Source organism: Rhodococcus sp. 05-2254-2, from assembly GCF_002259095.1.
In the GTDB taxonomy this organism is placed as follows: domain Bacteria; phylum Actinomycetota; class Actinomycetes; order Mycobacteriales; family Mycobacteriaceae; genus Rhodococcoides.
The window spans coordinates 1-57671 of record NZ_NOZJ01000016.1 but is presented as its reverse complement, the minus strand read 5'-3'; the positions used below and the strand labels follow the sequence as shown (position 1 = coordinate 57671).

Here is a 57671-nt window from a genome sequence, read left to right as displayed (position 1 = left end):
GAAGCCATCGCCCGGTCGTCGTCTTCCAACCACAACCAGTATGCGGACCGCAACGTCGACGACACCAGAGCCAGGGGAGTCGATGCTGCTGGTATCAGAGGACCGTTGCGTGTCCACAGAGCAGCAAGAGCCGCCAACTCGGCAACCACGATGTAGTTCGTCCCGCGCGAGGCCACCGAGTCAATGTTGAAATCGTCGCCTAGTTCGTCTCGCTCGGCGGCGAGGGCTCGTAGCGCAAACGATGCACTCGCCTGGCGATGAGCGCCGAAGGCTAACGTCGCAAGCTCGTCGTCCCGATACAAGCGACCTGCGGGCCGATGATTCCAGGCCAGCGACTCGTACGTGGATCGTTGATCGTCTAGGTAGCGAACAAACACCGGCAAGAGGCCTTCATCGGGCGACAATGGCATGACGGTAGGCAATCTCGGCAGTACGAACGATGACGAATACGGGAGGGCATCGTCTGGTGGTTCTTCACCCGCGACGTCAGCCGAAGGCCGTACGGCAAGGTTGATACTTGCTATCAACGTCACGGCGTCCTCGGGATCGCCCTGCCGATACAGGCCAGCAGCCGTCATGTATTGAATCTGGGTAAGGCTCAAGCTCAACGCATCCGCTATGCAGTCCACCGCGCCGTATACGACACTTGGTACATCGAATCTGCTCAGGAGCGCGGCCGACTCCCACCACATGGCTTCCTCGAAGAGTCGCGCATGCATTATTTCGCTGAGAACGCCGTAGACGACGGCTGGGCATACTTCACGTCCGTTCGCCAGGACGACGTGCTTATGAGGCGCGGTTGGCTCCTCTGTGCTTGCGGAGCTGTCGTCGCCCTCGATATCTTGCGCAGTAGTCGGGTCTGCGTCGCCCTCGATGTTGGATGATTCCGGCGGTGCGCCAGGATTTGGCATGCGCTCGGCGTATGCGGTCCACGCACGCGCAATGAAGTCCTCCACTTTTTCAGACGGATGTTGCTCGACTCCGACGACAGGTGCCATGACCGCAGTCCATCGTTCGAGTTGTTGTCGGGCGATCGTGGCAGCGGCCACCACTTGTCCTGCGAGAAGCAGTCGGGTGGCCGCGACGCAGCTGTCCACTCCCCAGCCGAGGTCGTGAGGCCATTTGCCATAATAGGCTGACGGTGCGCGATCCAAAGTAAGGTTCAGCTTGCGATGCGCGATATCCAGTATTGCTATCGGTGCCAGAAAAAGGATTGCTTCGAATCGGAATCCATCCGGCAGCTTCTCCGTGTTCTTCATCCTGACGTTGTGGCGCGCAATCAGAGTCTCGGCCAATCGATCGGGTCCAGATCCGCACATGCGCTCGTAATCGCGCACGTTGGTGCCGACTCGCCGTCCACGGTCATCTTTGCGCTTCGCTTTGCGTTCTGCGCTGCTCAGATGGTCCATATCGCCAGGCGACGGAATGCTTGCTCTGTCCATTCGTGCAGCCTACGAGGTCGAGCAATGCTAGGTCGCCGAATGCAGTCAGCCAGCTGTAGAGTGGTCCCAGCATGCACGACGCCTCCGGGGTGATTGAGGCGAGGTCTTGAATCGTTTTGGCCGGTGATCCGGGAAGTGCTATCGCAGGTATCGAAGCGGTCAATTCCGTAAGGTCTGCCGGGCAGCGGCGCGGCAGAATTGATGCGACAATAGGACTACTTAAAGTATCTGCCTTCTACTCTTCGCAGAGTTCGTTATCATCGTTTGGAGGAATGGGTTGCTCAAGCGAAAAGGTGAATTACCTGCTATAATTGGTGGATGCCGGAAAAGCATCGGTAAATCTATTGAATGGAGGACCTATTTGAATCGTGATAGATAAATTATACACCTTAGCGGCGATCATTGTTGCCGTGACAGAAGTAATTAAGGCAACAACGGGATTGGTTGTAGCAGCGTCTACATTGATCCCTTCGATATTAATGTTGATTTGCATTATTTCGGCGCTTTAATCGATGGAAAGACCCGTCACTCGACCTAGGGTGGCGGGTTTTCTGTATCTGTAATGTCAGTTGTCATGGTCGTGTTTTCGTTTCGGTCGGTCAGTGGTTAAGAATGCTGGTCGTGGCGACTTCGGCCAAGACGTCAATCAGGTGCTGACAGACAGAATAGGCCTATAAAATTCTAAATCCCACGCACGTTACAGCGTTCCGAGCAGTTCCATCCAGGGACAAAGCCGAGAGGTCAACCGGCCGGTGAACTAGCGAGTTCCTGAACGGGTAGTCGAACTGGAGTAGTTTGCGATCCGTTGGGTCAGCTGTTCTGCGACCGCCTCGGTGGAGGCGGGGTTCTGTCCGGTGATGAGGGTGTCGGTGATTTCGATGTGCTGCTGCCACGGGTGTCCTGCGGTGTACGTGCCGCCCCGGCGCCGGATTTCCTGCTCGACGGTGAAGGGGAGCGTGCCGAGCAGTCCTACATCGGCTTCCTCTTGGTCCGAGAAACTCGTCATCGTCAGGGCTGCATACGGCCACGTTGCTCCGGATGCGGTGTCGGCAAGCAACGCCGCAGTTCCATGGCAGACCGTCGCGATCGGGGTCCCCTCCCGTCGGAGCGCGCGGAGAAACTCTCCAACGTGAGAGTTCTTGTGCAGGTCCACCACTGGCCCGTAGCCGCCGGGCACAAAGATCCCGTCGACGGTAGAGGGGTCAACCGTTTCGAGCGCGGCCGGCGCGCGCAAATTCTCGCTCAGACCGGATAGGTACGTTCTGTACCCGTCAGGGTCTGGGCTGTGAGGGGCGTGCATGCTGTCGGGTTCGACGTGCGCAGCGCCGCCGCCGGGTGTCGCGATGATCGTCCGTATGTTTGCGGCCGTGAAGATTCGATGGGCTGTGATGAACTCTTCGGCCCAGAAGCCGCATGGTCGAGTGGAGCCGTCATTGAGCGTCAGGATGTGGGCTTCGGACAGCAGGATCGTGATGGTCGACGTTGGTGTCACCGTTGTGCGTCTTTCTCTTCGCGGTAGAGACCGAGGGCGGTCATCGCGGGCGCGTCGTTGAACTCGAACAGCACGGCTGGAATGTCGGTGTCGTTGACGTAGCTGACAGTCGACCACGATGGAACGGCGATGCTGTCTCCTTCGCTGCACCGGAACGGCTTTCCGTCGACGTGGATGGTGGACAACCCTTGTGCCCCGATCAAGACGGCGGAAGCGGTGCGCCGCATCGGTTGTGTTCGGATCCCTGCAGGTAGGAGTGTGAATGCAGCATCGATGACCGGTGTGACAGGGTCGTGGGTTCCTTCTGCGTGCAGGGTGTGTCGGTATGCGTGGTGCGGGTCGGCCTCGTGGGTCCGCTGTTGCTCACCGAGGGCGCGAAGTACGTTGTCCCACTTGTAGAGCAGCGGCTCGCTCAGGTTTCGGTGGTGTCTGTCCTGCGCGAAAATGTGGGGCTCGAGGTGGGTGTTGTCGGTGTGGAGCTCGAACTGTGTCGCGGCGAGGGCGGCGACGAGGGGGTCGTTGGTGCAGTCCTGCCAGATGGCGGGGGAGTCGGTGGGGCTGTCGTTGCCGTGCTCATGCCATTCGCCGGCGGGGGTGATCACCACGTCGCGAGGCTCGAGATACATCTTGGTTCCACCGACGGCCGTCCATGCCCCGTCACCCTCGTGCATGTAGCGCAGGGCCGTCGGCGCGTGCCGATGCGGGGTCATACCTTCACCGCGGTTGATGATCTGCAGCCCCGAATAGAGATATCCGACGGCGGCCTCGCGGGCATGGCCCGGATTGGCGAGGGTCAGTACCCGTAGAGCTGCTCGGTCGCCCTTGACCATGTCGGCTGCCGCGATCGCGAGCGGTCGAAGCTCGGCATAACTCCAGTGCACGGCATGGGAGTCGGGGGCCGGGGCCCACGGCAAGTTCTCGTTGGCCGCGGACCACCGCCCGATGGCGGATATTGCTGCCGCCTTCTCGTGCAGCATGGCCTCGGTGGAAATGGTGGTGGTCACGACGCGGATACCTCCTGTTGGGTGACGGTCACTGAAGCGAGTGGACGGGGTGTGCCGACGACGGCGTCGGCTGCCTCGGTGAGCTCGGCAACCAGTTGGTCGATGTGGTCGGCAGTGGTGTGGATGTTGCCGATGGACACTCGGATGACGTAGTGGCCGTTGAGCTCGGAGTGGGAGAGCAGCGTCCGGTGGGTGCTGTTGACGGTCTCGAGGATCTTCCGCGTCGCCTGTCCGTCGGCAGAGGAGATCCGGAGGCAGAGCAAGGGGAGCGGCGAATCGTTCGCGAGATGCCACCGCGGGTCTGCGGCAAGGGCGTCTCGCAGCCTCGTCGCCAGGGTGAGACTGTGTTCGAGTCGAGTTCGGATGCCTCGTATTCCGAAGGCGCGCAGGGTCCACCACAGTTTCAGAGCTCGGAATTGTCGCCCAAGGTTGAGGGTGTAATTCATGTAGTCGATACCGCCGGTGGTGTCGGTACGCAGGTATTCGGGAACCAGTGTGAAGGCGGCTTCGAGTGCTCCGGGGTGACGGCAGAACAGTGCCCCGCACTCCATAGGGGTGAAGAGCACTTTGTGTGGGTTGGCGACGAGAGAATCGGCGGCCGCGAGTGACGGAAGGACCTGCGCGATGGCCGGGGCTATGCGCCAGAAGCCTCCGTACGCGGCGTCGACGTGCAGCCACACTCGGTGGTCGCGGCACACGGCCGCAATCGCCTCGACCGGGTCGAGAGCACCTGAAGTGGTCGTACCGACGGTGGCGACAACAGCGATCGGTGTGTAACCGTCCGCGACGTCCGATCCAATGCGAGTCGACAGAGCAGCAGGATCGAGTTGGCCGCTAGCGTCGGTGGGTAGGCGTACGACATTGTCGAGCCCGATGCCGAGAGCGATCGCAGCTTTGTCGACCGACGAGTGGGCCTGGTCGGAGGTGTAGATCCGGCCGGGTTTCTGGCCGGATGTTCCGTGATGTCGAACCTCGGGCTGTGCCCGGTGGCGGGCGGCGGCCAACGCGTAGAACGTGCCCAGTGATGCACCGTCGACGAGCAGTGCGTCTGCGGCGGGGTAGTCGAGCAGTTCGGCGAGCCATCTGGTGACGGTGTCTTCGACGGCGGCAGCCGAGGGCGCGCTCTTCCACAACATGACGTTGACGTTCAATGCCGCAGCGGTCATCTCGGCGAGGATGGCCGGTCCGGAGGAACTGTTGCTGAAGTAGGCGTGGAATCGTGGATGGTTCCAGTGCGTCAAATGCGGAACGACGTTGTTCCAGGTGTCGTCGAGTATGTCGGCGAAATCTGTTGCCTCGGATGGCAGCTCGCTGTCGATCGCGTCGGCGACATCGGCCGCATCGGCCGGCGTCGTGACGGGCACGTCGTCGAGCGCGGCGAAGTGTCGACATATTCGATCGAGGGTGTCGGTGCCGAAGGCTTTGAGCTGCTCGGGAGTCCAGTCGCCAGTCGGCTTTGTTGGGTCGGGGGTCATTCGACGTCGACCGGCAGCTCGTGGGCGAAGACGACCTCGCGGGGGCGTTCGCAGTACCGGCGGTAGAAATCTTCGAGTAGTGGCGTCTCCGATTCGATGAGGTGCGTGGCGTGCTCGGCGCTTTCCCAGGGGTAGGTCATCGTTACGCGTTGGGGGTCCGATGCGTGCTGGAAGAAGCGCGCGTGGCCCGCCCACCCCGGGTGGTGGTGTGCGTTGTCGTCGAGGAGTTCGTCCATTTCTTGCAGGACCGAGAGGGCGTTCTCGGCCGCTTCGGCGGTCAGGTGCCAGGTTTCGATGACGGTGATCATGAGAGGGCGAAGCCTTTCTGTTTCAGTTGCTCTGACCGGTGCTGTCGAAGTGCTCTTGCAGCAGTGAATCGCCGCCGGGGACGAATCGTTGGCAGATGAGTTGGTGGGCGCGCCGGTTCTCGGCCTGGCTCTTCCAGAGCCGTCGTGCGGAATCTGCTGCGACGCCGGGAAGTTCAGCCGTCTTGAGTGTTGTACGGACGATCTTGGCGCGGGTGAGCATCACGTCGTGATCCCGGTTGAACACGGCGGAGAACCCGGGTTCGAGCCAGGGCGGTTCCATGGATGGCCGGACGAAGTCACGGTAGATCTCCGGTGAGAAATCGGACGCGTACCGCATGCTCTCGGTCGCCCCGGCGTAGAGAGTCCCTAGTTCGGTGAGTTGGTGGGCGAGAGCGGGCCACTGCTTGTTTGCAAGGCACTCCAGCACTGCCGCGAGCCGGCTGTTCATGGATATGACGAACAGGTGGAACAGGTGGTGGCCCTTCTTCCAGCGTGTGATCGCTTGTCGTGCAGCGTCGTTGGGAGCCTGCGGGGTGCGATCGTCCGTGCTGTGGTCTGCCGGCGCTGCCAGCGGGGAAGGATCTCGTCCCTGTGCGGCCACAGCTGCTGCGGCGGAGGCGTCGCCGACGACTACGGCCAGGGCGTCGAGTAGGCGGAGTCGTGAGTCGTTGTCCAGAGTGGACTGCGGCAGATCTGTGGTGATGGCGGTGACGACGGTCAGTGCGCTGACCGCCCACGCGTGCGGGTCGGCGCTGCGGGAGATCCTGAAGTAGGTGTCGTATTCGGCGCTGCGGGCGACGGGGATGGTGCTATCGGTGGGTAGGACGACTCGATCGATGCTCGTCGGAGATGGGGTCATGAAGGCCTCTTCCGTGGCTTGAAGTGGAGTCAGGGTGGTGGGGGTGTCGGGTTGCGGTCCAGACGGCTCCGACGACGACGGCGGCTCCGGCCAGTTGAATCCAGGTGGGTCGCTCGCTGAGGACAACGAATCCGAACGCGATAGCCAGCACAGGCTGCAGCAGGAGTAAGGCCGCGACGGTATTAGCCGCCAGCGATCGGGATCCCGAACTGATGAACAGCCAGGCGGCAACCTGTCCGAGCAAAGCGAGCGCGATCATCCATCCCCACGCGGCCGCGGAGATGTCGAGATCGAGGTCTCCGAGGCCTGCCGAGACAATGCCGGCAGTGACCGTTGCCGATGCGGTGGCCACACAGATCGGGGTGACCAGATGGCTGGGGCTTCGCTGGGTGGAGCGGCGGTTCAGGAACAGGTAGGCCGCGTACGCGGCACCGGCGGAGATTCCCAGGATGGACCCGCGGAGCGCGTTGTCGGCTCCTGTTCCGCCGATGAGTCCGCCGGCGAGTGCAACGCCGAGCAGCATGCAAGGCACCGCCATGAGGAATCGTCGGGGGATTGCGGTTCGATCGACGACGAGCGCGATCAGCGGCAGCACGACGACCTGGACATTGATAAGGACGGTGGCGATCGAGGCACCGACGTCGAGGATGCTCGCGGTCCACATCACGTAGTCCGCTCCGAGGAAGACTCCGGCACCAATGGCCATGGGATACAACCTCGTCGGCATTGCGCCGCGTCGGTGAAGTTCCCACAGCGCCATCGGAACGAGAGCCGCCAGCGCGATAAGACATCGTAGAAATGCCGCCGTCCCCGAGGTGACATCGGCGAGTTTGACGAAGGTGGCGGACAGCGACAGCGACGCGGCACCGGCGATGACCAGCGCCGCATTCCCGCCCACCCCCCGATCGGCGGCGTCAGCTCTCGGTATCGCGGTTCTGGTCACCTGGTCAAGGCAACCAGTTACAAACCGATAAGTCTACTAGCCAGTTCTACCGCTAAAACAGTAGTATCACTTATATGTTGTCGTGGGATCGGATGAAAGTTTTCGCCGCAGTAGCCGAACAAGGTTCTGTCACTCGAGCTGCAGAATCTTTACACCTCACCGGACCTGGAGTGTCGCAACACATCCGCAAGTTGGAGAAGGAAGCCGGCACCACCCTGGTCGAGAGAGAGGGAAGGTCGATACGGCTGACCCCCGCCGGTCGCGCACTGGCGACACGTGCGGCCGCCATGTCCGCTCTCGCCGAAGCCGCAGAAGACGACCTTGCCTCGATCGATACCGACGTTGCCGGAGCGCTGAGAGTAGGCGCGGTCGCAAGTGCATTACGTCGGCTGGTGGTCCCAGCTCTGGCAGACCTCGCTCGCACGTATCCACTGCTGCGCCCCGAGGTCGTCGACGGAGAAGGAATCGATTTGCTCGACCGCCTCCAGCACCGCACCCTCGATCTCGTCGTCTTCGAGTCCTGGGACCATCGGCCGGCGACGGTCCCCGCAGGTATCGACGTCCACACCCTCCACACCGAGGATGTACACCTCGCGGTACCGATCGAGGATAGCCGTGAGATGGCAACCCTCTCCGGCGAAACGGAATCGATCTGGACGGTATGCCCATCAGGGTCGGATGCGCACTCCGCGCTCGTGCACGCATTGCGCGAAGCTGGAGTCGAACCGACGATCCGCTACGAGGTGTCCGACTATTCGACCCAACTGGCCCTCGTCGAAGCAGGTCTGGCCGTCGCGCTGGTTCCGGACACCGCGCGAGTCCGAACGGCCGGGGTGCGGTATCTGCCGACCGAGCCGGCCGTGACGCGTTCGTTGCGTGCGGCGAGCTCGACCCGAATCCCGGCTGTCGGCGCGCTCCTGAATGCGATGAACGTGATTCTCGCAGGCTGATTCCGCGGCCGACCTGCACCCGTAACGCTCGGTTCTCAGGACTGCTCAAAAGGTAACGGGCAGGCATATGACATCTGCGAAACAGGTTGTATGGCAGTGATTGTCAGGGCGCAGGTATGCGCTAGATCCGGGTTCACGGCCACCGGAAGCGCGGGAGATCGCGAATGCTGAACGTCGGCAGGGCGACGGTGGTGGCCGAACACTGTCCGACACGCCCGTGGGATCAAGCTTCGTAGAATTCCCCTATTCGGGGAATTCTACGTTCCGTTCAAGACCTCCGCCATCGGTGCCACAATCGTTACGGTGCGGCGATGAACAGCATCACGCCCCATGAAATGACCCCACTCAGCCCGATTGCATCGGCAGGTTTGCTCGGACGAGCGGCGACGACGTGCTGAACTTCTGCTCCCTGGTAGTGGCAGTCACTGCCGTTATAGCGATCCGTTCCTTCACGGAGTTCCGATCCAGGCGGGTCACGATAGCCGTCTTCCTCGCGGTGTTTCTGCTCTTCAGGTTCGGTGTTCCTCGTCTTACGCCGTTCATCGGATGGCTGCTCGGTTTGTCCACCGAGTAACGGTGCGGGCCAAACGTGCAGAGCTGGCCCGCTGGCCGGGAGAGAAAGGAGAGTGATGTCGAGCGGTATCGTGCATCGAACGATCGATTAAAGGGTGGGTGCGAGTTGTGAGCTGCAGCGAACAGGGTTCGTTCGAGGACATCGTGCCGGGGCTTTTCAAGACCTCGAACGGCATCGCCGACGACGCCGTGAACGGGTGTCCGGGGTACAAATCGCCCCAGGTCCAGCAAGTGACTGGGGTAACGTACCGCCAGCTCGACTACTGGGCCCGTACAGGGCTTGTGTCACCGTCGATCCGCGCTGCATCCGGTTCGGGATCGCAAAGGATGTATGCCTTCTCCGATATCGTGGTGGTCAAAGTGATTCGTCGCCTGCTCGAGGCCGGAGTGTCTTTGCAAAATGTACGCATTGCGATCGAGTGCCTGCGTGCGCGTGACGCCCAGGGTCTGGCATCTGTGACCCTGCTCTGCGACGGTATTTCGGTGTACGAGTGCACATCTGACGACGAGATTGTGGACTTGTTACGCGGTGGGCAGGGCGTGTTCGGCATCGCGCTCGGGCATACAGTCGCGGACGTGGCTGCCGATATCCGTGCGCTCCCTGCAGTCGCTGCGGGAAGCGGCAAGGTCGCCGGGATCGACGAACTGCGATCGCGACGCGACCGCAGGACCGCTTGAAATCGACTACGGAATGAGTAGACACCCTCGGACCAACCATATGGTCCATGCAATGAATTTCGCTGCTTCCGACACGTGGGACCTGATGGAGACGGGAATTGCAGGCGGCATCGGACCTGGAGAAGAGACGCTCACCGATCTCAATTTGATTCGGTTGCAGACTCACATTCCGTCGTTGCGAGTGACGAAGTTCGACAAGGCTGTCGAAGCGGGAAACGGCGCAGATTGGGAGTGGTGGATCGGTTCTTCGGCCGAGGAGCGGTGGATCAAGCTCCGAATTCAAGCGAAACGCGCAAGTCACGATGCCGACATGTACGAGCAGCTCGGACACACAGTGAAGGGAGTCAAGCAATACGACAACCTGATCTTCAAGAGCCTGACCGAAGATGCAATTCCGCTGTACGTCTTTTTCAACGGGTGGCCCGAGGACAGGTTTCTCGTGGGAGGCCACTATCACGATGCGATCGCACAAAACCTCAGAGCGGTGCACGGTGGGCACGTTCCGTACCCGTTGTGGGGCTCGTTGGACTGGGGGTGTGCAATAGCCGCGGCGCAGAAAGTCAAAGCGATCCACGGCGATCCATCGGTATCGGACTTCCCGGCGGCTCTCATCCCCAGGAGACGCCGCAAAAACAAGCGCTACATCCCCCGCTATCTCGTGCACTCGACCCCCTGGGCATACCTCCTGCACTCCGGATCTGGAGGCGCGACACCCACAATTCGACAGGTGGCCGAAAATCTTCACCATATGGAGGGAAACAGATCGCCGCTCACCGACGACGCCTTCGAGGAAATGACCCATCCTCTGCCGTCAAGAGCAGCCGAGCAGGCCGCCTACAACGGCGGGTTCTCGATCCGGAAATCTCTCACCACAGTCGATGAAGCGCGCCATGCTGAACGTCTCGTCACCGCGAGGGAATTCGCTCGCGAGATCGGCAGAGACGATCTCGTGGGTCGGATGCTGAACCTGACAGATGAGACCGAGCGGACAGGACCGGGATATCGACTGTTGTTGGAGCTCAACCCTGAAAGCTCATTTTTCATGAGCCAGGGATAGCGGCGGTCGCCGGATGTGAGATCTCCTGGTTCGACACGAAAAAGTAGTCGGAGGCCACCGTGTGGTGTGCCTCCGACTCACCCTGTGCAATCTCAGTACCAGGAATGCTACACGCGCACAGTCGATATGGCGATCTACACGAACTCGCGTATTCGAGGGAGCACTGCGGCGATCTCCTCGAACAGGCTCGGCCAACCTCGACGCAGACGAGTGACCCTGCCCGATTCGAGAAAATTTCCGTCGAGAATGTGTGAAACCCGCAGATTCGCTGCAGGTGCGCCCAGCGCGGCCAGTTTGGCGTAGACAGGGTTGCTCGGAAGCTCGTGCTGATGGGAATAGGCCAGCACATCGTCCGCGGACCAGTCCCACACCGGACCATAGGCCACAGTTCCATCGTTGCGGCGAACCGTCCCCCCGTGGTGTCGACGCTGCTCCGCTTTGTTGCTGCAGCAGCTCGCGCCTTGGCAGCGCTCGTTGATCTCACGTGCGAGAGCGGAGTAGTACATCGACCACCTGCCGGTTCCTTTCCTGGATTCGTCTGCCCGCACGCCCCAGACCTCCCCGTCACCGAATTTGGTGTGCGCAGCCCGGGCAGGCTGCGCAATCAAGGTCTCGAAGCCTCGCGCGGGTACATGAGCCGACGGGCTACCGCCGTGGTCCCATTCCCCGGTCCGGGCCATCACAGTCAACAGCGTTGGTTCAGCGCGAATGATGTGCAGGTCCAGTCCCAGCTTCGTCGCAATCTGCTCGACGTAGGCGTAGGTCTCGGGGTATTCGAGACCGGAATCGAAAAAAGCTACCGGGACATCTGGGTCCGCCTGACGGGCGAGATCAACAGCAACGACGGAATCCTTTCCACCGCTGAATGCGACGTACCCATCGAATTCGTCGAGGTGTTCGGCCACGCGATCGACGATCGTCGAAATGTCATGTCGCGAGGATCGAAGGGACCGCAGGCGAGTGAGATCGAGGCCGTCGAAATCGTTGCTACGCACCGCCACAACGATAGTCGGGACACGGACACTTCAGACTGGACGAAGCAGAAGCTGCTACCCCGAACAGGCGGAATTACCGGTTACACAATGGGCGTCCGTGTGGTCGCTCGGCAGCAGTTTTCGGGTTGTTCGAGGTGTCCGGTGCCGGTGTTATGTTCGCCCGGATATCGTCCGTTGAATGAGCAAGAGGAAGAGGTGGCGACCGATGAGTCCCACAGAGTCCGACCCAGGCAGCGCGTTGCCCCGGTGGGTAGTTGATCCGTCGGCGGCGAACAATGCGACCGATCAGTCGAACGATTCCGAGCCAGAAGGGGGGTCGGAAGATCGCCACGATGGGCAGGACAGTGACCTCCTCCAGGACTCAGGTGCAGGTCAGCCAGAACCCGCCCGTGAACAGCCTGTAGCCAGCGAATTCGTGCCAATCGACGCACCCAGAATCGCAGCCGACAACGCTGATGAAAACGTGTCAAAAAACGTACCCCAAGCCCGGTCCAAAGTCGCATCCGAAATCGTGCCGAGAGACCGGCCCAGCGCCGCACCCAGCAGCTCCCCCTCGGCGAGCCAGCCCAATTCTGGTGCTCATCGACCCACCTCGGAGCCGGCCCCACGGCCGCCGCGCGTCAACGATGGTCAGGTACCAATACCGGACCGGCCCTCGGCCTGGCCAGGGCAGGGCGGCTCCGCACCCGCTGTTGAGCAATGGCACACCAACAAGTCGGCCGGCAGTTCAGCACCGACATCTCACCCGGAGCCAACAAGCGCCCCCGACTCTCCGGCAGTGACAGCTCATCGCCCCTTCACCTCGCAGCCCGTTCAGTTGGTAGAACCAGTGCCCACAGCAATTCCGACAGCAAGGCCGACAGCAGCTGTTGCCCCTCCGCGGTCGATCGACGAACTGGAGCTGATCCGCCGTGCGCAACTGCCACCTAGCAAAGGTTGGCGACGATGGCTCTACCGACTCTCCTTCGGTTCAGCCAATCCCGGCCAGTCGCCGGCTGAACTCGAGTACGAGCAGCTCCTGCGCCGCGTACGGCAACCGGTTCGAGGGAACTACAAGATCGCAGTCCTCTCCATGAAGGGCGGGGTCGGAAAAACAACCACGACAACAGGGCTTGGATCGACCTTCGCAGCACTGCGGGGCGACCGCGTCATTGCCTATGACGCCAACCCAGATTTCGGGACGCTCGCGTACCGCATTCACCGAGACAGTGACCGCACAGTGCGAGACTTGCTCGCGGACAAAGAAGTACACAGCTACTCCGACGTACGGAGCTACACCTCGCAAGCGCGAAGCAGGCTCGAAGTTCTTGCAAGCGAGCGTGATCCGTCCGTTTCCGAAGCATTCAACGAGCACGACTACACCGCCGCACTGCGCATCCTCGAACAGTTCTACAACATCATCTTGACCGATTGCGGCACCGGTCTCATGAACTCGGCCATGGCAGGCGTCCTCAAAGAAGCCGACGCACTGGTCCTGGTCTCCTCCGCAGCCAAGGACGGAGCACGCAGCGCTGGGGCGACCCTCGAATGGCTGTCGCGACACGGCTTCGACGACCTGGTCAAACGCACCGTCGTCGTCATCAACGAATCACGGAAGGGCTCGACCGCCCTCGATGTCGAGCAACTCAAGTCCTACTTCGCAGAACGCACTCGCGCCGTCCAGGTCGTCCCGTACGACGACCACCTTGCCGAAGGCGACACCATCGATCTCGAGTTACTGGGCAAGCCTGCACAACGCGCGTTCGTTGAGCTGGCTGCTCTGCTCGCCGACGACTTTCCTGCCAACGTCGGCCGGCACGCACCAGCGCCCGGCCCGAGTCCTTGGTGAGTTGGACTGTGCCGGTGAAAGTTGGCCTGTCCGTAGTGTCCGGGCGCGCCGTTAGAGTACAGATATGGCCGAACTATCAAGGGGCAGAGCAGCGCTCGACGTTGTGACGACCGCCTACGAGGCCGCGACAGGATTTGCGGTTTCGTGGCCACCAACCGGAGTTTCAGGTGACTCCGCGTGCGCGCGGTGCGGTGGCGCGACAGAAGGTTCCGGACGGCGAGTGCGTGAGACTGTGTCGAGAACGTTCACCGGGTTCGACGGGTGGGTAGACGTTGCGGCTCCTACGATGTGTCGCGTCTGCGTTTGGGTGTACACGACAACGGCACTTCGCTCGGACCTCCTGCTGGTCACCAGCGATCCACGGCGTGCCACGAAATTGTCGAAGACCCGCTTACGTCGCGTTCTGGGACAAGCGATCTCTCCGACGTCCGCCGTCGTCGTTCCGTTACGTCCTGGGCGCAAGCACATTCTTCCTCATGCCCGGTGGGGTCGGGTCGCCGTCGACGACATCGCGCTTCCATGGACAGAGCACGACGCGGAACGCCTGAGCGCAGTCGTGCGATTGCGACGGCGAGGGTTCTCCCTGGCCGCCCTTGCGCGCGCAGCGCCGGCATTCAGCACGCTCAAGAACATTCCGCATCGAACGTGGACGTCTGTGTTCGCGGATTGGGACAGCCTCGATCCGTGGCGAGAGCGGCCTGTGTACCTCGACCTCGCAGCGACGGCTTCAACGTCAACCAGAGGCACGGCATGACCCCGATCAGAGCTACGACACCGACCCAAACCTGGCTGGACGCAGCCAGCTTCCTGCCGCCCGTCACCGGTGCAGCAGCAATAGCCGAACGACTGTTGCTGCTGCTGCACTACGGAATCAACTGGGACACCGGGTGGGTGGGACGCCGGAGAGAGCTGTACTGGGACCACCACCTGCCAGACCGAGTCCGGGTCGCGACATACACCGGCGGAGCCGACCTCGATCGATGGTGGAGCACCGTGGCAACCGATCTCGAGTCAGCGCCGTCGACGAAAGAACAACGCCTCGAACTATCGGTCCTTCTACGCGAGGAATCGATACCGGTCCTGACCCTCTTACGGGAAAACACCACCGCCCTCGTACTCCGAACACGGATCGTGGCCGAAGCTGTTCAAGCGCGCCGGGCCACCACAGCGACTGCTACATCGCCCAGGAGGCAGAAGTGACCTCGACCCTGCGCTGGCAGCTCGACATCACAGCGGTCTCGGCGATCTCGCACCGCGGTGAACACAGCGCCACCACAACGACCTTGTTCCGGCGCGAAAAAATACTGCAGCCCAACGGTTCCGCAGCCTTGGTTCCGATTGTGTCCGGCAACTCCTTCCGAGGGGCGCTCCGGCGGATCGGAGAGGAGCTATTACGGGACGCCCTTGCATACGAAGGGCTTCTCAGCTTGTCTGCAGCTCACACACTTCGGAACGGGGGCAGCCTGACCAAGGTCACCGGAGAGCCACTGTCCGGCGAACGGCTCCACCGGCTCCGTACATTGAACCCACAGGTCAGCGTCTTTGGCGGCAGCGGCGGCGGTCGAATGATCGACGGCTGTCTCCGCGTGGGCAAAGTGATTCCGCACGTCCTCGAAACCGACCACCTCATGAGCCGTCCCGCACCTGACCGTGCTGTCTTGAGCCAATTCGACACCATGGCGCTCGAACGATACAGCCGGTTCGACGATTCCACCGATCATGACTTCCCCACAGTCGCCCGAACCGACGCAGCCACCGTCGACGGTAGCTCTCTGATGCGTTACGAGATCGAAACACTGCCTGCCGGTACACGATTCGAGTCCTTCTTGCGTCTCGATCGCGCAACCGATCTGGACGTGGCCTTCTTCTCCGACGTCGTCGGCAGGTTCGTCGAGTCCGGAACCATCGGCGGGCGTACAGCTATCGGACACGGTCTCGTCCGCACCAGCTTCGAGCGGACCCTTCTCGCCGGCGACGACCCGAAGGAGCTCGACTGGCGAACCCATCTTCGAGAGCGCCGTGAGGAGGCGCTGGAAGTCATGGAGGCGCTGACGTGATGAGGCCGTTTGAGGTGAAAGCACACCTGGCGGTCGGACTTGCGCATGCAGCTCCATGGGCGACGAGCCTCGATGGCTTGCTCGCATCCGAGATGTGGGAAGACGAGAAAGCCGCTGCTCGGGGCCGCGGACAGTACCTCGAAGCCGCCGGCCCCGACGAAGTGCCCGCCGATCTGGATCTGCCACTCGCTCGGTGCACTCTGGGGGGAGGCGACGACTGGCATTGGTGCGCTACATACGCCTATCCCGAAGACCCGGTCGACGCCCCGGAAATCCATCACTGGAGCGGACGCCCCGACCACCGTGCGCTCGAGCAACTCTCGAGGTACCGACCATCGGTCATCTCCGACCGGCAGGGCCGATATCGCGCACGCCAGATGCCGCTCCTACTGACCTCCACGCGGACTGTGCTCTGGCGAGGTGTCGGCGACATCGACCGGGTGAGCGCAACCCTGGCATCGATCGATGCAATCGGGAAGAAGCGCAGCCAGGGTGAGGGGCAGGTGCTGAGATGGGAAGTGCATCCCGTCGACATCGATGCCTGGTCGGCCGGCCACCTCCATCCGAACGGCCACCTCGGTCGCCTGAGCCCACGGATCTGTCTGCAGGGCAAACCAACAGTCGAAACAGGCGGTTTGGGCCGAGGCGCGATACGGCCACCGCACATGCACTGGTCGAGAATGCGCGAGGTATGCATGCCATGGACACCCCAGTGACCCGTGAATCGGCACCGGAAACGTTGCGGGACAGCAACTTGTCGGAGTCGAACGCCATACTGACAACTATGCGAATCCGAACCCTCGATGGTCCACCGCTACCTGCCGAAATCTTGGCCCATGCGGCGCGCGCGGTCGTTCTTGCGGACCTTCTCGCCGGCCAAGACATCTCCTGCGGCGAGAAGCTTTCAGCGAGGAGCGACGCAAGTCGAGACGCTTCAACAATCAACCGCGGTTGACCGCGCCGACTATAACGGGGTCGGCATCACCGGGCAGGTTTGACCGGCGACTCGCGCGTTGATTCACGCTGTGCGGGAGCGTATTCGGTACACCTGCCGGGTGGTGATTCCGAGCTGGCTTGCGATGGACTCGACTGGGACGTTCTGGGCCGAAAGCGTGGCTATCGTGAGCGCCTGTTGTTGATGCCGGGTAGGCCGGCTCTCTGTGGCTGTGGTGTGCTGAAGCTCTTGGCGCTCTCGTGGTGTCTTTCCGCCCCAAATGCCGTGCTGTTCGTTGTACGTCAGTGCATGGGCGAGGCAAGCAGCTCTGGCGGGGCATTCTGCGCAGACCCGCTTTGCTCTGCTGGTTGCTCCACCCGGGGGCGGGAAGAACTCCTCGGGGTCTGTCTGTGCGCACAATGCGTCCGAGCGCCATGACGAAATGTCCGCCGCCGCGGGCGGGGGCAGTGGCACGGCGATGGCTGTTTCGAGCGGTGTCACGTGTTGGGTCCTTTCTTTCGGGCGACCCGGCCTTTTTCGAGTGGGTTCGACGATATCGAGGGACCCGGACACTTCACCCAGCACACGTGGCGGTCCGGTGCTTTTTGAGCCCGGACCGCCACTGTCCCCGGCACTGAGTGCGCCGGGGACAGTGGCGGTTGGTGTGACTGGGTGAAAAGCGTTCTGGCGCGGTATGATTGAGGCGTTCTGTTGTTGGCGAGACTGACCATCTTGCCCATCTTTCGAGGAGTTTCAAATGCCGGATTTGGCGACTGCGGTAACTGTTGTGGATGCGTGCGGAAGGGCTGGTGTCCCGTCGTTGTTGATTTCGGGGCCGGGTATGGGGAAGTCGAGCCTGGTTCGAGCACTTGCTGCATCCGAAGGGGTGTTGTGCGAAACGGTCTTGGGGTCCTTGCGGGAGCCTGCCGACTTCGCAGGCCTGCCGGTAGTCCGTGAGAGTGGAGTGAGATTGGAGGCCCCGGATTGGGCGCGACGGCTACATGCAGAGGGCGGGGGCTACCTCTTTCTGGACGAGCTGACCACGAGTCCACCGGCCGTTCAGGCTGCGATGCTGGCAGTCGCACTGGATTTGAAGGTGGGTGATCTGCAACTGCCGAAGGAGACTCGGGTCATCGCAGGTGCAAATCCGCCCGATTGCGCAGCAGGGGGGTACGAGTTGGAGGCCCCCTTGGCAAACCGCTTCTGCCACATCGAGTTCACGCCGTCTGTCGATGAATGGCTCGACGGCATGGCCACGGGTTGGGCAAGCACAGCCTATTCGCGTGCGGTGACCAGCGACGAGCAGCGGGAGGCGTTGGTGCGCAGTTCCATCATCGGGTACATCCAGCGTGCACCCGAGGCGCTCGATGCGTTCCCGAAGGTCGGAGTGCAGACAGGTGGCGCATGGCCGTCTCGGCGCACCTGGTCGATGCTCGCGAAGGTGTTGCCACATCTTCGCGACGATGACAACGCCGCGACCAACGCGGTGGTGTTCGGCCTGATCGGGGAAGGCACCGGTGTCGAGTTCCTCGAATGGCGTCGCAACGCCGACCTCCCCGACCCCGTAGCCGTTGTCGAAAACCCCGAGACAGCGTTCGATTGGCGCTCGCGTCCTGATCTGGTGTGGGCCGTGCTGTCCGGTGTGACGGCGTGGGCGGCCTCGCGCGGCACTGTCGAAGCGTGGCGCAACGCCTGGGGTCCGCTGATTGCCGCCGCCGAGGCAGGAGCGCCCGACGTAGCCGGGGCTGCGGCACGAACCCTGGCGAAAGCGCGACCGGCGAAGGCCTCCGTTCCGGCCAGCGCGCGCCGATTTGCACCGATGCTGGTGGCAGCGGGCTTGGTCGAGGCAGCGGCATGAGCGGTGTGCGCGCGCTCGAACCGGCTGAAATGCGAGCGTTCCGACTCGCACGGCTGGTGTCGGCCGAACACATGCCCTACTTCATGCGCGCCCTGTTCGCAGCCCAACCCGTGGCGGCACCGGGCCTGGGTACCTTCGCGGTGGATGCTCGGTGGCGGCTGTACTTGGACCCGGATCTGTTGATCGGGCCTTGCGCATGGCCGGTGCCGATGGTCGGTGCAGTGCTACTGCACGAGGTCGGGCATCTGTTGCGGGCACATGCTGACCGCGCCGCCGCTCTGGGGAAGCCCATCGATCACCTGGTGTGGAACTTCGCGGCCGACGCCGAAATCAACGACGACCTGTTGGCTGCGGGAGTCGGCCTGCCCGAAGGGGTGATCACCCCTCAATCGTTCGGCTGCCTTCCCGGAGACACAGCCGAGCAGTACTACGACTACCTACGTGACCCGGTTGTGCAACCGATTGCCGTCGAACTCGCTGGCGCTGAAGGCGATCCGGGATGCGGATCAGGATCGGGGTGCCCTGCGGTCCCCGGCGAACTCATCGGCTCGGGAGAAGTGATCACGGAGGGACTGGACAATGCGGAAGCGGACCTGGTGCGCCGATCTGTCGCGCAGGCAGTTCGCGAAGCAGCTGGTACCGGTCGAGGTAGTGCCCCGGCGGGACTGGTCCGGTGGGCAGCTGATGTTCTCGCCCCGCCGACTGTGGCGTGGGATCGTCTGCTACGGGCCGTAATTCGGCGTGCGTTGGCAGAGCAGGCGGGTAGGACGAACTATTCGTACTCCCGTCCCTCCCGTCGTCGCATTCCTGGAATCGTCGCCCCGGCTATGCGGGGGCCGTCGATCACGGTTTCGCTCGTCATCGACACGTCCGGGTCGATGACGAGCGCAGACCTCGATGCCGCGATGGGCGAAGTGGCGGGAGTTCTCAAAGCTGGTGGCATCGCACGCGACCGGGTTCGGATTCTGGCGTGTGACGCCAAATCCACTACGGCACAACACGTACGATCGGTCGCTGATGTGACGTTGGTTGGTGGTGGCGGAACCGATATGAGGGTGGGAATCGCCGCAGCCAACGCTGCGCGCCCTGCACCCCACGTCGTCGTGGTGCTGACCGATGGCGATACACCCTGGCCCGACCGGCCCACGAGGTCGCACCTGGTGTGCGCAATCATCGGCGGCGTCCAGGGTAGGGGCGTCACACCGGCATGGGCATCGACGGTGCACGTGCCAGTCGGATCGGGGGCCACGCGATGAACGAAAGCGGACCCGTGGAACTGCTCAAGTACGCAGACAGGGTGCTCACCGGCACTGGAATCGCCGCCGCCGATATCCGCATCGTCGTCGCCAGCGCAGCGGCCGACGCCGCCACAATGGCGTTGCGCGCAGGGTGGGAGTGCGCGAGCAACGCCCTGATCCTCGTCGACGGTGACGAGCGATGAGCGTGGAGTGGTTCGACCTCGCGCAACGCCTCTACGCCGCCGAGAAGATGCAACCGGTCCCTCGGCTGGCACATGCAACCTTCAAGCCGTCCACGACCGCAGTGGCCGTGCGTGCGGTCACGCGAGGAACAACGCTGGCCGTGTCCGTCGCTCGAGATGGATGCACCGAAGAGTCCGCGCACGACACCGAGGCTCTGGCCCTGCTCGCTCGCAACGGGGCAACGACGGTGGGTACGGCTGAACCGGCCATGCTGCTCACTGATGACGCCGCGACGATACCGAGCCTGCTGGCCCTGGCGCGTGCGCACGCCCACCACCCTGATCCGGACATAGCGGGGGCTGCCGCCATGATCGGATGGTGGGCCGATCGGGCCGACCATCCCGGAACGTCGGCGGTGATCGATCTGGTTGCTGCGTCGTCCTCGCGTCTGGTCCTCGGCACTGCGCCCGACGCCGAGCGAGCGGCCCGAACATGGCGTTCCTGGCTCGGCATTACCGACGAGAGCGTCGCAGGCCTGCATGAGTGGGCAGCGTGCATCGCAACGGGACCGCTGTTGCCGCTTCTCGATCCGATACACGACGATGACCGATACTCCTGGGATCGGACATTGTCGGCCACGACTGCGGGCCACGACTGGTCACGGCCGGACAACTCAGCTAGTGCAGCCATGGGACTACGGACCCGATGCGATGCCGCCGACCTCAAAGCCGCTGCGTTGCTGAGTGATCCACTGTGGCGAGTACGAGCGCTGCACACGGGACACGTGGCCCAGGGCATCGCATCGGTGGCGGCACCGCCGACAGGTTCACGCCGCCGCAACGTTTCGGTGTCGGTGACCTGCGACCGGCTGGACTCGAGGATGCGGGTTGATTCGGCAGTTACGGGATGGGTCGGATCAGCACTCGATCAATTCTTCGAGCGCTTCTCTGCCGACGTCACGTCCGCACAGGTGGTCAACGGCAAACTGACGCTCGGTCTCGGCTCGGTCGGAGCGCACGCACCGAACGACGGAGACCAGGTGACCTTGATGCCCCAACCGCCTTCACCGGCGACGATGCGAGCAGGACGGGCGAGGTACTGGAATCTGTACCGCGCTCGCCGTTCCTGGCTTTCGACCGGACAAGCCCCGAGCGCCGTGCGCCGCGAAGTCCCGCTCGATGTCCTGATAGCGGGTGCAGAGGATGTCCAGGATCACTAGGGGATCAAAAATGTTCACTGACAACACATTAGAAGAAGAACGGCACAACAATGCGTATCGTCGCACCCCGAACGGACACCCCGAAAACCGCCGCAACACCTTTCACGGGAACCGAACCGTCATCGCCCGCCCACTGGCCCGGATCACAGATCATGGCCGACCCGATCACTGCACGCGTGCTGTTCTCTGTGTGGTCCGGAGACCCCGCCGTCGTCGTCCCGTCACCACCGGGCGCAGGAAAAACTCGACTGGTCGCGTTGCTCGCCGCCGCCTTGGCCCATCGCGCAGACCTACGGGTGGGTATCGCGGCGCAAACCCGAGAACAAGCCGTGGAAATCGCACGTCGGCTCGGCGCGCTGACAGATCGAGCAGCGTTGATCTGGAAAGCGAAAGCGCCCCTCCCCGACAGTGGAAACACTCCCGTAGTGGCAGGACGAAAAGTGCGGTGGTCGAATGAGACTGGCGCAATTCTCATCGGTACCACGGCGCGGTGGCTCTTCTCGGACCCGGACCGAATCGGTGCCGATGTGTTGATCGTGGACGAAGCATGGCAATGCACCTACGCCGATCTGGGGGCGCTCGGCGCGATGGCTCGACAGGTCGTCTGCGTCGGAGACCCCGGACAGATCGATCCGGTGGTCACAGGAGACGTATCGCGGTGGGAGGGCAGCGAGACCGCACCGAACCTGCCTGCCCCCCTCGCTCTGCAAGCAGCTCACGGCGATTCGGTCGGCGTGGTCCGTCTGCAACACACCTGGCGTCTCGGCGCGAGGACAACGGCCCTCATTCAACCGCTGTTCTACCCCGGCCTGCCTTTTACTTCCCGTCGCCCACCGGAGCATCTGACCGATTCCAGCGGCCCCGACCTGCCTGAACTCGCGCATCGGCCAGTGCGGGTCATCGGAGGCCCAACCGACCCCGTCCTGGCCACACAGTGCGCCCTGCGCGCGCGAGAACTGCTGGACGCCGATGTGACCACACCGGACGGGCAGCGGGCCATGACAGCGGCGGACCTGGCTGTCGTCGTCCCTCATGTCACGCAGGCTGCCGCTGTCCGGGCCTTGCTCTCGGATCACCCCGACGTACTTGTCGGCACCGCAAACTCTCTGCAAGGCCTCGAACGCGCCGCCGTTGTCGTGTTGCACCCGCTTGCCGGGTACCGGACAGCCGAGCCGTTCAATCTCGACTCCGGCAGAGCGTGCGTGATGCTCACCCGCCACCGAGCCCACATGACCGTGGTCATCGATGACGCCACCGCCCACGTCCTCCAACACGCCGAACCATCCCCGGCTCACGCCATCCATACCGGCCTGATGGCCGCACTGCACTGCACGCCCATCGTGTAGCGATTCCCACAAAAAGAAAGGCACACAACATGTCCGACGCATCTATCGAGTACAAGGCCGAGCGACTACCTGGCATCGAGACGTCGAAAGAACTCCGCGCATCGGTCGAGGGACGCGAGCGTCCGCGCATCGGCTACACCCTCGATACCCGAAGCCGGGACAACGGTGTTCGAGCGGCCAACGCTGCCGAAGGGCTGATCGCATACGCCAGGCCGATCGGCCTCGAAACCGAGGAGCTGACAACGGTGTTCGGAGACTTTCTGGGCGACCTGCGGCACCTTGCCGACGCCGTCGGCGTCGATTGGGACGCCGTGGACGAACGCGGTCAAGACCACTACCGCTGCGAGCTGTACGGGACCGAGTAGGGGACGCCTTGGGGAGAGGAGTGAGCGGCGGTTCGGTGCGCCGGGTCGCTGCTCGCCCCAGGCCCGTCCCCGGCACTGGGTGCGCCGGGGACGTTTTCGCTGCTGAGCCCTAGCGAACTCCGGGTCCGGTGGGTAGTGTCCTGGCGTATCGGCTTGGTGGGTGGTTCCACGAAGCCGCGGCGTCGACCATTTCGTTGTTGTCGCCGTTTTCACCAGATGAGCGGACTGACCATCCGACTTCCGAGAAGAGCAGAGGTGTGTCGAATATGAGAGTCCTCGTCCGGATCGACGGTAGGAATCATGGACCTGCGAGCAGTTCGGGTTCGCCGCGAGACTGCGCGCTGGCCGTAGCGCGTGGTGTGGCGGCAGTGTTGGCGGTTTTTGCTGCATTTGCCGGATTGGCCTGGGCTGCACTGCTACGCCGGACCGACCATGCCGCCATCGACGGAGATCCGCGCCGTGTAGCGATGGTGTTCGCCGCTTCTTGCTCGGCGTGTGCTGTAGCAACTGGGATCGAGTGGCTGCTTCGACGCCGCAGTGGCGCAATGGATACCGATCCCGTCCAGGGTGTGCGACCACCGAGAGAGGCTTCGTCGCAGCGCCACCGGACTGTGAACTCGAACAGTCGGGCGGCAGGGGAGTTCGACAGACCGGAGCGTCTGGCCGGTGCGACATCGTGACGAGAAAATTCGCCCCCGCACTTCGGATCGAGGTGATCGTCGTCCGCGATCCAGATGGTCCTACCCACATCCAAGTCTTCGTCGACGGTGTTCCGGCTGCAGCAACACAATTTCACATCGACGCAGGAAGGGGATGGACGTGGGGCGACTGGGCCGACACACGAGACTGCGATCTCGCGGTCATCTCATCCGGAGCGCGGGGAGCGCTCGAAGACGCCTACGACGATCCCCCCGGTGGTGACGCCGTCCGCGGCAGGATCGGTGACTGGCTGGACGGCGCTGAAAGATCGGAAAATTAAGCAGCAGAGTGATATCGCGCCGCGTTGTTGGTCGCATAGCGGCACAGAGACCAGTCAGAAATTGATCGACAGACCGACCATCTGTCCCACAGAAACGGGAGTACCCATGCAATCCTCGATCTCGACAACGCGGCCGCCCTCGGTCGACCTCTCACCGCACGCACGAGCTGCCGGCAGTACCGGCTGCAGCTCGAACAGTAAGGCGCACAGCGCCATCGCCAGCGAAGTCCATCGCCGGATGCAACACGGCCTGTCTGAGAGGTACTTTGCTGCTACTCCGAACGCCGCCGACCGCTTCCGACCAACCGTTCCTGACCATGAGCTGACGGACCACGTTTTCGAGGTGGTTTTCGGATTGCGGTGGCGGCAGGTGTTCGACTTGGCGCGCACCCTCGACGTCGAGTCCGATCTGCTGGAAACCGCACCGGAGACGGTCAGCGCCGCGTGGTGGTGCGCACCCGGCTGGCGGAAAGCGACACACGCTGCCCACACGGCGGCCTGCGGCGACAATCGGCGTCACGAACTCACAGCGACCATGAACCTGCTCGGCGTCCTCGGATGCGGGGCTGCCAGAGTCGCTGCCCGCGATGTCGGCCGAGGCTTGGTCGTACGAGATCTGATCGGTTCCGATTTCACTCAAGAGCACTACGACTACCTGACCGGGCCGTGGCGTCGCAACGTCGGCCCGGTCCATCCCGGCGACCGGCCACTAGACCAGTACCCGACGGCCCCGAACTCGCAACGCTTGTGACACCCGGGCGCATATTGCCCGCCCGGTGCGGCCACAGGAGAACGCTCCTGGGGTGCGATTCAGTGGCCGGCTGTCACAGACCTCACCGCGACGCTATCTACCCCGTGCAGGACTGCGTTTGCTATCGCGCTCACTACGAAAGGACTCCCTGATGGACCCACAATCCGGCCGAGACGGCCTCATCCACGACGTAGAGCGCCACCTCGCGGCCGAAGATGGCCGCCGCGAGGCTCGCACTGTTGCGCTTGCATGTGTCGGCTACGTCGTCGGCATGCTCGCGATCTTCAACGGGGCTCTGCCGATCGTGAAGGATCTGGTCACCGTCAGTTTGGTCATCTCCTTGGCCGGCACGTTGCTCGCTGCCTTCTCGGCTCTGACTCTGGCACTACTGCATCGTTGGTCAGACCGTTCGGACCGTAGGCGGCGCGGAAGCTGCGGGCATGCCGACTTGCCGGCGGAGGCGGTTCGATGAGCGCGCGCGGACGACTCCGCATCGCGGTGCCCATCGTGATGGCCGTACTCGCGGTCGGGACGTACACGTTCGGAACGCACGCCGATCCGCTCTCACGACCAGCGGTGGTCGACACCCCAGACCCAGCCGCGGCGAGCACGCCTGTACCCATCGCGCAGCTCCTCGCTCAGCTCGAAACGGTGGACTCGCTCGCAGACGTCGATGGATACGACCGATCCTGCAAGAAGGGCTCAGGGTGCGTGTTCGGCCCGGCGTGGACCGATGACTCGTCCGCCCCTGGATCGCACAACGGCTGTGACACTCGAAACGACGTCCTGGCAACCCAACTGATCGACGTCGAGTTCAAGCCCGGAACCCGCGACTGCAAAGTCGCAGCAGGGATACTCCACGACCCCTACACAGGATCGACGATCGACGACCTCGGGAAGATTCAGATCGATCACGTGTACCCGTTGGCGAGGGCGTGGGACGCAGGGGCGTGGGCCTGGTCGATCGACCAGCGAACCGCCTTCGCCAACGCCGTCGACATCAACTTGCTCGCGGTGGACGGACGTACGAATCAGCAGAAGTCGGACAAGGGAATCGACACCTGGCTGCCACCCAACGCGCCATACCAATGCCGTTACGTCACTTCGTATCTCACCGTGGCCGCGAAATACGACCTCGACATCACCAGCGCCGATGCGCAAACAGCGTCGAGCGTCTGCAGCCAATGACCCAACGTTCGGAGGACGCCATGACCGAAACCGACCCCACCACCGACACAAACGCTGTCCCGCTCCACCCCAACCCATGGATCATCACGACCGCACCTGATCGAAACAGCTACACGATCGAATTGCCCAGCAGGGGGATCTCGTTCGCGATTGACGCCGATCTACGATTCCAGCTCCTCGATGCCCTCCACGACCCGGAAGAGCGATGATGGGCGACGCCACGGCCATCGAATGGACCGACGCAACCTGGAACCCGGTCACCGGCTGCACCGCAGTCTCGTCGGGCTGCGATCATTGCTACGCCCAAACCCTCGCTGAGCGGTTCCGCGGCACACCGGGGCACTACTTCGAGCACGGATTCGACGTCGAGATGCGCCCCGGCAAGCTCGACCAGCCGCTGCGATGGAGCCGGCCACGCCGGATTTTCGTGAATTCGATGAGCGACCTCTTCCATCCAGCAATCCCGGACGACTACATCGCCCGGGTGTTCGCGGTGATCGCGCTCGCCCGCCAGCACACCTTTCAATTGCTTACCAAGAGACCCGCTCGGATGCGGGCACTGCTCCAGTCCGATGCCTTCCGCCGCGCCGTCGACGACGCCATCGCTGGCGTCGTCGCAGCCTTCCGCCCCGCCGATGTCTGGTACCAGAGCTGGCCGCTGCCGAACCTGTGGATCGGCGTCTCGGCCGAAGACCAGAAGACTGCAGACCTTGCGAGTATGGGCGCTGCTGGACACGCCTGCAGCTCTTCGGTTCGTCTCTGCCGAACCGCTCCTCGGACCGATCGACTTCACGCGCCTACGACCCAGCAGAATCGGAGGAGCGCTGACTCGCGACGGGCTCCGTTCGGTCGAAGACTCGAAATGCGGCGGCGAGCGCGAACCAGCGCTTGACTGGGTGATCGTCGGCGGTGAGTCCGGCCGCGGGGCACGGCCTATGCATCCGCGATGGGTACGAGAGATCCGGGACCAGTGCACCGCTGCCGATGTGCCCTTTCTGTTCAAGCAGTGGGGCGAGTGGGCACCAGCGGAGGTGATCGCCAGATTCCGTGACTACCACCACTTCGACGACGGCACCGAAGTTCGACGAGTCGGCCGTAAGGCCGCCGGCCGGATCCTCGACCGACGGGTGTGGGACAGCGTGCCCGACGGAGCCGGACGATGAGTGGATCGCTCGACATCACGGCATCGGACTTCTTCTGCGGTGCCGGCGGATCCACGACCGGAATGATCGCCATCCCCGGGGTGAGGGTATCGGCAGCGTCGAACCACTGGGACAAGGCAATCGAGACGCACCAGTACAACCACCAGCACACCGAGCACATCCTCGCGGACCTCTCTCAGATCACTCCGAAGCTGTTTCCTCGCACGACAATCGGATGGTTCAGCCCCGAATGCACCTGGCACTCGAATGCTCGCGGGGCCAAGCGCCTCGCCGCGCAGATCTCGTTACTGTCCGACGACCTACCGTCCGAGGCCGCCGAGCGATCGAGGGCGACGATGTGGGACGTCGTTCGGTTCACCGAGTATCACCGATACGAATTGGTTTTCGTCGAGAACGTCGTCGAGATCTACTCATGGCCTCTCTACAGGCCATGGATCGCGGCGATGCACGCCCTCGTTTACGAACATCGCCTTATCTGCCTGAATTCGATGCACTCATGGACTTTTGGGACACCAGCGCCGCAGTCCCGCGATCGCCTCTATGTGTGCTTCTGGAAGGCCGGCAACCGGGCACCTGACTTCGAGACCGTGGTCCGTCCGCCGGCAACCTGCTCTCGCTGCGGGCCCGTGCGTGCGTTGCAGGCCTGGAAGAACCCAGGGGTGGCTGTGGGTAAGTACCGTAGCCAGTACTCCTACCGGTGCCCCGCACGTGCGTGTGCGGACACCGTGCTCGAGCCCGACTGGCTCCCTGCCTCGACCATCATCGACTGGACCAAGACCGGCCAGCGGATAGGGGACCGCACTCGTCCGTTGAAGCCGAAAACGATCGCACGAATCCAGGCCGGCATCGACCGGTATTGGGCAGCTCCGCATGCCGAGGACGCGAGAGAAGCCGCGGGCACGCTGTTCGAGTATCGGCAGGCAAGATCACGGCCGTCTGAGGGGCGGGCCCCGGTGTTCGAGCCGTTCGTGTCGGTGCTGCGGGGCCAGTCGAAGAATCATCGAACCTCGGAGGCGCTGTCGACCGTATCCGCGGGCGGCCGCCATCATGCGGTGATCACCCCGTTCATCGCAGAGCTGCGAGGTGGAGGTTCGACTGCGCGATCGGTCAGCGACGCTCTCTGCACCGTGACGGCATCGGGTAACCACCATGGCTTGGTCGTGCCCGCTGCCGCTCACCATCGAAAGTCCACACGCCGACCGATCGCCGTCGAAGACCTGTCCTTCAGAATGCTCGACGTACCGGAACTCAAAGGCGCAATGGGATTTCCGTCCTCGTACGTTCTACGCGGGGGAACCAAGCAACGAGACGTCCGGATGTGCGGTAACGCTGTGACACCGCCGACCTCGCGAGACCTAGTGGGAATTGGTATTCGGAGTCTAGAGGCCGACTGTTCGTGAACACCGCTCACTTTCTGCTTCAGCAGCTTCTTTGTGTCAACCGAACAGCGACGTCCATCCCGAACCGTGTACCTTCTTCATCTCGTTGTCGAAGTCGGTGACGTCCGAGACAGTGAGTACGTGGTGGTCAACCAGCCAACGACTCATCCCTGGATTGAGGCCATCTTCGCTTGCCCATGACAGCTTGTTGATATCGTCGAAATGCTTATCCATGACTCTGTGGAGATTCTTGAATACGCCTGTCTCGCTGATCGAGTAGCTTCCAAGCCACTCTTCTATCTTGCCTTTTCTGACGATTTTGGGATTCGAGAACCCGCCGATAATGAATTCATATTCACGAAAGGTCAACCAGAAAAGAGTGCTTTTGTGCTTGTCGTCGTGTAGCCATTCGCGCAGCGCCCGAGCAATGTGTTCGTTGGATGAAAGCTGTTCGATATGCTCGTTCGGTACGAAAGTCGGGATAAGATCCGAATTCGATGTGTCGGGGCCTGCTTCGGGCGTGTCGACCAGTACAACGTACTCGCGCTGGCGGCGGATGGCGTGGACTGCAAACGCTGGAGGTGGTCCAACCGCTATGCGGTAACGGGCACCAGGTTCTGACAGTGCAAAGCGATTGCCTTTGCGCTCATCGCGGGCGTCTCCTGATTCGCGTGCTTCTCTGGGTAATTGTTCGAGTACTGCGCCGTAGGTGTGGCTACCCAGTCTGTGTTCAGGTTCTGCTGCATCAAGTTTCACCTGCCTGTATGACAAACTGGATGACTTAAGCGGTACGCTCATCGCGACGTATACGGGGTACTCGCTGTGGTTGACCACGTGATATGCGCCCGTCTCCGTGTCCCGGACAACTGCGGGGCACCAGTTGTTGCTCAGTCTTGGGTCGCCCTCGAAATTGTTGAGTATGTATCTTGTGAATGGCGTGTAGATCGATTCGACGTGGAATCCGTGCTGTCCAGTCTCGAGAGGTGGAAGGACATAGGGCGCTTTCAACGGGATCCTCCTTGTTCCGGTTCAGCACTGGGTGACAGATGCGCCACGACCACGGTGATGTTGTCGGCGATTGTGCCGTGGCGTTTGTGCTCAGAAAGGGCCGCACGAACGAGTGCTTCTGCTAGTCGAGCGGGACTGGCATCCGGTGGCTGGGATCCGAGAACCTCACGTATGGCGTCTTCAGGGTCTCGATCAGGTGTGGTGTCCATTTGGGTGTGCGGGCCGGACCAGGCGTTGAGGAAGCCGTCTGTGACCATGATGTAGCGGTCATTGGCTACTGCTGGCTGGTGCCATCGAGACAACTTGTAGGTGTAGCCCGCTGGGGCGTCGGAGAAGAACCCGATTGCGTTGTCCAGGGCAGCGTGCTGATGCAGGGCTGGTGTCATCGCTGTGACGTGAACGGTGTCGTCGGCTGTGTCGGTGTGGGCACGAAACACCTGACTGTCTCCCACGTGCCCGCCGGAGACAGTGAAAGTGGAGGTGTCGAGTGTCAGGACGTCGAGCGTGGAAGGCGCGGCGAGAACCGAGCGTCCGCGGAGTCCTCGAAGTGCTTGATCAGTGGCGGCGAAGACGTCGTCGATAGGCGAGGTGGGCAGAAGGGTTCGTAGTGTCGCGCGTACGGTTCGGGCTGTGAGGACGCCGTCTTCGCCGCCGCCCGCGGCATCGGCAATCGCTGATGTGTGTCCTCGAATCAGGAAAACGTCGTTGTTGTGACGGCGGTCGCCCGCCGAGGTCTCCCCGGCTGCTTGGAGTTTGAGAGGCGCTGCTGCTGCGGGTGCCATTGCCTGCGTGGGTGACTCGTCACCGGCTGGTTGGGGAATAGGTCGTCCGAGTGTGTGGGGCAGGCTTTGTCGCACGGCGGGCGCAGCACGCTCGGTGTGTACCTGTCCGACGGGGATGGTCGGCGGGAAATGTTGCTCGCCGACGTACGTGACGCGATACACCGAAGCCCCCACAATCAGGACCGCGCCGTCGTGTATCTCGAACGGCGGTTGGCCTGCGTACAGGCGATGCCCATCGACGGTGATGGGCGCGCCGGACAACGCTGTCACCCACCACCGACGCGTCTGTGGGTGACGGACGAAGTGCGCACGCTGGCGTCTTGTTTTTCTATCGGTGACGACCGCTGTTTTACCTCGTGCGCGCCCCAACGTCACTGTTTCGCCTCGCAACTCGATGGGTGGAATATCGCTCGTGCCGCGCAGATCATGTAGAAAGACGCGCTGCGTGTTGTCGAGCGACGCCTTGCCGAGGCGGTCGGTGGTGGGCGTGTGCGAGACGGGTCTCAGTTCGACGGTTCGGGCAGCACCGTTTCGTGTGCCGCGTCGAGACGCCAACCACCACAGTCCGCAGCCGGCCAACAGCGCGGTAATGATCGCCATGCCCATCCGCCAATCGATCATCCACAATCCGGCCGCGATGAGAGCACCCACCGCGATGGTCCCGACTCGTCCGATCAGTGGGCAGTGCCGAAGTCGGTCGAGACGTCGCCGCAGCGAACGCTTCGACACGCGTGGCCGTGGAAACCGCCGGCCTGTTGACTTGATGGGCATCGGAACTCCGTTAGCGATTGATGGCGGGTGAGCGCGGCGCGTCCGGATCGTTGTCCGGTGGCAGGTAAGGGGGGTCGTCGGTCGGCACACTGTCGGGGTGCGGTGTTCGCGGCTGGTGCTGCTGTTGAACCAGATGGCCAGCATTGCCGATGACGTCCTGTTGCTGTTGTTGCTTGGGAGGTTTCTTGAAACGCGTGAAGTTACCGACCTGTTGGGCTGCCGGTATCGCGCCGCCTGCGTCTACGTGCAGAGCATCTTGTTTGACGAGTCGTAGCCATCGAATGAGCTGGTCCGCGCTACGTTCAGCTGCTTTCACACGTGCGTCGAAACTGTTGTCCGTCGGCACTACGTGGCGTCTTTCGGGTGCAGGGTCGAGGCATCGACGCAGCAAGTTGTCGAGACCTTCGGGTACAAACGGTGCGAACTTCGAAACCGGGGTGAGAGGCCCACTGCGCAGTCTGCGATATGAGTCCAAGGCCCTTTCGGCACGAGGGTTGCCGTTTTGGAAGTCGTTGAGGGTGATTCCTTGCTGTTCGGCCTCGTACAGATACGGCGGCTTCCCGGTGATCATCTCGTACAGAGTTGCGGCCCAGGCGTAGATGTCGGCGGCAACGAGGTGGGTCGGCCACAGCTGCCCTGCTGAGCCTTGCTCTGGTGGCGAGTAGAAGAGGCTTTGCAACCGCAGCCGTGAGCTGGTGTGTGCGGCCTCATCGAGACTGCGAGAAAGTGCCCAGTCGATGATCTTCGGGGTGCCGTCGTTGTCGATGCAGATGTTGGGGGGCTTCATATCCAGGTACGCGCGAGCCCCCTTCTCTCTTTTCGTCCACGACCAGGCCAGTGCGCTGAGTAGTCGTTCGGCGATCTGCAGTACCAGGGCAAGGTCGAAGCCCCCGGGCTCGTTGCCGTTGATTCGGGCGTCTTGAAATGTATTCAGGGTGTGGGGATATCGTCGGGTGACGATCACCATCTGGTCTTGGTAGATGTCCGAAAAGTAGACGTCTGCGACGGCGTCGTTTATCGACACGCCCAGTGCGGGAACAGCATCGAGTTCGGCGAGGCCTTGGGCCCGATCACGCTTTCGGAGCTTCCAGGAGCGGTCGGGGAGGTAGACCTTGATCACGTATTCGATTCCGTTGTCGGGACTGTCCTCGTCGACGGCGAGTAGAAGAGAACCGCCGTTGACGTGTCGCCAGAACTTTGTGATTCGCCAGTGCCTGTCGAGCGGGTTGTCGACTGTGTCGTCGGGAAACACATTGCCGATCTCGAGTCCGTACTCATCGCGCGGCGAAGCAGCAGGAGGTCTGTGGTTGCTTGCGCGCGGTGCCGGTGCCGGCGCCGGTGGGGGTTGCGGTTGCGGTGTCTGTGGGGGTTGCGGTGTCGGAGTTGGGGTCTCGCCGCTGAGGTCGTCGGGTTGTTGTTCACCTTGCTGTGCGTTGCGCGGGTGTTGTTGTGTGTATGGCTGGGTGGGGGTTGCGCGCGGACGGTGGCGGCGCTCTTTCAGGTGTGCAAACGCGGTCTTGAGATAGTGGTCGGCCAGATCCTTTGCGGCGGCGGAGTCGTCCGACAGTTTGTGCAGCGCTTCACGGGTCTGTGCGACGGCGTGCTTCGCGGCAGCGTCGGCCAGGGTGTGCTCGTGTTCTCGGGTCAGCGAGTCCATCCGGTTGCGGTGCTCGCGTTCGTCGAGGTCACCGGCATGGGCCACAGTGTTCGCCCGGTTGCGGTGCTTGCGGTCGTCCAAGTCGTATTGGGCGTCCGCTTCGCCCTTCGCGCCTTCGATTACTTGGACAGTGGTGCGGGCGCGCAGACGAGCTGCGTCCCGTCGCGCATTTTCCAGGTAGGGAGTGTGAGGGCCGAATAGTTTGAGCAGCAGTGGGGTGAGGTCGACGACAAGTAGCGTGACGATGATGACGATGTAGAACCATCTGTATCCGAGGTCGTCGCCGATGAGTCGGACAAGGGCTCTGTGGCGAGTCACAGCATTGGTGTCGGCGGCGTTGACCGCTTCGTATTTGGCGGCCTTCTCGTCGATTCGAGTCTGGCGGGTGCTCTCCAGCGTACGAACGAGGTCCTGCGCCTCTAGGGCCTTCTGCTGGCTGGTAATTGCAGTCGTGTCGGCTTGGTTGTACACGTATCTTCTGTTGCTTTCCGCGCAGATCTCCCGCGGGTCGCTCGGAAGTAGACAGTTCGCGCTGGGGGGACTGTCGCCGGCGTCAAGCGTGCCTCCAGTCCCCCGACGTTCATCCTGCCAATCAGCCTGGGCAGTCTCCCGGGTGCTATTGGCTATATCTCGAGCGTTTTCGGCGGCTGTGCGCGCATCTTTCGCATCGGCGATTGCTGTGTCGTACTCTGCGCCTATGGATGCTTTGTAGTCGGTGAGGTTGTCGGACTGGATGCTCGGCAGCTCCCGTTCGATTGCGGTGTTGAACATGCCGAGAGCGACCGATTCGGAGATGACGTAACCGACGACGACCGCCATCCCGATGCGTGCGAGGTAGAACCATGCCGAACGCCATGCTCGCCGAAGCCAGTTTTGGGGTCCGACCAATAGGTCGCCGTAGTCGATCGAGGTCATGATCCATCGGTCGACGCAGAATACGAACAGTGCCCACACGGCGGCAAGGACCCAGATGAACCAGTAGTTGAAGCGGTGCCCGACGTTGACTGCCCAGGCACTGGCCAGAACGCCGCCGAAGGCGATGGTAGGCACCAGAATCAGGATCCCGGCTTGGGCGGCAAGTTTGGAGGCGTCGGAATTGTTGTCGATCCACGGGCGGTGGAAGCCGCCGATCCGCAGCAACATTCTGGTGAGCCAACCGCAGTTGTTGTCGACGTCGAACTTCGGCTTCTGACGACCATCGGGCCCAGGGGGGTCCATGCCGTCGTCTTCCTTGGCCGAATTGTCGGGTGGAGGCGCGCCGCCGCTCATCGGATCATCGGGGTCGGCGGAGTCGACGCGTGAGCGGGGACGTCACTGCTCAAGGCGGTTCTCCTCCGAGTGTATTGGGCTAAGAAGTGTCGCACAGGGTCGGCGGTTCGGCGTGGCGAGAACAGCAGGTTCCGGTCAGCGGGCAGCATGGGCACCCGTTCGGTAGAACGTGGCGGTGTTCGTGCCTGATGTGGTGCCGAACGCGATGCGGTCGCCGTCGGCGAGTTCGGTCCATCTGCCGGGGGTTACACGCACTCCGTTGATCCAGGTACCGGTCTTGCTGTTGTCGGCACACCACCACACGCCATCGTTGGAACGCAGGGTGAGGTGATGTCGCGAGATGCTGGTGTCGGCGCTGATGGTGATGTCGCAGTAGGTGCCCCGCCCGACGGTTATCTCGGTACCGACGACGCGGTGCGCTCGACTATCGGGACCGACCAAGGTCGGTCCACGCCCGGGTGAGTCCGGGATGAGAGTTGTTGCCACCTGACTGTCGCTGGGGTGGAGGTCGGTTTGGTCGCCGTAGGCGCGTGTGGGTTCCACTGGGTGGTCGGACATCGGATGCGTGGAGCCACGCAGGGCGTAGTGGCGAGCGCGGACCTTCGGGTTGGAGACGATCTCGACCAGGGGCAGCATTCCGCTCGGAGTGTCCGCGGAGTAGCGGCGCGTGACATCGACGGCTTCGGCGGTGAGATGGGTGATGACGTCGTTGATATCGAAGTGATCGCTGAGGTCGGTGAAGTCGGCGGGATTCAGACCGACGGTAATGCAGTCGGGTAGATACCAGCGCCCGTCGGAGTGACGGAAGACGAGGGTGCAAATGTGTTCGCGGGCGTTGTCGCACAATGCAACTGGATTGCTGCGACCTGGTCGTCGCCATTCCCCGCGCACGAGATGCACAGCGGCGATAGCGACGACGGCGGTCATCACGAACAACACGGTTCCGCCGGTGAAACCGCACACAATCACGAAGATCAGCCACGCTATGCCGAACACGGTGGTTACCGCTCGAGAGTGGGGTGTCCATGCGCGGATCCATTGCAGGACTGCGACGGACGTGGCGCGCAGCTCATCGGAGGCTACGCGGATCAGATCGGTCATCTCCGGGTACTCCATTCGCTGTGACAGGTGGGGACTCTCCTAGGGGAGAACTTAAGGCGCACAGAGGTGGATGAACAGAGTCCGGAAGGTTGGTCAAGTCCAACCCTGAATGGGGTTGACAAGGAGCGAAAGTCGTGGACTAGAACCTCGACAGAGCCCGGGGTCAAGTGAAGTCTGGAATTCGTCACATCTCAAGTGGGTACCCCCAGGTTTCACGATGCGTCAGCCAGTGGGTCAGGGGCCGGACGTAGCGCGCTCAGCGCGCCCGTCAGAGGGCAGCGGCCGGTGACGACAACGAGCCCTCGAAAGGTCAACGCAGGGTGAGCTATGACGTCGTCGGGTGAAAGATCGGGCATCAGGTTCAGTGCCCGGGCAAGTACCATCGCCGACCATGGGTTGGGGCTGTGGTCGGCTCGGCAGTCGTCGCTGGTCCACACCGTGGCGGCGGCGACGTCGGTACGCACGATCCGGCTGCGGGCAGCGGTAGCGCGGAGTGCGTGGAGTACTTCCTCTGGTGTCTGATGACCGTCGGTTGTGGCTATGTCGAAAACGGTCACATCACGGTCTAGTCCAGGACGAACGAGGAAACCAGTAACAATATTCATTCCTGCATCGCACCGAATGAGTAACTGTTATAGCTAGTTGGTGTTGACCCACTTGACAGCCTGCGCGATATACGTTGGCGGACGTGCGTCCGTCCGGGCCGTTCGATTAGTTCAGCACGTACCGTCTGAAATGTAGCAAGTGGACGGTTGTGACCGGATCGTACCGCCCCTGTTGCCGAAACCGGACAGAGAACGGTTTCGGCAACAGCTGATCAGTTCGTATGCCGACGTACGGTCCGGGTACGAACTGCTCCTTCGACGTTATTGAATGCTCGTATTACCTGTGGATCGGCGAATGGTATGAGCTGGGTGAACAACACTCCTGCTGACGATCTATCGTTGTCGGTGTCGGCCCAGTAGTAGGTGTTCGCGCCCCCGGCCCATGCCATGGTTCCGACTGGGCGGCCTGCGGGTGTGACTTGCTCGTTTCGCATGCCGAGCAACGACCACGATGTGTTGATTCCTGGGATCAGGTCGATGTCGTGCGACGTTGCGTAATCAGCGGATTCGATGGTCCCGAAAGATGCTGAGTGGCTTCGTTGTGCGTCGACGAGGGTATCCGGCTGTAGGTACTGCACACCGTTCCAGGCTCCGCCGGCACTGAGCATGCGAAGGAACGTCAGGTAGTCCTGGGGTGTTCCGTACAGCCCGCCGCCGCCTGAGTGGAATTCTGGATCGGTGGGCAGCTCGAATGGTGTGGGTACCAGGCCGTGAGGTGTTTTCGTGTGTACATCCGCCAAGCGAGTGCGATCGGTGATTCCGAACGTTGTGTCGCGCATACCCAATGGGGAGAAGATCGTCTCGTGGAGGTGGGTTGCCAGGTCGTGTCCGGTCAGGCGGGTGATGGCAAGTCCCACCCATTCCAGGCCGGTGCCGTACATGGCGTTGGTGCCTGGGTGGTAGACGAGCGGGGCGTCGACGATCGAGGCGAGTTTGAGTTCGAGGCTCGATGGCACCTTCTTGTCGTGAAGATAGCGCGCGAGATCGGCGTGTAGGAACGAGTAGCCGGTTCCGGCTGTGTGCGAGAGCAGCATTCGTAGTGTGATGGGTCCTCGTGCGCGGACGAGCCGGGGCTGATCCTCGTCGTATCCCTCGAGGACGTACGCCGCGGCGAGTTCGGGCAACAGATCGGTAGTGGGAGTGTCGAGTTCGATGAGACCGCGCTCGACGAGTTGCAGTGCGGCGACGGCGACGATCGGTTTGGTCATCGATGCCAGCCAAGCGATGGTGTCGTCGGTCCATGGGTTTGTGCCATCACGTGTTCCCGCTCCGCCGGAGTACGTGATGCCATCGCGGTCGGCTGTCATGACGTAGAGGCCGGTGACCACTCGGTCGTGCACCGCTGTGGTCAGGATCGTGGAGATGGTGTTGCGCAGGGCTGATTGCCCTGATGGTTCTGGTGTCATGACCAGGTCATGGGGAGTTCGTCCACCCCATAGATGCCGATGGCGTGTTCTCGGAACTTGATGTCTTGCAGGGGTACAGCACGGTGGAGGGTTGGGATGCGCCGGAGCAGGGTGGGGATGGCGATTTGGAGTTCGAGTCGTGCGAGGGGCATGCCCAGGCATTGGTGCGGGCCGTATCCGAAGGTCAGATGTCGGTGCACTGGCCGGCGTAGGTCGAGGCGATCCGGGTCGGTGATCGCTGATGCGTCGCGGTTGGCGAGGTCGCCGGCGATGATGAGGCCGTCGCCGGCGGGGATGGTGATCCCGTTGATGTCGATGTCTTCTGTTGCGACTCGGCGTCGTCCGCCTTGGGGGACGGCGGTGTAGCGGAGGAGTTCTTCGATGGCTCCGGCGATTTCGTCGTGTGTGCGCATCGACAGGAGGGTGTCGCGCTGTTCGGGGTTTTCTGTCAGGGCCAGCGCACTGAGGGAAATGGTGTTGGAAGTGGTGTCGAATCCTCCGAGGAGCATCAGCATCCCGGTCATGGCTGCGTCGTGTTGGGAGATGTCACCGGTGGCGACGTGTTCGTGGGCGAGTTCGGAGAGCATGTCATCGCCGGGGTCTGTGCGTTTGACGGTCAGTAGCTGGTAGATGTAGTCGATCAGGCCTTGGCGGGCGGTTTCGGCGTCCTCTGCGGTGGCGTGGGGATCGATCAGGGATTTGGCGCTCGTTGTGAAGAACTGGTGGTCCGCGTAGGGCACGCCCAGCAGATGGCAGATCACGGTGCACGGCGCGGGTAGCGCGAAAGCTTCGAGGAGGTCGACAGGTCGCGGCCCGGCAAGCATTCGGTCGATGAGGTCGTTGACGAGATCTTCGATCGGAGTGCGCATCGCCTCGATGCGTTTGGCGGAGAACGGTTTGGCCACGAAGTGGCGTTGACGGGTGTGCTCGGGGGCGTCCATGGTCAGAAATCCCAAGCGGTGCATGAATTTACTGGGGGTGGAGTGGGGATAGTTGGGGTGCTCGGGTACGGCGCTGAGGCGTGGGTCGCGCAGCAGTGTCCGTGCTTCGTCGTACCCGCTGATCAGCCAGGGGGTGCTGCCGTCCCAGATCTGCGCGCGTGTGATCGGTGAGTCATTCTGTACTGCACGCAGTTCCGGTGACGGGTCGAAGGGGCACTTGGGGTTTCGGGGGGCGGGGTAGGTGGGCAGGGTGTCTGTGCGCTTCGCGTCGTGCGGTGCGTTGTCGGTCGCGTCCCCTTCTGGGCGGTGCGGGGCGCGCATCACTGGTCTCCGAAGCTGTCGAACAGTTCGTTCGCGGTGTCGAATCGCGGGCCTTTTCGCGGCCCTGGGGCAAACTGTGCGGGCATTGTCACGAAACCGTTGATCTGACCGACCGTGGGGTATCGAACGGCGGCATTGTCGACAAGGCGGTAGCCGGGGAGTCGGTCGAGAACTTGGCCGACGACGACCTCGAAGTCGATTTGCGCGATGTGGCGGCCGATGCATCGGTGCAGTCCGAGTCCGAACGCTGCATGTTTGCGTGTGTCACGGTCGAAGTCGATGGTGAGGGGGTCGGGGAAGACCTTTTCGTCGAGGTTGGCTGCTGCCCAGGAGATCAGGACTCGTTCGCCGGGTTCGACGGTGGCTCCGTCGATCTGTGCCTCTTCGGTGGCTGTTCGTCCGACACAGACAACAGGGGTGAAATAGCGCAGGAGCTCTCCGCATGCTTTCGGTAGGTCGTCCGGGTGATCGATCAGTCGTGCTCGATCATCGGTGTTGCGGTCCAGGTACTCGAACGTCGACGAGAGCAGGGCGGTGGTGGTGTCCATACCGCCGGCGATCATGGCGTTGCAGACGGCGATGATGTCTGCGTCGCTGATGTTCTCACCGCCGATCTCCATCTGGGTCAGGAAGCTGATGAGGTCGTTGCGGGGATGGGCACGGCGGAGGGGAATGGTCTTGATTACTTCGCCGATGAGCATCGCGAAGCCGGTTTCGACCGTCTTGTATTCCGGGGTGTCGGATGGGGTGTAGGCCAGGGCATGCACGGCCTCGGCGTAGATGCGCCAGTTGTCCATCGACAGGCCCACGATGTCGAGGGTGAGCAGAGCCGGCACGGCATTGGCGAGATCCATCACGAGGTCGATCTCGCCTGATTCGATGGCTTGGTCGATGCACCACGTCGTGTAGGCCTCGATCCGTGGGCGGAGCCGTTTTGCAGAGGTGGGAGAAAAGTAGGTGTTCAGTGCTTTTCGCCAGTCCAGATACTCGGGTGGGTCCATTTCCAGTGGTAGGGCACGAAACGTCGACGCGGGGATGATCGTTCCTTGCGGTCGCCCTGGCGTGTTGGGTAGCTCGTGGGCCGAGGAGAACACTTCCGGTCGACGTGCGACTGAGGCGACCTGCTCGTAGCCGCTGACCACGTAGAAGCCACCGTAGTGGGAGCTGTGGGCTACCGGGCACTTTTGGGTCATGGCGGTGTTGACTGCCCACGGGTCTGCTGAGTATTCGGGTGAGTGGTGGTCGAAGTCGATGTTTGGGACGGTGCTGTTCGGCATGACGGGGGCTCCTAGGGGCGTGTGGCGGCCGAGACCGGTTGTGGGAGAAGTTGAAAGCCGGGGTAACCGTCTGCGGTTACTTGCTCGCAGCGGGCGGCGTAATCGGGGAACCCGATGAGGGGCATGAAGACCCTTTTCTTGCCGGGGATGTTCGCCCCGAGGTACCACGAGCCACACGAGGAGAGGAGAGTTCCGGCGGCGACGTCGGTGACGTGTCGACCCCAGTCGTGTTCGGCCTGTGGTGTGGCTTCGATGCTGTGGATGTGATGGTCGGTGAGGTGTTGCAGACAGGTTCTGATCCAGGTTGCGTGTTGATGAATTGCCACCAGCACGTTGGCCAGGACGGACGGGCTACCGGGGCCGGTCATGGTGAACAGGTTGGGAAAGCCGGAGGTGGCCAGGCCCAGGTAGCTGCGGGGGCCCTCCGACCACGCCTGGCGCAGCGTTCGACCGCCGCGGCCGCGGATGTCTATGCGTGTGAGAGCGCCGGTGATGGCGTCGTAGCCGGTGGCGAACACGAGGATGTCCAAGTCGTGCGAACTGTGTGTCGTCCGTAAGGCGGTCGGTGTGATCTCGGTGATCGGGTGGGATGCAATGTCGACGAGGTCGACATTGGGACGGTTGAACGTTTCGTAGTAGCCGTCGCCGAGGCAGATTCGTTTGCATCCCATGACGTGGCGAGGGGTGAGGGTTGCAGAGACTGCAGGATCGGCCACGGTCGAGCGGATCTTGGTGCGGACGAAGTCGGCGACGACCTCGTTTGCCGCAGGGTCGACGAGGAGATCTCCGAAGGAGCGTAGGAGCAGCGGCCCACCCCTGTTCCACAGGTGCTCGAACTGTGCTTCACGCTCTGTCTTCGAGAAATGGAACACCGAGTTCGGGTTGGTAGGAAACCGGGACAATCCGGCTGTGGGAACTGTGTTGTTGCGTGCACGAAATCCCGCGTAGTCGGCCTTGATTGCGGCTTGGAGCTGAGGGTCGAGCGGTTCGTCGCCTGCGGGCAAGGTGTAAGCAGGGGTGCGTTGAAAGACGGTGAGCTGACGAGCGTCTCGGGCGATCAGGGGGATGGCTTGTACCCCAGACGAACCGGTCCCGATCACACCGACTCGTTTGCCTCCGAGTGCCACGTGATGGTGGGGCCACCGTCCGGTGTGCAGGATGTCGCCTGCGAATGAGTCCAGGCCGGGGATCTCGGGCACGTTGGGTTCGGACAGGCAACCTGTCGCGGTGATGACGTACCGGGCGATGATTTCGTGTCCGGTATCGGTCCGGACGGTCCAGGAGGCGGTGGCGTCGGAGTAGACCATTTGTTGTACGCGCGTGTGGAACTCGATGTCGCGTTCGAGGTCGAAGCGATCCATCACGTGCTCGATGTAGCGCATGATTTCAGCTTGGTCGGCGTATCGCCGTGTCCATTCCCAATCTTGTTGCAGCTCATCGGAGAATTGATACGAGTACTCCAGGCTCTCCACATCGCAGCGCGCACCGGGATATCGGTTCCAATACCAGGTGCCGCCGGCATCACCTCCTGCCTCGTACACGCGGACGGTCAGGCCGATCGTGCGTACTTCGTGCAACATCTGCAGTCCTGCGAGCCCCGCACCCACGATCAGAACATCGACATGCTCGTCCATGTCATCGCTCCGTGCTCGTGTTCACGGTCTGCTGATATGGCATCTCCGATGACGGCGCGCGTTCGCTGCGAACTGCCGCGACGCTCGCCGCAGCAATCCAGACAATGACAGCGAACACACTGGCATAGGTGATGAAACCTCCCGCCTTGATGGGGCTCTCGGGTGCCAGGAGCGGAACGCAGCCCAAAATCTGCACCACGACGACGATCGCCGAGAGTGGTTTGAGAAATCCGGGCCATCCTGCGGCGGCGGTGGTGCACAGGGCTGCGGACACGACGATGACAGCGGCCGGGACGGCACTGAACATGAAGCCCAGTACGTAGGCATCGGAAAATGCGTGCAGTAGTGCGTGGGAGTCCGGGTCGGCGGCCCAGCCCGAGAAGATTTGGAACAGACCGAGATAGACCGTGGCGAACCCCACCCACGCCGTGCCGGCCGCCATCATCAGCATCGGCAGCGGACTGTGCGGTACTTCCCGCCGAAACCGCACGTACAGATAGCACAGGAACCACAGGGCGGCCATCAACGCGATGCCTGCGACGAACTGGTAGATGTATCCGCTGGTGGTGTGGGTGGCGTAGAAAGTCACCACCTCGTCCTCCGGTGAGCCGAAAGGCGGGATCGGTGCCAACACGAAGATCGTCGACGCCAACACCAGCAGGCTGATGATCCCACTTGCGGCGTGCACGATGTGGGGGCGGGTGCGATCGGTGTCGCGTTGGGATTGTGGAGTGTCCATTACTGCACCGCCTCGAGGTTGAGTTGTGCTGCGATGTGCAGGGCGAGCGCCGCGGGGCTGGAGTCTTGGCGCATCTGTTTGGGTGTGACCCGAATGTCGAATTCCCGGTTGATCCGGGTGCTGAGTTCGAGCGCCATCAGAGAGTCGAGGCCGTGGTCGCCCAGAGATCGGTCCGGGTCGAGTGCAGCAGCGTCGACGCGCAGAATCTCCGCGGCGTGTGCGGTGAGGATGCTCTCCAAAAATCGTTGCTGCGCTGGGGGTTCGAGATTCTGCAGTTCTGCCAACGAGGTAGATGCGGTCAGGTCGATCCCGCGTTCTGCGCCTCGATCGGCAGGGATGGCCGCGAAGAACGACGAGGTGCGAAGTTTGTCTGCGAGCATCGACTGCCACCCGGGGTCGAGGATCGGGAGGTAACCCGCGCGCGGCCGGTCGTAGCGTAGGAGCGCATCGCACGCGTGGAGGCCCTCGTCGGGGTCGATCATGGCGTTCCCGCGGTCGGCGAACATCGTGCCGCGCCCGTACTCGGCCCACGCTCCCCAGTTGACACTCAGAGCTGGCAAGCCGTGGTCCCGCCGCCACATCGTGAGGCCGTCGAGCAGTGCGTTCGCCGAGGCATAGCATGCCTGACCCGCGAAACCCACGAGTGCCGAGGCCGAGGAGAATCCGAACCACCAGTCGAGTTCACTGTGCGCACACGCCTCGTGCATCTTCAACGCGCCGTGCACCTTCGGTGCCCACACGCGCTCCATCAACGCATCGTCGACCGTGGTGATCGCGGCGTCGTCGACAACTGCTGCTGCATGAATGACCCCTCGCAGCGGCAGTCCGGTGGCGGTGGCAGCACGGACCAGGTCCGTGGCCGTGTCCCCGATCGCGATGTCTCCGCGAACGATCTCGATATCGGTTCCACCCGAACGCAACTCGTCGATGAGTGCCATCGCCTCGACCGAGGGCGCGGATCGGCCGTTCAAGACGACCCGTCCGGCACCGTGTTCGGCGAACCACCGCGCAAGGATGAGGCCGAGACCGCCCAAACCGCCGGTGACCACGTAGGAGCCGTCGGCGCGGATCACCGGTACGTCGTCGGGGCGGATCGCTGCGTGCCCCTCACCGTCCTGTGGAACGGTCAGAACGAGCTTGCCGATGTGATCTCCCGCAGCCAGGGTGCGGAACGCGGTGCTGGCATCGCTGAGCGGATAGGTGGTGTGCGGGGTCGGGGTGAGAGCGCCCGAGGCGAGCAGTTCGTGTACTTCGCGGAGGACATCGCCGAGTTCGTCGTAGGGCAGAACGCCCAAGTCGACACTGTGCAGAGAGATGTTGCGACGGAACGGGAACAGCCCGATCTTGGAGTCGGCGTAGATGTCCTTCTTGCCGAGCTCGACGAATCGGCCGCCGATGCGCAGCAGGTCCAAACCAGCTCGTTGCGCGGCGCCGGTGAGCGAGTTGAGTACAACGTCGACGCCCTCGCCGCCGGTGACGTCTCGGATCTGCTCGGCGAACGCGGTCGATCGAGAATTGAAGACACGTTCGATGCCCATGTCGCGCAGGTACTGCCGCTTGGCGGCGGTACCTGCGGTGGCATAGATGGTTGCGCCGAGGTGTCGAGCAACCGCGATCGCTGCGAGCCCCACTCCGCCGGTCGCCGAGTGGATCAATACCCGCTCACCGGGACGAATCCTGCTCAGCCGATGAAGCCCGTACCACGCAGTGGCGAACACGCTGGGCCGCGCAGCTGCAGCAGCGAACGTGACGTCGTCGGGAAGTCGGTTGACTTTGCATGCGGGGACCACTGCGAAAGACTCGAAGACGCCTGGATGCATTGCGGCCACGCGATCGCCGGGTCGGAATGTGGTGACCGATGATCCGGTGGAGACAACTGTTCCGGCGCAGTCGAATCCGAAGGGCATCGGTGCGCCGTCGACGGTCTTGTACAGACCCATCGCGTTGAGGACGTCGGCGTAGTTCACGCCGAGTGCCTCGACTGCGATCTCGATCTCGTCGGCCGCGGGCGGACGGGCGGTGGTTGCGACCAGTTCGAGGCTGCCGAGGTCGCCGGCGTGTTGGGGAGCGAGCGCGTAGCGATCACGCCCGAAACGAATGGGGCGGTGTCGGCGCTCGTTATCGCGCAGCGGGGCCACTTTCAGCCGCGCCAGGAAGAGTTCGCCGTCGCGTAATGCGATCTCGTCTGCGTCGTCGTCGGCGAGGAGGATCTGGGCCACCAGTGTGGGCTCGGCAGGGGATGACACATCGAGGTGACGGATACCGAGCTCGGGGTGTTCGTGACCGATCACTCGGCACAGGCCGCGTACCGCAGTCTGCTCGAGGTTGCGGCCGTCGCCGGAGCCGACCCTCTGAGCATCATGGGTCACCACCCACAATCGCGGCCGGTGTGTGTCGGTACGTTCGACGAGGACGCGAACGAGCTCGATGAGCTGTCGGATGCGGTCTTGGGCGCGCTGCGCAGTGTCGTGGTCTGCGGTGTTGGTCGGTGGGGCGCAGAGCACCACCACCTGATGCGGAGGATGCGCCGCTAGGTCGGCGTCGAGTGCGTCGGAGTCGGTGTGAAAGGCGCGAATATCGATGTCGTTGCCCAGCGCGGCTGCGAGGTCGACGGTCAGTGGGTCAGTGGTGCTTGCTTCGGTGAGGACGAGCCATCGCCCGGCCTGTGTTTGGGGCGCGGGGAGGTCGGCGCGTTCCCACTCGACGGTGAGGAGTCGTTCGGCCAGTCGCCGGTCTGCGGTGGCCAGCCGCACGCCGGTGGCTTCGGCGACGACGGTGCCGTCCTCGTCGAGCAGTGTTATGCCGCCGATCGCGAGCTGTTCGTCGAGATGGTGCAGTTGAGCAAGGCAGTAGCGAGCGTGGTGGGGGTTGCGGTGTACCCGCAGCGAACCAACTCCGGTGGGGAAGGCGTCGCGGATGAGGGCCGGGTGAGACGCCAAGGTCTGAAGGCAGCCATCCATCAGAACGGGGTGTAGGGAGTACGCGTCGACTTGGCTTCGCGCGGTGGCGGGAAGCGACACTTCAGCGAAGACGGTCTGCGCTGTACCGGTGTCGTCGGACAGGTGCAGCGCGGTCATCGCTGCGAACGCGGCTCCGTGGTGTACGCCAGCCCCGTGGAACTTGGCGTAGGCGTCTTTGGTGTCCAGAGGCGTCGGATGGGAGGCCAACAACTCGGCAACGTCGAGACGCTCGGGTTCGACGGGTGGCCTGATTCGGAGTGTGCCGCTGGCAAGGAGGGTCGATGCATCGCCGTCGTGGCGGGTCAGTGACTCGAACCGAACCGATTCGTGTCCCTCGGGCCGGGTGCGAGAGGACACCACAGTGTTCTCGTGGAGGTGAAGCATCTCGTGGATGACGAGATCGGTTATCTCGACGCTGCCCAGGTCGGCTGCGAAGACCGACTGTGCGGCGACAAGCCCCATCTCGCAGTAGCTCGCACCGGGCAGTGCTGGCTGATCATGGACCTGATGATCGTCGAGGTACTGCAGATCGCGGCCACTCATGGTGGCCTGCCATCGGTGCTCGTCATCGGCGTCTATCGGTGTCATGTGGACGCCGAGCAGCGGATGAGCGTCGACGCTGGCTCCGGGCTTTTTCACGTGCAGGGCCAGGACGCCGAGATCTTCTCCTGCCCAGGTGGGAAGTGGAACGTCGACCAGCTGACCAGAGGGGTATACGCGCTCCCAGTCGACGGTGACGCCGCTGCAGTGCAGGTCCGACAACTGGGGGAGCAGGCCCAGTGACTGGTCTCCGTCGCGGCGCAGCGTTCCGATAGCGGTGGCATCTCGACCGATCGATGTCGCGGTCTCGGTGATGGCGTAGGTCAGGAGTGGATGTGGTGAGAGCTCGACGAAAATTCGGTGCCCGTCCAGCACCGCGGCAGTCACGGCATCTGCGAAACGCACCGGCCGCCTGAGGTTGTCGACCCAGTACCCGGCATCGAAGGCCGCGGGTTTTCTCGGATCTTCGAGCACAGTGCTGTAGACCGGAATCTTCGCGGCGTCGGGGGCGAGGCATTCGAGCTGTAGCGCGACATCGTCGAGAATCGAGTCCACGTGCGGTGAGTGGGATGCATAGTCGACGGCAATGGTTCGCGCATGAAGATCGCGCGCGTCCCACTCGGTGACCAATTGCTTGACCCGGGCGGGGTCTCCCGCAACCACGGTGGAAGTGGGGGACACGATGACCGCGACGGTGACGTCGTCGATTCCGGCGGCCTCGAGCTCAGCGGCGACCTGCAGGTGGGGTAGCTCGATTGTGGCCATCGCGCCGCCGCCGGCGATCCGGGTGACCAATTGGGAACGCCGGCAGATCACCTTGACGCCGTCGTCGAGGGTGAGCGCGCCGGCGACAACGGAAGCCGCGGCTTCGCCGAGCGAGTGGCCGATGACCGCGGCTGGCTCCACGCCACGTGAGCGCCACGCCGCCGCGAGAGCAACTTGCACGGCGAAGATGGTCGGCTGGATCTTCTCGATCCCGGTCACGGTCTCGTCGGCCACGAGTTCACCACGTACCGAAAACCCTGCTTCGCGCGCGATGAGCGGCTCGAGTTCATCGATCATGGCTGCGAACGCCGGTTCGGTGGAGAGCAGTTCGCGCCCCATTCCCGCCCATTGAGACCCTTGCCCGGAGAACACCCACACCGGTGCGCCGCCGTGGCTGCCGATGGCAGCACTGACCACACCCGTCGCGGGTTGCAAGGCTGCAATGCTGCGCAGTTGGTCGGTCAGTTCCTCATGTGAGGCCGCAAGTGCGACAAGACGTTCGGTGCGATGTTCGCGGTGGCGTGCGAGCGTGGTGCCGATGTCGGTGAGCGAAGCGTGAGCGCCGGGGCCCGTCAACCACTGCGCCACGCGGCCGGCTGTCTGTGCCAGGGCCTGGGGTGTGCTGGCCGAGAGCAAGATCGGCTGGGCTGTCGTACTGTCTGCGGGTTCGTCTGCGCTGGGTGCCGTCGCTGCAGCTTCTCCGACAACGACGTGAACGTTGGTTCCGCTGAACCCGTATGACGAGACTGCGGCCAGCCGAGGTGATCCCGGGTTGTCCCATTCTGTCAGCTCGGTCGGAACGTACAAGCGGGTGTCTTCGGAGGATATGTCGGGATTCCATGACGTGAAGTGCAGATTTCCTGGAATCTGCTTGTTGCGCAACGACATCACGGTCTTGATCAGCCCTGCGAGACCCGATACCGACTCGGTGTGCCCGATATTGGTCTTCACCGACCCGAGAGCGCATGGTGTGTCGCCGTTTCCGTAGACGGCAGACAAGGCTTGGAATTCGACCGGATCGCCCGTGGGGGTTCCCGGGCCGTGCGCTTCGACGAACTCGACATCTGACGGGTCTACGCCCGCCACACGGAGTGCACTGCGCTGCACGGCTTCTTGAGCTGAGGCGGATGGGACGACGATGTTGTCGGATCGGCCATCGGAGTTCGCCGCCGACCCACGTATGACCGCCAGGACACGGTCACCGTCGCGCTCGGCGTCGTCGAGGCGTTTGAGGGCGATCACCGCGCACCCTTCGCTGCGTACGAATCCGTCTGCCGCAGCGTCGAATGCCGCGCATCGTCCGTTGGGTGAGAGCATCGACCACTGCGAAAACAGCACGCCGACCTCGGGACCGAGCTGCAGCATGGCCGCGCCGGCCAGGACGAGATCGGTTTCTCCAGAACGCAGGCTCTGGCATCCCAGGTGCACCGACAGCAGCCCCGATGAGCATGCGGTGTCCACCGCAACCGAGGGGCCGTGAAGCCCGAGGAGGTAGGACACGCGACCTGCTCCCACAGAATGGGCATTGCCGGTCATGACGTACGGGTTGTCGACCAACGAATCGTCGAAGGTGCGCAATAGATAGTCGTGGTGGGCGAGACCGAAAAAGACACCGGTCTGCGAGTCTTTGAGTGAGCCCGGAGCGATGCCTGCGTGTTCGAGTGCTTCCCAGGACATTTGGGTCAGTAGACGGTGCTGCGGGTCCATCGCTTCGGCTTCGTATTCGGTGATGCCGAAGGCCGTGGTATCGAAGCCACCGATGTTGTCGAGAAAGCCGCCCCATCGAGAGACGGTGCGACCGAGGACGCCGGGCTGCGCGTCGTAGACGTCGTCGGCGGCCCAGCGTTCGGGCGGGACCTCGCTCACGGCATCGCCGCCACTGGCCAGAAGATTCCACAGTGCGTCGGGGGAATCGACACCGCCGGGGAACCGGCAGCCGATTCCGACAATGGCGATGGGGTCTACGGTGGCTGCGTGTCGGTCGGGGCTGTTGGTAGCGTGCTGCACGGTGAGATCAGACATGGTTGAGCTCGCTTCTGTCCGAGGTGACGGGGGTGACGATCATGGGGAGGCTGTTCGGGCGTGGCATCGCCGCCGCGACGCGGCGCACGGTGTGGCGGGGAGCCGGAATCAGTCGCCACCGTCCGAGGATCGTTGCCAGTGCAATGACCGCTTTGGCCTGGGCGTAGGACTCGCCTATGCACCGGCGATTGCCCTCGCCGAACGGGAGGAAGGCGGTGCGGTCGGGTAGCTGGTCGCGGTCGACGAGCCACCGCTCCGGACGAAAGGAATCCGGGTCGGTGAAGGCGGATCCGTCGCGGTGCAGGTCGATCTGGCTGAACATGATGTCCGCGCCTGCGGGGAGCTCGACCCCGTCGATGACGACATCGGTCTCGGCGCGGCGGAAGAGCATCAGCAGTGAATATCGACGAAGCACTTCGTTCACCACGGCGCGGGTGTAGGTGAGGTCGTCGATGTCGGTGAACTCGGCCGGCCGGCCGTCGAGCACTGTGCGCAACTCGGTACGGAGTGTGCGTTCGACGTCCGGGTGTTGGGCAATCTCATGGAATGCCCACGTCAGCGTCGCTGCGGTTGTTTCCGTGCCCGCCATCATGATCGACACCAGTTCGTCTCGGATGAGGTCTTCGCTCATCGCCTCGCCGGTGTCGGGATCTCGGGCAGCGCGAAGGTGGGAGAGCAGATCTGCGCCGTCTCCGCTCTGGTCGGTGCGCACGACGTGATCGACTGCTCCGCGCAGGCGGTCGGCTGCGCCCATGAATCGCCTGTCGAATCCCGACGCCTTGCACAACCAGGACGGCAGGACTGTGCGGGCGACCATGCCGTAGGTGAAGATCGGTAACGATCGAATAATCTCTTGCACAACGTCTTTGGGTAGGCTTCCGGTGAACATCGATCGCGCGATGGTGGTCAGCGTGAGCTCTACCATTGCTTTTTGCACGATGACTCGCTGTCCGGGAACCCAGGATTCGGCGAGGGCATGGGATTCGGCGGTCATGATCTTGGCGTACGAGGCAATCATCTGCTTGTGGAACAGGGGCTGGATCAAGCGACGCTGCCGCCGGTGTAGCGCGCGGTCAGAGGCCAGTAAACCGTTGCCGCTCAATGGATGTACGGCTTCCCACACCATTCCTTTGCCGAACGAGCGGGCGTCTTTCACGAGGACGTGGTGGGCCAGCCGTGCGGTGGTGAAGAAGTAGATCGGACGCTTGCCGATGAAAATCTGAACCATGTCGCTTTGCGCGCGCAGGTCGGCGAAGAAGTCGAAGGGGTTGCGCATCAGCGGAAATATGTGGCCGAGCATGGGCCACTTACCGGGTGCGACCGGTACCGCTCGGGTGGGCGGGCCGTCGTGCGTTTGCTCAGTTCCGGTGTACGGGCATTGCGATCCAGGCTGCATCGATGAGTCGCTACTGCTCAAGGTGTGTCTCCGACCAAATCAGGCCTGAAGCCGAGTACCAGCTCCAGGGCGTGGATGTCGAGCGATTCGGGAAGCGAGGCTGTGTGATCAATGGCACTGTACAAGTTACTCCGGCTAAGTGTAAGTAGTTAGTCATTACTAATTTGTAAAAGTTAGGATCGGTGGCATGGACCAACAGCGGAAAATGAGCGGCGCGGACCGGAGACAGCAGGTTCTGCAGATGGCCGCAGACGAATTCGCAAACGGTGGACTACACGGAGCATCGACAGAGTCGATCGCCCGGCGGGCCGGAATCACCCAGGCCTACATCTTCCGAATATTCGGCACCAAGAAAGCACTGTTCCTCGAGGTCATGACCGCGTCGTTCGAACGGCTCACCGAGGGCATGCGCGAAGCCGCCGGCGACGCGACCGGGCAGGACGCACTGGCCCTGATGGGTGCCCGATACAACGACATGCTGACCGATCGCAGCGCGCTGCTGCTCCAGCTACAGGGGTTCGCCGCGTGCGGCGACCCCGAAGTCCGCGACGCGGTCCGGAACAGTTTCGGGCGCATGTGGAAGACCGTCGCCGACATCACCGGGCTCGACGCCGTCACCATCAAGGCCTTCCTGGCCTTCGGGATGCTCCTGAACAATGCCGCTGCCCTGCAGGTATCCGAATTGGAGGAGCCATGGTCCGAAGGCGTGCGAACACGCATTCAGTCCGGTCTGTTCGATCACATCACCAGCGAGACCAACCGATGAGCGCCGACGCGGTCACTCACGAGTCCCAACCGCCGAAGCTGCTGGTTCCATCGTTGGTGTTCATAGCGCTCGTGGTCGCCGCGGTAGGAAGCCTCGGGGCACCACTGATCACCAGTGTCGCCACCACACTGCACGTATCACTTGCCAGCGCCCAGTGGACTCTGACCATCACGTTGCTGGCCGGAGCCATCGCGACCCCTGTCCTCGGACGACTCGGTGCAGGCCCCCACAGACGAGCAACCATCCTCGCGACCCTCGCCGTCGTGGTGACCGGCAGTGTCCTCACCGTGATCCCACTGCCGTTCGCATGGCTGCTCGTCGGACGCACCGCACAGGGAGTCGGTCTCGGCCTGACCGCCCTCATGATGGGCGTCGCCCGCGATCACCTCCCCAAAGAAAAATCGGCCTCCACCATCGCCTTGGTCTCCGTCGCGTCGACCATCGGCATCGGCATCGGTTATCCACTGGCCGGCCTTCTCGTCGAGGTCGGCGGCCTTCGAGCTGCATACGGACTCGGGGTGGTCGTGACCGTGATCGCGTTCCTGGCTGCCTATCGCAGCATCCCGGCCTCACCCGCTGGCCGGTCGGCTCACGTGGACCTGCCCGGCGCAGCACTGCTGGCCGCAGCGCTGTTTCTGGTGCTGTTTCTCGCCAGCGAGACCAGCCTGTGGGAAAGTCACCTCACCGGTGCCCTGGTACTCGCAGTGATGGCAATCGTGCTCCTCGCCGGATGGACACTGATCGAACGTCGCACCAGAGAACCCCTGGTCGACATTCGATTGCTACGGCACCCGGCAGTCGCGGGAGCGAACGTCGCAATGTTCATCGGCGGCATCGGCATGTACCTCTTGCTCACCCTGATCACTCGCTACGCACAAACCCCCAGCAGCACTGGATACGGATTCGGCCTGACCACTTTCGTCGCCGGACTCGTCCTCGTGCCATTTTCCGCGCTCGGATTCGTCGCGGGCAAAGTGACACCGCGGGCACGTGAACGCATCGGTGCCCCTTTGGTTCTCGCGGCCAGCGCGGTGATTGTTCTCATATCGTTCGTGATCTTTGCGACGGCACGCACGAACATCGTCGAGCTATTGGTTGCAATGGCCATCCTGGGCTTCGGCGTGGGTAGCTTCTCCTCGGCGATGCCCGGCGTCATCCTCGCTGTCACCCCTAAAGACGAGACATCGAGTGCAATGAGCGTCAACCAAGTCGTTCGCAGCGTCGGATTCTCCCTCGGCAGCGCTACCGGCGGACTCATGCTCGCGGCCGGCACGACCGGTGAGTTCCCCAACGACGGCGCGTATACCGTCGCGGCGTGGATCGGAGCCACGGTCATGGCCGTCACTGCTATCACATGCATTGTCCTGCATCGGAGGTCGCCGCAACGCGCATCGTGAACACGGACACCCACCCGGCCCGCCCAGAGAAGGAAACTGGGCGAGCCGGGTGGCTGCGCGTACGGGTTTCAAGACTAAGTCGAGAGGTTGCGACTGGTGCGCAGGAAACCTGTCATGTACTCGATCAACGTCCAACCCCCGGACTCGTCATATGAGTTGCTGCTGGACAGATGTCCGAGCGGATACGACTCGACCGCAATCGGTGCGATCTCAGCGGGTCGAATCGACCCCACGCCGAATAGGGCCATCCGCCTGCGTCGAACGTCCTGACGAACCCGGTAGAGGGTGCCGTCGACACCGACTGCGTGCGGATCGCGCATCTGCATGAACGACCAACCGATGACCGATGACTCGAAGATCTGGCGACCGTTCCAGCACGTCCGATTCAAGAAATCAGCATCGATATAGGGGCCTAGGGCCGGCACCGGGCGAGGCGAAACCCCGTACTCCTGTGCCAATCTCACGAACTCAGTGACAGCCAGCCAGCCCTCGGCTTCTTCTCGAGACTCCCGCTCGCGAACCATCTTCAAGCGGGCCCGCTCGGCGTCATCGAGACCATGGATATTGTCCTCTATGCCCACGCGCTTCACCGATCCTTATGCATGAGCTCGACGGCGTTCTCCTGCAGTGAGTCCGCTATCGACCTCAGTTTTGGAGTTGGCCTGATCCAGTGACTGGATGAGTGTCATGATCGAGAGAGTACCTCGTGGATACGAGTCGAAGTGTATGTCGCACGTGCTGTCGATGTTCATATCTGTGTGGCTGCTGGGAAATCGGCCCCGAACTCGTCGATAACGGCAGGACCGACAGGTCTGCGAGCGACAAGGGGACGCAGCAATTGTTGAATGGTGGCCGTGATCGGCCAGTGCTCGACTGGTAGCGAGTCGAGCAGTAGGGTCACGGCGGTTTCTGTGTCTGGGTCGTCCATGACGGCGGATAGCCCGTTGAGGATTATGGGCGTAGTTCGGTCGATCAAAATGGTCAGTGTTCCGAACTCGTGGTCCACGAACGTTTCTACAGTGGAAAAAGAGACGAGGAATGTGTCGAATTTTTGGTACTGAGCGTCGTTGAGCCCGAATCGATCTTGGGTCTCCAGCTCCGCGGTCAAGATATCATAGATCGCTATTCCGTTTAGGGGTGGTCCATCAGCTCGGTGCGCCGCGCGTTTATCCGAGACGGGGGTGGCCCACTTAGTGACCGCTTGCATCGTTTGGGGTGGTAATTCGTTGTTTCTAAGGATGAAGTCAGCTTTGTGAAAAGTCTGTTTGCTATTCCGAAGTGCTCTGAGGAGAAAGTAGGCATTGATCTGTCGGATGCCCCGTCCGCGAAGTGCGGCAGTCAGTTCGGTGAACACAGGAGTCAGGTCATCGCTGTTGCACGCGTGTGACAGTGCTATTGCAAGACCATTGAAGTCCTGTCCGGGGTAGCTGTCGAGGCAACTTATCGCTGCGCTTATGTAGGCCCTTCGGGAACTGGGTGCTCTGGAAGCGAAGCCGTCATCGAGGACGTTGCAGGCCAGCATAGGGGCTGTTGGGACCGTCTCGTGGAGGCCGCCACTTCGGCGATCGCAGGCGGTGACTAGCTGCACCAGATCATTTTGTAGATGTTCGCGTTCTTTGAAGATTCGGCCGGCGGCCAAAAGCCATGTGTTTCGCCAATGGGGGTGGTGGGCGGTGAGTTGAAGCAGGGCGAGGACTTTCGTGTCTTGTCCCATCGTCAGCGCGTTTGCTCCCATCAGTTCTTGCATACTGCGAACTTCGAATCCTACTCGGTCGTCAGTAGGGACGAGTAGAACCAGTCGGTGCGTGGCAGCCCTGACCAGTCTGCTCGCTATAGAGCTCACGTCTCGGGGACCGAACTCCTGGGTGATGAGTCGGGTCCGCACTATCTCGTCGAGTCTCGACGCAGGCATTGTTGCTTCCGAGCGGCTGCTGCTTTCGGCGGCCACGTGCAGTTCGAGCGCGACTTGGCAGTGCAAATGGAAGACATCGGGTCGATGTTCGTTGAGCAGTGCGGACAGGCCATGGACCCCAGGCTTGTCAATTTCCCGTTGATAGACGGTTCGGTAATACAGCTCGAAGAGGCTGTAGCGGTCGAGCGGTAGGGTCCCGAAGCTTTCGACAATGAACGACATGATCGTCACTTGCAGTGGGGTTTCCATCAGCCGTGCTGTGTTCGGGTCTTTGGCCGCGGTTCGTAGCCTGCGTAGGACGGTGTCGCGTCTTTCGGCGTCGTCAGCCAGCCTCAACCGAACGAGGTCGGTTCCGAATCGTTGCGATTGCGTGGAATTGAGGCGACTCAACGTGAGCTCGGTGAACAAGTCGCTATCGAAGCGTTCGTCGTAGCCCAAAGGCCGAGTTGTGGAGACCAGCAGTAGGTCTGCGTCGAGCTGGTCCGCAGCTTCCATGAAATCGGTGATCCGTTCGATCAGGAGTCGACGCATGGAAGCTGCGCTCACCTCGTCGAGACCGTCGAGTACGACGATCCACGGCCATATGCGTAACCACCCTTCAAGATCGCCGGGACTGAGAGTGCGACCGGCGCGGTTGCCGATGACTTTTGAGAGGTATCCGAGGACACTCAAATCCGGGACCGACGACAGTTCGTCTGCGTACAGTGCGAGGTCGATGCGGATGGGCCAACGGAGGTTTCGTGGCTTTGTGATTCCTGAGCGTTCCATCGCGCTCTGCGTGGCCGAGGTGATTGTGGCAACTTCGGGTGTCATGTCACCGCGGGACAGAAGGCCGCTGCGGTAGATCTGTGCGATCAGTGCGCTGAGTGTTGTTTTGCCCTGTCCGGGTCCGCCGATGATGACCCAGTGCGGTCGTCGTACGCGGTCTTGGAGGCCGCTGCGGAGGACTTGATCGGCGTGCTCGATGATGTGCGCAATTGTCTGCACATCGTGGGGGTGTCCGTCCGGACTCTCGTAGCGTCCTGGCAGGTCGCGTCCCGCTTCTTCTAGCTTTGCTCGTTGGCCTGCTGTTGCTCCAGATTCCGAGAATCGAACCCAGTGCTCGTTTCGGAGGCATTGTGCCGCATGAAGTCTCATAGCGGGTCCGAGATCGGAAGAACTGCTTCCTGGTGCAGTGTTGGCACCGATACAGGCGAGAACATCCCCGATCGTTAGAAGGGCAGGGAATGCATAGCGGACACTCGGGTGCCCGTCGATTAGCGCGGTGATCTGCGCATGGTGCCAGATGCGGATGGCGCGAATCCCGAGGCCGTGAATGGGGTCCTTGTCATCGTGGAGCCTGCCGAGCAGGTAGTTGTTCAGTTGATCGATGCCACCGGAGACTCCATTGCTCGACAATCTGACATTTGAGGCGAACACCATGTAGTCAGGTGGACGCATACGCGACCCTTTGTCCATGGCTTCGACCCACCGGAGCAATTCGGCGTCAATTTGCTTCTTGAACCAGACGAGGTTCGATGCCGGGTCACCCTGGTCGTAGTGGAACTTTGCTTGGAATACGGTGTACCCGGTCCAGTGTTCGTGCACGTGATCGTCTGTGCCGGCGGACCAGTCAATCGTGCCGGCGTAGGTCGCTTCGCGGCCTCCGTCGGGGCCGTCGCCGAAGGCTTCTATCCCGGCCCCGATTGCTCGGACGCACAGCGCAACGACGAGCTGCTCGAAGGGCCGGCTTCCCAGCTGATTGATGTCGTAGTCCGGCACAGGATCAATCATGCCCTCTATGGCTTGTCCGGCCCTGTGTATTTGAGTGGAGGCGCACCCAAGGCAGAATCTGGTGCAGCCCGACGAAAACGGGCGTGCGAAGCGATCGGGCGGCCCCCGGCCTGTCCTTTACCGACCGACAGAATGTCGATCCCTGGCGGTTCAACAGCTGGCCGGGCGGGTGCAGACCGCGCGAGTTGGCCATTAAGGGAGCCATTCTGGAGCTCCGAAGCGATGAATGAATTCCAGGTCCAGCTGCTGCAGATGGGGTGCTTGTTGGAGGCCGATGACGCGGGTGGCTGCAAGCCAACAGCTGTCCGGGTCCGATCGCTTGAGAATCAGATCTTGATGCCACTGGCCATTGCGTGCGGTGAAAAAGATCCTCCAGTACGCCGAGTCCGGGAGGCTGATATTCACGTTGTAGTACTCGGCCGGCGCGACGAGGTTCCCCCAGTCGAGGCGGTGTAGATCGGTGCCGGGACTGACATTCATGTCGACGATTCTCAGCGATAGGTCGTAGAGGGGATACTGACCGTCCTTGAGAACTGCGGCGTGTTGAGCGGTGCCTGCCTTCATGTCATAGGTAGAAAGCATGAAACGGGCGGTGGTGTCGCCGCCGGTCTGGTTGCCGTTAACTCGATCGTCTGAGTTCTCGTCTTCGAGATAGAACTGGCGGCGTACAGGGCCCATGCGGGGCATGTCAAGGATCGCTACGCACCGTTCGAGGTGGTAGAGCTCGACATCGCAAGACGCAAGGTTGGAAAGTTTGGTTCGCTCTCCGACCGTCAGAGCTTGGTTGGTTACAAAGACAATGCCGTTGGCACCGTTGGTGGCCACGCCGGCAACGTCTCCCAGAAATTTCTTCTTGACTGCGCTGAAAGTTTTTCTGGTGTTCGGAAAATAGGCCGCCATGACCCATTTCTTGCCGTCGCGGTGGGCTATTGCGTCGTGGGCATTGTCGGGACCGCCCATCGGCTGAGAGGGGTCGAGGTTTTTGAAGTCGTCTGCGAGAAGGATCTGGGCAGCGAGGCGCTCCGACAGTTGTCCGTGCGTCCAGTCGCGGAGTCGGTGCAGCGTTTCATCGGGCCTTTTCGGTGCCATGTCAGTCGATCTCCTGTAGGGAAAGTTGAGCAGTCCTATTCTGTCAGGCTCGGTAAAATCGCCTGCGCACTCGGTCCCCGGCACCGAGTGCGTCGGGGACAATTGCGGCTGCTGCCGGGTTGCGTCCTGCTGATAGTTGTGATCCCAAACGCTCTGTTTATCAACATGTTTCGATGACTCTTACGTCTTCCAGTGCAAGTGTTTCGATGGTAGATTCAGAGGCGTTCTGTTGATCGGCGGACTGACCATCCGTCACCCGAATTGAGAGGCTGAAATCTGCCATGACATCGATCGTCGATTCAGTGTTACCAGTTGCGTCCGTGCTCGAGGTGGCCTTCGACAATGGGTCTCTAGGGGGTGCCGACTGGTCGAACCGGGCCGTCGTGCTCGAGGCCTTGCCAAAGCCCCTGGTTGCGGGATACCCCGCAGAGGGGACCTATGTGCAGATAAGTGATGGACGCGGCGGTATCGCCGCGTCAGGATGGTTCTCGGTCGATGAGCGCAATGCCACCGAGACCCATGCAAGCGTTGCTGTCGTGTGGCGTGAGCCGTTGATGGCCGTGGAGCACACCTACAAGAGCTGGACGGGGTTGGTGCGTCCACGTGACATCTCACCGGTCACTGTGTCACCTGGGGTCGCTCCCGCATGGTTCGGTGAGTACGTGCGGCCGATCCACGAACGGGCCGCCGTCGAACGGACCTTGCAGGCCGTACGCGAGAGCGCCAATACCGAGCGTGCGAACCATCACGAGTGGATCAGGCGGCTGAATGAGTCTGCATGCGAATGGGCGGACGAGAACAGTCTGTGCAGCGAGTTCGAGAGGTTCTGCGAACAGTGGGGGTTCGAAGGCCGAGAACGTGATTTCGATGTAGAAGTGGATGTCACAGTTTCATTAACAATGACGCGATCGGCGCGTAGCCAAGAAGATGCGGACGAGTCCGTAGATCTGGACGATGTACGGCAGCATCTACGGGACAATTTCTCGTATCTCGATGTGAATTTCACTGTGGGGGAGTAGTAGCCGTACCACAGTGGGGTGCGCGCAGCGTGCCCCACTGCGGTAGCGGTTGATCGGCCGGGGCGCGCAGCGGTCCGAAGGTTGTACCGATACGAAAGATATTGTCAGACAATCAAGATAGGTGATTCGTTGGCCGTTGGCGCGCAGCGCCCGGCAAGGAAAGTCCGCACTAGGCCGCCTTGGCGGCCGGCTTCTGGCGGTGGGCGCGCAGCGCTCACCGGAGCCACCGCACGCAATGGCCAGTGGCATCAAGATCT

The 57671-nt window shown here is 62.4% G+C and carries 46 protein-coding genes and 1 pseudogene (1 of these 47 running past the window's edge); 23 read left to right on the top strand and 24 right to left on the bottom strand.

Annotation, left to right across the window (positions count from 1 at the left end; genetic code table 11):
* From CH283_RS18805 to CH283_RS18775, 7 genes are all read right to left on the bottom strand, one after another.
* Window positions 1–1442, bottom strand: partial view of a hypothetical protein gene (locus CH283_RS18805; protein WP_032364823.1) — the 5' portion only. It extends 463 nt beyond the left edge of the window; the window shows 1442 of its 1905 coding nt (coding positions 1–1442); the start codon lies at window positions 1440–1442; its stop codon lies beyond the left edge, outside the window.
* Between the two features lie 757 nt (window positions 1443–2199).
* A complete protein-coding gene (locus CH283_RS18800) occupies window positions 2200–2934 on the bottom strand; it encodes a type 1 glutamine amidotransferase domain-containing protein (protein WP_052049296.1) in 735 nt (244 codons plus the stop codon).
* Entirely contained in the window at window positions 2931–3938 is a 1008-nt protein-coding gene (locus CH283_RS18795) for a cupin domain-containing protein (RefSeq protein WP_052049297.1), read from the bottom strand. Before CH283_RS18795 ends, CH283_RS18800 begins: the two co-directional genes overlap by 4 nt.
* The gene (locus tag CH283_RS18790; RefSeq protein WP_052049298.1) at window positions 3935–5413 is read right to left on the bottom strand and encodes a pyridoxal phosphate-dependent decarboxylase family protein; all 1479 of its coding nucleotides are present in this window, start codon (window positions 5411–5413) and stop codon (window positions 3935–3937) included. The genes CH283_RS18795 and CH283_RS18790 overlap by 4 nt, the downstream gene beginning before the upstream one ends.
* A complete protein-coding gene (locus CH283_RS18785; RefSeq protein ID WP_032364824.1) occupies window positions 5410–5721 on the bottom strand; it encodes a hypothetical protein in 312 nt (103 codons plus the stop codon). Before CH283_RS18785 ends, CH283_RS18790 begins: the two co-directional genes overlap by 4 nt.
* Window positions 5722–5743: 22 nt before the next feature.
* On the bottom strand, window positions 5744–6580 hold the full coding sequence (locus tag CH283_RS18780; RefSeq protein WP_052049299.1) for a hypothetical protein: 837 nt from the start codon (window positions 6578–6580) through the stop codon (window positions 5744–5746).
* Window positions 6531–7523 carry a DMT family transporter gene (locus tag CH283_RS18775; RefSeq protein WP_230591638.1) on the bottom strand — a complete coding sequence of 331 codons (993 nt, stop codon included), beginning with the start codon at window positions 7521–7523 and terminating at the stop codon, window positions 6531–6533. The genes CH283_RS18780 and CH283_RS18775 overlap by 50 nt, the downstream gene beginning before the upstream one ends.
* Before the next feature lie 74 nt (window positions 7524–7597).
* Here CH283_RS18775 and CH283_RS18770 point away from each other — a divergent pair, with 74 nt between their 5' ends.
* The 3 genes from CH283_RS18770 to CH283_RS18755 all read left to right on the top strand — a co-directional run bounded on the left by CH283_RS18770 (window position 7598) and on the right by CH283_RS18755 (window position 10781).
* On the top strand, window positions 7598–8473 hold the full coding sequence (locus CH283_RS18770) for a LysR family transcriptional regulator (RefSeq protein ID WP_032364825.1): 876 nt from the start codon (window positions 7598–7600) through the stop codon (window positions 8471–8473).
* A gap of 681 nt (window positions 8474–9154) precedes the next feature.
* The gene (locus CH283_RS18760; protein ID WP_303396048.1) at window positions 9155–9724 is read left to right on the top strand and encodes a MerR family transcriptional regulator; all 570 of its coding nucleotides are present in this window, start codon (window positions 9155–9157) and stop codon (window positions 9722–9724) included.
* Window positions 9639–10781, top strand: a complete 1143-nt coding sequence (locus CH283_RS18755; RefSeq protein ID WP_143537510.1) for a DUF6615 family protein — start codon at window positions 9639–9641, stop codon at window positions 10779–10781. The genes CH283_RS18760 and CH283_RS18755 overlap by 86 nt, the downstream gene beginning before the upstream one ends.
* 134 nt (window positions 10782–10915) lie before the next feature.
* Here the strand turns inward: CH283_RS18755 and CH283_RS18750 are convergent, their stop codons facing one another.
* Window positions 10916–11782 carry a phosphoadenosine phosphosulfate reductase domain-containing protein gene (locus CH283_RS18750; protein ID WP_052049301.1) on the bottom strand — a complete coding sequence of 289 codons (867 nt, stop codon included), beginning with the start codon at window positions 11780–11782 and terminating at the stop codon, window positions 10916–10918.
* A 1066-nt stretch (window positions 11783–12848) separates the two neighbouring features.
* On the opposite strand from CH283_RS18750, the gene CH283_RS18745 reads away from it, so the two are divergent.
* The 4 genes from CH283_RS18745 to CH283_RS18725 all read left to right on the top strand — a co-directional run bounded on the left by CH283_RS18745 (window position 12849) and on the right by CH283_RS18725 (window position 16377).
* A complete protein-coding gene (locus tag CH283_RS18745; protein ID WP_441344163.1) occupies window positions 12849–13604 on the top strand; it encodes a MinD/ParA family ATP-binding protein in 756 nt (251 codons plus the stop codon).
* A 750-nt stretch (window positions 13605–14354) separates the two neighbouring features.
* The gene (locus CH283_RS18735; RefSeq protein WP_032364830.1) at window positions 14355–14804 is read left to right on the top strand and encodes a hypothetical protein; all 450 of its coding nucleotides are present in this window, start codon (window positions 14355–14357) and stop codon (window positions 14802–14804) included.
* Complete coding sequence (locus tag CH283_RS18730; protein WP_032364831.1) at window positions 14801–15661, top strand: hypothetical protein; 861 nt, start codon at window positions 14801–14803, stop codon at window positions 15659–15661. Before CH283_RS18735 ends, CH283_RS18730 begins: the two co-directional genes overlap by 4 nt.
* Window positions 15661–16377: a hypothetical protein gene (locus CH283_RS18725; RefSeq protein WP_032364832.1), complete on the top strand. Its 717-nt coding sequence runs from the start codon at window positions 15661–15663 to the stop codon at window positions 16375–16377. The genes CH283_RS18730 and CH283_RS18725 overlap by 1 nt, the downstream gene beginning before the upstream one ends.
* 302 nt (window positions 16378–16679) lie before the next feature.
* Here CH283_RS18725 and CH283_RS29050 read toward each other — a convergent pair whose 3' ends face one another.
* Window positions 16680–17069, bottom strand: a complete 390-nt coding sequence (locus CH283_RS29050) for a WhiB family transcriptional regulator (protein WP_254923898.1) — start codon at window positions 17067–17069, stop codon at window positions 16680–16682.
* A gap of 283 nt (window positions 17070–17352) precedes the next feature.
* Between CH283_RS29050 and CH283_RS18715 the strand changes: the two genes are divergently transcribed.
* The 13 genes and pseudogenes from CH283_RS18715 (at window position 17353) to CH283_RS18655 (ending at window position 28285) form a co-directional block, all read left to right on the top strand.
* On the top strand, window positions 17353–18453 hold the full coding sequence (locus CH283_RS18715) for an ATP-binding protein (RefSeq protein ID WP_032364833.1): 1101 nt from the start codon (window positions 17353–17355) through the stop codon (window positions 18451–18453).
* Window positions 18450–19709 (top strand): vWA domain-containing protein, encoded by a 1260-nt coding sequence (locus CH283_RS18710; RefSeq protein ID WP_032364834.1) that lies wholly within the window; start codon window positions 18450–18452, stop codon window positions 19707–19709. Before CH283_RS18715 ends, CH283_RS18710 begins: the two co-directional genes overlap by 4 nt.
* Entirely contained in the window at window positions 19706–19894 is a 189-nt protein-coding gene (locus CH283_RS18705; protein ID WP_032364835.1) for a hypothetical protein, read from the top strand. Before CH283_RS18710 ends, CH283_RS18705 begins: the two co-directional genes overlap by 4 nt.
* The gene (locus CH283_RS18700) at window positions 19891–21093 is read left to right on the top strand and encodes a hypothetical protein (RefSeq protein ID WP_032364836.1); all 1203 of its coding nucleotides are present in this window, start codon (window positions 19891–19893) and stop codon (window positions 21091–21093) included. Before CH283_RS18705 ends, CH283_RS18700 begins: the two co-directional genes overlap by 4 nt.
* Before the next feature lie 50 nt (window positions 21094–21143).
* Window positions 21144–22439: an AAA family ATPase gene (locus tag CH283_RS18695; protein WP_032364837.1), complete on the top strand. Its 1296-nt coding sequence runs from the start codon at window positions 21144–21146 to the stop codon at window positions 22437–22439.
* 29 nt (window positions 22440–22468) lie between these two features.
* Entirely contained in the window at window positions 22469–22804 is a 336-nt protein-coding gene (locus CH283_RS18690; protein ID WP_032364838.1) for a hypothetical protein, read from the top strand.
* A gap of 676 nt (window positions 22805–23480) precedes the next feature.
* Window positions 23481–23783 carry a hypothetical protein gene (locus CH283_RS18685; protein WP_032364839.1) on the top strand — a complete coding sequence of 101 codons (303 nt, stop codon included), beginning with the start codon at window positions 23481–23483 and terminating at the stop codon, window positions 23781–23783.
* Window positions 23784–24126: 343 nt separating this feature from the next.
* Complete coding sequence (locus CH283_RS18680; RefSeq protein ID WP_032364840.1) at window positions 24127–24534, top strand: hypothetical protein; 408 nt, start codon at window positions 24127–24129, stop codon at window positions 24532–24534.
* 151 nt (window positions 24535–24685) lie between these two features.
* Window positions 24686–25006, top strand: coding sequence for a hypothetical protein (locus tag CH283_RS18675; RefSeq protein WP_015586223.1), 321 nt, complete (start codon window positions 24686–24688; stop codon window positions 25004–25006).
* Window positions 25003–25722: an HNH endonuclease family protein gene (locus tag CH283_RS18670; RefSeq protein ID WP_032364841.1), complete on the top strand. Its 720-nt coding sequence runs from the start codon at window positions 25003–25005 to the stop codon at window positions 25720–25722. Before CH283_RS18675 ends, CH283_RS18670 begins: the two co-directional genes overlap by 4 nt.
* A gap of 20 nt (window positions 25723–25742) precedes the next feature.
* Window positions 25743–25931, top strand: coding sequence for a hypothetical protein (locus CH283_RS18665; RefSeq protein WP_139278549.1), 189 nt, complete (start codon window positions 25743–25745; stop codon window positions 25929–25931).
* Window positions 25931–26885: pseudogene (locus CH283_RS18660) on the top strand (DUF5131 family protein). The gene CH283_RS18665 and the pseudogene CH283_RS18660 overlap by 1 nt, the downstream one beginning before the upstream one ends.
* Window positions 26882–28285 carry a DNA cytosine methyltransferase gene (locus CH283_RS18655; protein ID WP_032364842.1) on the top strand — a complete coding sequence of 468 codons (1404 nt, stop codon included), beginning with the start codon at window positions 26882–26884 and terminating at the stop codon, window positions 28283–28285. The pseudogene CH283_RS18660 and the gene CH283_RS18655 overlap by 4 nt, the downstream one beginning before the upstream one ends.
* A 36-nt stretch (window positions 28286–28321) precedes the next feature.
* On the opposite strand, the gene CH283_RS28060 is transcribed toward CH283_RS18655, so the two are convergent.
* The 12 genes from CH283_RS28060 to CH283_RS18605 all read right to left on the bottom strand — a co-directional run bounded on the left by CH283_RS28060 (window position 28322) and on the right by CH283_RS18605 (window position 49458).
* Window positions 28322–29020, bottom strand: a complete 699-nt coding sequence (locus tag CH283_RS28060) for a hypothetical protein (RefSeq protein WP_141214628.1) — start codon at window positions 29018–29020, stop codon at window positions 28322–28324.
* 248 nt (window positions 29021–29268) lie between these two features.
* Entirely contained in the window at window positions 29269–30825 is a 1557-nt protein-coding gene (locus tag CH283_RS18650) for a SpoIIE family protein phosphatase (protein ID WP_170945381.1), read from the bottom strand.
* 10 nt (window positions 30826–30835) lie between these two features.
* On the bottom strand, window positions 30836–33751 hold the full coding sequence (locus tag CH283_RS18645) for a DUF4407 domain-containing protein (protein ID WP_032364844.1): 2916 nt from the start codon (window positions 33749–33751) through the stop codon (window positions 30836–30838).
* Between the two features lie 135 nt (window positions 33752–33886).
* Window positions 33887–34852, bottom strand: a complete 966-nt coding sequence (locus tag CH283_RS18640; protein WP_032364845.1) for an FHA domain-containing protein — start codon at window positions 34850–34852, stop codon at window positions 33887–33889.
* Window positions 34853–35064: 212 nt separating this feature from the next.
* Window positions 35065–35409: a hypothetical protein gene (locus CH283_RS28055; RefSeq protein WP_032364846.1), complete on the bottom strand. Its 345-nt coding sequence runs from the start codon at window positions 35407–35409 to the stop codon at window positions 35065–35067.
* A gap of 260 nt (window positions 35410–35669) precedes the next feature.
* Complete coding sequence (locus CH283_RS18635) at window positions 35670–36863, bottom strand: serine hydrolase domain-containing protein (protein ID WP_052049303.1); 1194 nt, start codon at window positions 36861–36863, stop codon at window positions 35670–35672.
* A complete protein-coding gene (locus tag CH283_RS18630; protein WP_080733000.1) occupies window positions 36860–38125 on the bottom strand; it encodes a cytochrome P450 in 1266 nt (421 codons plus the stop codon). The genes CH283_RS18635 and CH283_RS18630 overlap by 4 nt, the downstream gene beginning before the upstream one ends.
* Window positions 38125–39402 (bottom strand): cytochrome P450, encoded by a 1278-nt coding sequence (locus CH283_RS18625; RefSeq protein ID WP_032364847.1) that lies wholly within the window; start codon window positions 39400–39402, stop codon window positions 38125–38127. Before CH283_RS18625 ends, CH283_RS18630 begins: the two co-directional genes overlap by 1 nt.
* Window positions 39403–39413: 11 nt before the next feature.
* Complete coding sequence (locus CH283_RS18620) at window positions 39414–41036, bottom strand: flavin-containing monooxygenase (protein ID WP_032364848.1); 1623 nt, start codon at window positions 41034–41036, stop codon at window positions 39414–39416.
* Window position 41037: 1 nt separating this feature from the next.
* The gene (locus tag CH283_RS18615; RefSeq protein ID WP_052049304.1) at window positions 41038–41775 is read right to left on the bottom strand and encodes a hypothetical protein; all 738 of its coding nucleotides are present in this window, start codon (window positions 41773–41775) and stop codon (window positions 41038–41040) included.
* A complete protein-coding gene (locus tag CH283_RS18610) occupies window positions 41775–48062 on the bottom strand; it encodes a type I polyketide synthase (RefSeq protein ID WP_052049305.1) in 6288 nt (2095 codons plus the stop codon). Before CH283_RS18610 ends, CH283_RS18615 begins: the two co-directional genes overlap by 1 nt.
* The gene (locus CH283_RS18605) at window positions 48055–49458 is read right to left on the bottom strand and encodes a cytochrome P450 (protein ID WP_230596631.1); all 1404 of its coding nucleotides are present in this window, start codon (window positions 49456–49458) and stop codon (window positions 48055–48057) included. The genes CH283_RS18610 and CH283_RS18605 overlap by 8 nt, the downstream gene beginning before the upstream one ends.
* Before the next feature lie 187 nt (window positions 49459–49645).
* On the opposite strand from CH283_RS18605, the gene CH283_RS18600 reads away from it, so the two are divergent.
* Together CH283_RS18600 and CH283_RS18595 are read left to right on the top strand one after the other, a co-directional pair.
* The gene (locus CH283_RS18600) at window positions 49646–50224 is read left to right on the top strand and encodes a TetR/AcrR family transcriptional regulator (protein ID WP_230591897.1); all 579 of its coding nucleotides are present in this window, start codon (window positions 49646–49648) and stop codon (window positions 50222–50224) included.
* Complete coding sequence (locus tag CH283_RS18595) at window positions 50221–51621, top strand: MFS transporter (protein WP_032364850.1); 1401 nt, start codon at window positions 50221–50223, stop codon at window positions 51619–51621. The genes CH283_RS18600 and CH283_RS18595 overlap by 4 nt, the downstream gene beginning before the upstream one ends.
* 74 nt (window positions 51622–51695) lie before the next feature.
* Here the strand turns inward: CH283_RS18595 and CH283_RS28365 are convergent, their stop codons facing one another.
* From CH283_RS28365 to CH283_RS18580, 3 genes are all read right to left on the bottom strand, one after another.
* The gene (locus CH283_RS28365; RefSeq protein WP_141215918.1) at window positions 51696–52211 is read right to left on the bottom strand and encodes a hypothetical protein; all 516 of its coding nucleotides are present in this window, start codon (window positions 52209–52211) and stop codon (window positions 51696–51698) included.
* 158 nt (window positions 52212–52369) lie between these two features.
* Window positions 52370–55306: an NACHT domain-containing protein gene (locus tag CH283_RS18585; protein ID WP_032394243.1), complete on the bottom strand. Its 2937-nt coding sequence runs from the start codon at window positions 55304–55306 to the stop codon at window positions 52370–52372.
* A gap of 192 nt (window positions 55307–55498) precedes the next feature.
* Window positions 55499–56395 (bottom strand): hypothetical protein, encoded by an 897-nt coding sequence (locus tag CH283_RS18580; protein ID WP_032364853.1) that lies wholly within the window; start codon window positions 56393–56395, stop codon window positions 55499–55501.
* A gap of 281 nt (window positions 56396–56676) precedes the next feature.
* Between CH283_RS18580 and CH283_RS18575 the strand changes: the two genes are divergently transcribed.
* On the top strand, window positions 56677–57414 hold the full coding sequence (locus CH283_RS18575) for a hypothetical protein (RefSeq protein ID WP_141214626.1): 738 nt from the start codon (window positions 56677–56679) through the stop codon (window positions 57412–57414).
* Window positions 57415–57671: the final 257 nt, after the last annotated feature.

What these genes read in the sequence shown, in the direction of transcription:
- CH283_RS18745 (WP_441344163.1), top strand. Translation starts at nt 12,849, where the DNA reads ATGAAGGGCGGGGTCGGAAAAACAACCACGACAACAGGGCTTGGATCG.
- CH283_RS18645 (WP_032364844.1), bottom strand. Translation starts at nt 33,751, where the DNA reads ATGAGCGGCGGCGCGCCTCCACCCGACAATTCGGCCAAGGAAGACGAC.
- CH283_RS18600 (WP_230591897.1), top strand. Translation starts at nt 49,646, where the DNA reads ATGGACCAACAGCGGAAAATGAGCGGCGCGGACCGGAGACAGCAGGTT.
- CH283_RS18790 (WP_052049298.1), bottom strand. Translation starts at nt 5,413, where the DNA reads ATGACCCCCGACCCAACAAAGCCGACTGGCGACTGGACTCCCGAGCAG.
- CH283_RS18725 (WP_032364832.1), top strand. Translation starts at nt 15,661, where the DNA reads ATGAGGCCGTTTGAGGTGAAAGCACACCTGGCGGTCGGACTTGCGCAT.
- CH283_RS18655 (WP_032364842.1), top strand. Translation starts at nt 26,882, where the DNA reads ATGAGTGGATCGCTCGACATCACGGCATCGGACTTCTTCTGCGGTGCC.
- CH283_RS18635 (WP_052049303.1), bottom strand. Translation starts at nt 36,863, where the DNA reads ATGACACCAGAACCATCAGGGCAATCAGCCCTGCGCAACACCATCTCC.
- CH283_RS18670 (WP_032364841.1), top strand. Translation starts at nt 25,003, where the DNA reads ATGAGCGCGCGCGGACGACTCCGCATCGCGGTGCCCATCGTGATGGCC.
- CH283_RS18605 (WP_230596631.1), bottom strand. Translation starts at nt 49,458, where the DNA reads ATGCAGCCTGGATCGCAATGCCCGTACACCGGAACTGAGCAAACGCAC.
- CH283_RS18690 (WP_032364838.1), top strand. Translation starts at nt 22,469, where the DNA reads ATGTCCGACGCATCTATCGAGTACAAGGCCGAGCGACTACCTGGCATC.
- CH283_RS18770 (WP_032364825.1), top strand. Translation starts at nt 7,598, where the DNA reads ATGTTGTCGTGGGATCGGATGAAAGTTTTCGCCGCAGTAGCCGAACAA.
- CH283_RS18705 (WP_032364835.1), top strand. Translation starts at nt 19,706, where the DNA reads ATGAACGAAAGCGGACCCGTGGAACTGCTCAAGTACGCAGACAGGGTG.
- CH283_RS18630 (WP_080733000.1), bottom strand. Translation starts at nt 38,125, where the DNA reads ATGCGCGCCCCGCACCGCCCAGAAGGGGACGCGACCGACAACGCACCG.
- CH283_RS18580 (WP_032364853.1), bottom strand. Translation starts at nt 56,395, where the DNA reads ATGGCACCGAAAAGGCCCGATGAAACGCTGCACCGACTCCGCGACTGG.
- CH283_RS18575 (WP_141214626.1), top strand. Translation starts at nt 56,677, where the DNA reads ATGACATCGATCGTCGATTCAGTGTTACCAGTTGCGTCCGTGCTCGAG.
- CH283_RS18665 (WP_139278549.1), top strand. Translation starts at nt 25,743, where the DNA reads ATGACCGAAACCGACCCCACCACCGACACAAACGCTGTCCCGCTCCAC.
- CH283_RS18675 (WP_015586223.1), top strand. Translation starts at nt 24,686, where the DNA reads ATGGACCCACAATCCGGCCGAGACGGCCTCATCCACGACGTAGAGCGC.
- CH283_RS18585 (WP_032394243.1), bottom strand. Translation starts at nt 55,306, where the DNA reads ATGATTGATCCTGTGCCGGACTACGACATCAATCAGCTGGGAAGCCGG.
- CH283_RS18625 (WP_032364847.1), bottom strand. Translation starts at nt 39,402, where the DNA reads ATGCCGAACAGCACCGTCCCAAACATCGACTTCGACCACCACTCACCC.
- CH283_RS18650 (WP_170945381.1), bottom strand. Translation starts at nt 30,825, where the DNA reads ATGCCCATCAAGTCAACAGGCCGGCGGTTTCCACGGCCACGCGTGTCG.
- CH283_RS18695 (WP_032364837.1), top strand. Translation starts at nt 21,144, where the DNA reads ATGCGTATCGTCGCACCCCGAACGGACACCCCGAAAACCGCCGCAACA.
- CH283_RS18780 (WP_052049299.1), bottom strand. Translation starts at nt 6,580, where the DNA reads ATGACCCCATCTCCGACGAGCATCGATCGAGTCGTCCTACCCACCGAT.
- CH283_RS18785 (WP_032364824.1), bottom strand. Translation starts at nt 5,721, where the DNA reads ATGATCACCGTCATCGAAACCTGGCACCTGACCGCCGAAGCGGCCGAG.
- CH283_RS18595 (WP_032364850.1), top strand. Translation starts at nt 50,221, where the DNA reads ATGAGCGCCGACGCGGTCACTCACGAGTCCCAACCGCCGAAGCTGCTG.
- CH283_RS18615 (WP_052049304.1), bottom strand. Translation starts at nt 41,775, where the DNA reads ATGGACACTCCACAATCCCAACGCGACACCGATCGCACCCGCCCCCAC.
- CH283_RS18620 (WP_032364848.1), bottom strand. Translation starts at nt 41,036, where the DNA reads ATGGACGAGCATGTCGATGTTCTGATCGTGGGTGCGGGGCTCGCAGGA.
- CH283_RS18640 (WP_032364845.1), bottom strand. Translation starts at nt 34,852, where the DNA reads ATGACCGATCTGATCCGCGTAGCCTCCGATGAGCTGCGCGCCACGTCC.
- CH283_RS18610 (WP_052049305.1), bottom strand. Translation starts at nt 48,062, where the DNA reads ATGTCTGATCTCACCGTGCAGCACGCTACCAACAGCCCCGACCGACAC.
- CH283_RS18710 (WP_032364834.1), top strand. Translation starts at nt 18,450, where the DNA reads ATGAGCGGTGTGCGCGCGCTCGAACCGGCTGAAATGCGAGCGTTCCGA.
- CH283_RS18715 (WP_032364833.1), top strand. Translation starts at nt 17,353, where the DNA reads ATGCCGGATTTGGCGACTGCGGTAACTGTTGTGGATGCGTGCGGAAGG.
- CH283_RS18735 (WP_032364830.1), top strand. Translation starts at nt 14,355, where the DNA reads ATGACCCCGATCAGAGCTACGACACCGACCCAAACCTGGCTGGACGCA.
- CH283_RS18700 (WP_032364836.1), top strand. Translation starts at nt 19,891, where the DNA reads ATGAGCGTGGAGTGGTTCGACCTCGCGCAACGCCTCTACGCCGCCGAG.